The organism is Runella limosa DSM 17973, from assembly GCF_000482465.1.
In the GTDB taxonomy this organism is placed as follows: domain Bacteria; phylum Bacteroidota; class Bacteroidia; order Cytophagales; family Spirosomataceae; genus Runella; species Runella limosa.
In genome coordinates, this window is the sequence record NZ_AXVJ01000025.1 from 57,672 (window position 1) to 115,342 (window position 57,671).

The following is a 57,671-nucleotide window of genomic DNA, read 5'->3' on the forward strand; positions in this document are numbered from 1 at the left end:
GTGCTCAGGGAACAGAAGCTTAACGGGCTTCTTTTTGTCGTAACCTATTTTTTCTAATTCCTCGTTGATAAGGCGCTTCAAGAACATTTTTTCTTTGATCCACACAGGAATCGCCGTAATAAATGACTTCAATCCCTTAGGAGCAAAGGTATAATAGGTTTCGAGCAAGCGCTCAAATTTCAAAAGGGGCTTGTCATAGAAGACAATAGCGTCCAATTCATTGAGGGTAGTTCCACCGTATTCTAAACAGTATTTGACCGCATTGGTAGGGAAATTAGGGTCATGTTTTTTGCGAGTGAAACGCTCTTCTTGTGCTGCTGCTACAATTTCGCCGTTATCGATGAGGGCGGCTGCGGAGTCGTGATAAAATGCTGAAATTCCAAGGATTTTCATTCAACCAGAATTATATAAGGCAACAAAACTACGCAGGATTACCTAATATTTCAAAAAATTAGGAAATAGGTTATTTAATGGTAGCTCTTTCCCGTTTACTTTTGCAAAAACTTAAATTGAGACAAAATTGAAAATAGCAGCAATTGATATTGGCTCAAACGCGGCACGTTTGCAAATTTCATCGGTTCTGAAAGATGGCGGTTACACCAGTTTCAAAAAGGTAGAGTACGTCCGTTTTCCACTCCGCTTAGGGCATGATGTGTTTACTTACGGCAGTCTGACTCCCGAAAGCCAAGAACGCACCATCAAACTCATGAAGTGTTACAAGCTGTTACTGGAGCTTCATGAAGTGGAAGGATACATGGCTTGCGCCACCTCCGCCATGCGCGAATCAGCCAATGGGCACGAGGTAGTTGAACGCATTGCCCATGAAACAGGAATAAAAATTCACATCATCGACGGTAGCAAAGAGGCCGAACTTATCAATAATGTGGTGGTTCAGGCCCTGGTAGATGGACAATACCTCCACATCGACGTAGGCGGTGGTAGTACGGAGTTGAACCTGTATTTTAACCGTCAAAAAGTGGCTTCAAAGTCCTTTAAGATTGGTTCAGTACGGCTGCTCGAAGGCAAGGAAAGCAAAGGGGCTTGGCAAAAAATGGAACGCTGGATTGAAGAAAACGTGGACAGCTATGAACCTGTAAAGGCAGTAGGAACGGGCGGCAATATTTCTAAGCTTTTTAACTTGGTCTCAAAAACGTCCGATAACGCAACGTCTGTCGAAGAGCTTACCCGAATGCGCGACTACATTTCTTCCTTTAGCCAAGAAGACCGCGTCCATAAACTTCGCCTCAACGCCGACCGTGCCGACGTCATCGTACCTGCTTCCGACATCTACATTTCGGTGATGAAGTGGGCGGGAGCGTCCGAAATTATCGTTCCTGACTTGGGACTAAAAGATGGAATTATCCAGTTGGTGTACGAAAATTTGTGTAAAAACAGATAGGCGTTTGGCTAAAAATTTTACAATAAAATAACGTCAATCAGAAGACATCCCAAGTTTGTTTGGCATCAATCATCAAACTTGGGGTGTCTTTTTGTCAAAAAGTTTTTCGTAATCAGGGCTTTCGGTTTTACCCCATTTGTCCCAAAAGGTAAAATACAGTCCATAGTTGTACTTAAATTGCGAATGATGTAGGCTATGGTGCGTGGCTCCTATCCACCATTTTCCAAACCAATGCCGATGAAAATCGCGGGGATAAAGCTCCGTATTCAGGTGATTGATAACGCTCGTAGTAGTCATTATGAGCAAAATAACCACAATCGCGCTGTAATGAAGGGGAATCACAAACGTCAACGCAGGCAGAACTAACGCCTGTAAAATACTTTCTGTCGGGTGAAAAGAGAAAGAGGTCCACGCGGAGGTAGTGATGCTATCGTGGTGGGCTTTGTGTACCCACTTATATACCTTTGGGTGGTGCATCCAGCGATGAAGCCAGTAATAATAGGTTTCGTGCAAAAACAAAACTAGGCCAATACTAAACACAAACCACAGAACAGAATATTGGCTAAAATCGGTGTAAATTTTTGTGTATCCCTTTTGCCAAAGCACCACCATGGCCGTGCCTACAACGGCAAAAATGACTGATGTAACCAACGAAAATCCAATTTCTCGCCAATGTTGTTCGGGACGGCGAGGTCGTAAATTGACTTCTCTTGGCTGAAAATAAGCTTGGTATTTTACTTTAAATAAGTAGTAAAACAAGGCAGCAATGAGCACATAGCGCCCAAAAATGCCTAAAAACATATAGAAAGCCGTTTGGGCAAAAATATTGGGTTGGGCAAAATCAATGGTTTCCATGTTGGGATAACTACAAGGGCAAGCCAGGTGTTTAAGAAAAAACAAGTTCTATTCCCGAACCGCTGCTCGGCGGATGCGGTCATTGATGGCTCTCCCCAAATCTTTTTCGGGCAAAAGTTCAGTACAAATTACCTCGACCTCAAGCGCATCAAGTTGGCGCATATACGCAAACAGGTGCTTGGCTGCCTCCGCATAACTGCCCGACGGTGATAAAACGCGCTGATGCTCGGCAGAAACCAGCGGAGAAGTATCTTTAAAGGTCAAATAACCCACTTTTTGAGCGTCATACGCTTTCAATACGTCCGCCAATGAGTTAATAAAGAGCGATTTTCGGGGAGAATAATGGCTTTTTAACATACCTGGTGCTTTGGGATTGGAGCTTGAATATGCCACCAAACGAACGGGACCAACCACATTTTCAATGGCCTCAACCGATGCTCCACCCAAACGATATACTACCGTTTCTTCTTCTTCAAAACCCACAATCGTCGATTCGATTCCAACTTGACTGGCACCTCCATCCAAAATGTAAGGTATTTTTTTACCCAACTGTTTATCAACGTGTTGCGCCGACGTCGGGCTAATGTAGCCGAAAGGGTTAGCACTGGGCGCTGCCAATGGAAAATCAAGTTCGGAGAGTAACTCCAGCGTCAGAGGATGGTTCGGAATGCGTACCGCTACTGTTCCCAAGCCTGATGTGACTAAATCAGAAATGGCCTCTGACTTTGGCAAGAGCAATGTCAATGGCCCAGGCCAAAATGCTTCGGCCAGTTGTTGGGCTTTGGGTGGGAAATCAGCTACAAACGTTTTGACTTTCTCCAACGAATTGGTATGCACAATCAGTGGATCAAATTGTGGGCGATTTTTAACCCTAAAAATTTGAAGAACAGCGTCATCATTCAACGCATTTCCCGCCAAACCATAGACTGTTTCGGTCGGAATCCCCACCACTTCTCCCGCTTCAAGGAGTTTTTTTACTGCTAAAATATCTGTTCCTATCATTGCCATGCTGCAAAGTTAGCGGAGAGTTTACAGTTCACGGTTTACCTTTTGGGGATTTTTTGTTTATTTGAACAGGATTTTAGGGTTTTGATATGAATTTCAACTACGAACTCACACTCGTTGAGTATATTTTTATTGCTGCATTCCTCATTTTGTACAGTGTTTACATTGGACGAACCTTGTACGTTGCCAAGGCATTGGGTAGTACTGCGCGGGGCGTGGTTATCAAGTTTTTTTTAAGAACTACCTACGTTGCCCTGTTGATTGTGGCGATTTTAGGGCCTTTTTTTGGTGAACCCGAACGCGACATTATTGCCGAAGGCAAAGACATCATGGTGCTCGTTGATGTATCAAAATCAATGGATGCGACTGACGTTCAGCCTTCTCGCCTCGACAAAGTTAAATTTGAACTACAACGCCTCAGCACTTCCCTCAGCGGAAATCGGTTTGGCCTTATGATTTTTTCAAGTAGTCCATTTTTGCAAGTTCCGCTTACGTTCGACCTAAACGCTTTCAGTCTGTTTACCCAAACCCTCAACACCTCTCAAGTCAGCAACCACGGTACTGATATTTGCAGTGCGCTGGACTTGGGGGTGGAAAAGCTTGTCCAAAACCGTTCGACCAATACCTCAAAAATTATTTTACTTCTGACCGACGGGGAAAATTTTGGTGCTTGCGAACGTCAAACTTTTACCAATATCAAAAAATTTGACCTTAAACTGATGATTGTGGGCATAGGAACCACCAACGGTGGTCGAATCAAAGAAGGAACAGCATGGGTAAAGGACGACAACGACCAAATTGTAACCACGCACCTCAACAATGCTTATTTAAAAGAGTTAGCAAAATCTACCAACGGAAAATATTTCGAAATCAACAGCCAGCAAAATGCCATCGGAGATGTTGTTGACGCCATCAATTCGGTAGAAAATCGCCTGATTGATAGCCGTAAAGTGGCCGTTGTTAGTAATAAATATAGGTATTTCTTGATGGTCGCACTCGTTTTAATTGCCCTTGATATTTTGGTGACAGTCTCGACGTTTCAAGTGTAACCTAACCTCTCTGATTTTGCATTTTTTCACTAAACCCACTGACACCCCACCATGTCGGAATCAACAAACAACACCCATTTAGAAGCATCCCTTACGCCCACCTTACTTTGGGGGCTGGGCGTCGGTTACGTTATTTCAGGAATGTACTTTGGCTGGAATTTTGGCCTTGAAAAAGGCGGCTCGCTCGGCATGGCCCTTGCCACGGGGCTGGTCGTCATTATGTACGTCTGTTTTACGTTTGGCTACGCCGAACTTTCTTGTGCTATTCCCAAAGCAGGAGGCATTTTTGACTACGCCACGCGCGCATTGGGTCGCGACTGGGGGTTTGTAGCAGGCATTGCCCAAGTTGTTGAATTTGTTTTAGCGCCACCCGCTATCGCCGTTGGAATAGGCGCCCACGTCAATCTTTTTTTTCCCGAATTGCCACCTACGTATGCCGCCATCGGTGCATATATAGTATTTACATCGCTCAACATCATTGGGGTAAAATTGGCCGCTACTTTTGAGCTCTTGATTACCTTTGTTGCCATTGCGGGGCTTTTATTATTTGCCTCCATCACGTTCGGGGCGGTTTCGGTGCAGCATTTATCGCACAATGCCCTATCCAATGGCTGGTCGGGTGTATGGGCTGCCATTCCTTTTGCCATTTGGTTTTTTTTAGGCATCGAGGGACTTGCCAACGCCGCCGAAGAAAGCAAAAACCCCCAACGCGACCTGACACGTGGCTTTGGCTCGGCCATGTTTACTCTCGTCATACTTTGTAGTATTACCTTCATCGGTTCTGTGGGGATTGCGGGCTGGGAGGCTGTCATCTACAAAGCTGATGGCAGTTCTTCAGACTCTCCCTTGCCTTTGGCACTGGCACGCTTGGTCGGTGAGTCTTCGATTTGGTACAGTGCCGTTATTGTAACAGGTTTGTTTGGCTTGGTAGCCTCGTTTCACGGGTTGCTAATGGCCGCTGGACGCGCCACGTTTGAAATGGGTCGCGTTGGGCACTTCCCACGGATTTTGGGTCAAATTCACCCCAAACTCCAAACCCCCGCCAATGCGTTGCTGGTAAATATGGTCGTCGGAATCATCGTTTTGTTGTCCAATACCTCCGCCGACATCATCGTGTTATCAGTGCTCGGAGCGCTTACCCTTTATGGCTTTGGGAGCATTTGTGTGATACGCCTCCGCCAAAACGAACCCAACCTCCCTCGCCCCTTTCGTGCACCAGCTTATCCCTATATTCCTTGGTGCGCTTTTGGGCTTACTTTGGTGTCGCTGGTTGCCGTCGTCGTTTCCAATCCTCTCTTGGCCGCTTATTATGTCGGAACGCTTGTGGTTAGTTTTACCATTTATTGGGCAATTAGTATGTATCAAAAGGAATAAAAGTCGTTTCAGTAAAAATTTCGCACTTTTTAATTTCGTTTTAATAAAGAATGCATTAGCTTTGTTCTCGAATTCAATTCTTTCTCATTCGAGAAATTGGATTTATAGAAATGGTGTGGATAACGTCGGAAAGCTGTTCGAAATTTCGAGCAGCTTTTTGTTTTTTTTAGCCCTCCCAAATCCCCCAAAAAGCCTGTATTTTTGTGCCGACCTTATTTAGTGAGCTACTTTCTTATGTGGGATATTTACCTGAAACACTTTAAAGACTTTTTACTCCTCGAACGCGGTCTGGCCGACAACTCCGTAGAAGCTTACGTACGCGATGCCACCAAACTCGCCGAATACGTCGAATTGATGGGAGGAAAAGAAATCACGGCGGTGGTTGAGTTCGATATTTTAGGATTTTTGGGCTACCTGCACGATTTAGGCCTGGCCGCTCATTCGCAAGCACGTATTTTATCGGGGTTAAAAGCGTTTTTTAAATACCTACTGCTAGAAAACATTCTAACCATCGACCCAACCCAGCTCATTGAATCCCCGCATCTGTCGCGGCATTTGCCCGATGTGCTCACTTACCCCGAAATTTTAGCGTTGTTGGAAGCCAATGACCTTTCAACCCCCGAAGGAATGCGCAACCGTGCCATGCTGGAAGTGCTGTACAGTTCGGGGCTGCGGGTGTCGGAATTAGTCGATTTACAAATCACCAATTGTTATTTTGACGCAGGTTTTTTGCGGGTAATTGGAAAAGGAAGCAAGACCCGACTGGTGCCCATCGGTAGCGATGCCGTCAAACAAACTTTGCTTTACATCAACCATACCCGTAGCGCGCTCGAAGTACAGAAGGGGCACGAAGATTTTGTGTTTCTAAACCGTCGCGGAAAACAGCTTACCCGCGTCATGGTATTTTTGGTCATCAAAAACTTGGTTGAAGTGGCTGGAATACCCAAAAAAGTCAGTCCGCACACTTTTCGACATTCTTTTGCCACGCACCTGATTGAAGGGGGAGCCGATTTGCGGGCGGTGCAGGAAATGCTCGGCCACGAATCCATTACTACAACCGAAATTTATACCCACCTCGACCGCGAATACCTCCGCGAAGTGGTGACAAAATACCACCCAAGGGCCTAAAAAAAGTCGCGGGGGGCATGGCCCCCCGCGATCTCCGCTTTTACTTTACCCCTTATTCAAATCACATGAAAACGTGAATTGAGAAAGATTTTTATGCATTATCACTGCCAGATTTTTCCCCCACAAAATAGTGCTCCGTATGTTTAAAGAGCAGGTTGAAGGAAGTCATCGAACCGTAAATCTTGGTGATGTACTGCTGTATATTTACTTTTTTACGATTTCACATTTATCACTACCCCATCGCCAAACTCGCTATGACGTACCCGAGAACCTACTCCTAAAATCTGCTTCATTACAAACTGTTTTTGTGAGCTATGCTTTTCTTGTAAACAACTTGCGTGCCAAACTTCAATTTGCATTACAAAAAAAATAAAAAAATATTTAACTACCATAAAAATCAATCACTTATAAAAAGCTTTCAACTTTTAATCAACATACATAAATATACCAAAATTAAGTGCCACCAATTATAAACCTCTCTTTATAAGCAAGTTAATTTACACCACAGGGAAGACTCCCTACTCCTGATTCTTTTTCGGGAGGTTTTTTACGCAAAAGTTATTTTTGGTACCTCTCTTTATTTTTTATAGTGATTCAAAGAAAAAACATAAATTTACCCAAACAACAAACCTTTAACTAGCGATGATTCAGACGCGTATTATTCCCCGCACGCACTCGGCCTACGACCCACCGTTGACTATCAAGATGTTATTCAATCAAGTTACTAAATACAACCCAGAACGGGAGATTGTCTATCGGGACTTGTTTCGGATGAATTATACCACTTTCGACAAGCGGGTGCGTCAACTGGCGAATGTTCTTACTGAACTAGGGGTAAAAGGAGGTGATACCGTAGCGGTGATGGACTGGGACAGTCACCGTTACTTGGAGTGTTTCTTTGCGATTCCTTGCTTAGGGGCAGTGTTGCACACCATCAACGTTCGGCTTTCTCCCGCTCAAATTCTTTATACCATGAATCACGCCGACGATAAGGTGGTGATTGTGCATGAAGATTTTGTCCCTATCATCGAAGCCATCAAAGACCAACTTACCACCGTCGAGAAATTTATCATTATCAGTGATAAGGTGTATCAAGACGCCAATGCGCCGTTGGCTGCCACTAGTTTTCGTCTTGAAGGCGAGTACGAGAACTTGCTCAGTAGTGCCTCTGACGACTTTGATTTCCCTGATTTTGACGAAAATAGTTTAGCAACTACCTTTTATACCACAGGTACAACGGGCAACCCCAAAGGCGTTTACTTTTCGCATCGTCAATTGGTCATGCACACGTTTTGTTTATTGGCATATTTTCCAGGCTACCGCGCCCTGCCACTCGACCACCGCGATGTCTATATGCCCATCACACCGTTGTTCCACGTACACGGTTGGGGCTTTCCTTACTTGGCGACCATGCTCAATTTCAAACAGGTGTATCCTGGGCGGTACGAGCCCGAAATGCTCTTGAGGTTGTTGTTGAAAGAAAAGGTAACCTTTTCGCACTGTGTTCCGACCATCCTCAATATGCTGGTCAATAGCCCCGTAGCGAAACAAGTGGATTTGAGCAAATGGAGCGTCCTGATTGGAGGCTCGGCCCTTACGAAAGGACTTGCCAAAGCGGCTTTAGAACTGGGTATCAACGTAACGCAAGGTTACGGAATGTCAGAAACAGCGCCTATTATGTCGGTGGTTCACCTTACCGACGAACAGCTTCAATTGAGTATCGACGAACAGCTTCCTTTCCGAACCAAAGCGGGAAAAATTGCCCCGTTTGTGGAGTTGGATATCATCGACGACGATGGCAACTCGCTCCCACACGACGGCGACGCGGTGGGGGAATTGGTAGCACGTGGCCCGTGGATGACGCAGGGCTATTATAAAGACCCCGAAGCCTCTGAAAAACTCTGGGCGGGCGGCTGGCTGCACACGGGCGACGTAGCGGCGATTGGTACAGATTACTACGTTACGATTGCTGACCGCGTCAAAGACGTGATTAAAACGGGCGGAGAATGGGTGTCGTCCCTCGACATTGAGAATTTGCTTTCGCAGGTGGAAGGGGTGGCCGAATCGGCAGTTGTTGGTTTTCCTGACCCACGCTGGGGCGAGCGGCCGCACGCGATTTTGGTAATCAAGCCCGACTACCAAGATAAACTTACCCCCGAAGGCATCAAAGCAGGTTTACAAGCCCGCGTAGATAGTGGCGAAATCAACAAGTGGTACGTCCCAGACAATATCGTTTTTGTTCCCGAAATTCCTAAAACATCGGTGGGCAAAATTGACAAAAAACGAATTCGAGTGGAGATGAAGGAGTTGATTTTGGGAGCCTAGTTTCTTATAAAGTTGGCTATTGCAAGGCTTTTTTGTCACCCCATTTCATCGTCATTCCCTACTTTTTTGTCACCCCGACGAAGGAGGGGTCTAAATCAACGTTAGATTTCCTCCTTCGATGGAGCGTAACGCTCGCACCTTTTTTCGCAAGCTTCTACCGATAGCGCGAAGCTCCGCCTCGTGCTATCAGCGGGAAGTCAAGATTTTATTTACAAGCAGGTTGAACGCATTAAAATATAGATTCTCTATTAATTGCTCCAGAGGAGCTACATCTTAGTAGAAAAATGAATCAAATCCACCTCAAAACCCCATCAGGGCAACCGACGTTCGGTGAAAGATGTCACCCCGATGGGGCTTTGGGACAGCTTTCACCCCTCTTTTCCTACTAAGATTTAGCCTCCCTGAGGCTACTTTTTTTATGCGTTTAACCTGATTTACAAGAATTTTTTTCGGTTATTAGGACGTTCATTCTAATAACCAGCTAAAAATTACCTGTAATGCCTTTACCACCCAAAAGTAACTCCTCTTCCTCTACCAACACCCTCCTTGGTGCGGCATTCCTAATGGCGACTTCCGCCGTTGGGCCAGGTTTTTTGACTCAAACTACCGTTTTTACGCAACAGTTACTTGCTAATTTTGGTTTTGTTATTCTCCTGTCTATTCTGCTTGACCTAGGGGCTCAACTCAATATTTGGCGGATCATTGCCATTACCGAAAAACGCGCCCAAGATATTGCCAACGATTTATTTTTTGGGTTGGGCTACTTACTTTCTGCCTTGATTGTACTGGGCGGATTGGCTTTTAATATTGGTAATGTGGCGGGTGCAGGTTTGGGAATTGAAGCCATGAGCGGGTTAGACGTAAAAATCGGAGCGTTGGTAAGTGCGGCTATTGGAATCGCCCTATTTCTACTTCCCGAAGCAGGCAAAGCCATGGACAATTTTGCCAAATACCTAGGCATTTTGATGCTCTTGCTTATTGCTTACGTAGTCTTTTCGGCCAACCCTCCCGTTGGGGAAGCCATCTTGCGAACCGTTGCCCCTCAGCAATTTGACCCCATCGCCACCATCACGCTCGTCGGCGGCACGGTTGGGGGGTACATTACGTTTGCGGGCGGCCATCGTTTGTTGGAAGCAGGCATCAAAGGGGCACACTACCTTCCCCAAGTCAATCGCAGTGCGACCACGGGAATTTTGGTCACCTCCGTTATTCGTTATTTTTTGTTTTTGGCTACGTTGGGTGTGCTTGCCATGGGACTTACGTTAAGCAAAGATAACCCACCCGCGTCGGTGTTTCAGTTGGCCGCGGGTCAAACGGGCTATCGGCTATTTGGGGTACTCATGTGGAGTGCCGCCATCACTTCGGTCATTGGTTCGGCTTATACGTCGGTTTCGTTTTTGCGGACTTTCCACCCCAGCCTCGAACGTAACCATCGCTATATCACAGTCGGCTTTATCGCCCTTTCTACCCTTGTATTTATCGCCATTGGAAAACCCGTGCAAATTTTAGTGTTTGTAGGAACGGTCAATGGATTTATTTTACCCATTGCGCTTTCGGTGATGCTTATCGCTGCTCGCAACAAACGCCTCGTCGGGGAGTACCGACATCCACTTTGGCTGCAACTTGCAGGCTGGCTAGTCGTCCTCATCATGAGCGGCATGGCGCTCCAAACGTTGTTGAAATAAGTACTTCTAATTTAAAATTCGACATTCTGCCCTCTACATTCGACACTCAATTAGACATTTTCTATGAAACGTATTGGTCTTATTTCTGACACGCACCATTATTTAGACGACGCTGTTTTTACCCATTTTGACGAATGCGACGAAATCTGGCACGCGGGTGATGTTGGTAGTGTTGAGATTTTGGATAAACTAGCCCAATTTAAACCACTTCGGGCGGTATATGGCAATATCGACGCCAAAGAAATTCGCTGGCAAGCCCCCGAACACCTACGTTTTGAGTTGGAAGGTTTTCGAGTGTGGATGACGCACATTGGCGGAGCGCCCCCAAAATACAACCCGCACGTTCGGCCCGAATTAAAGAATACAACTCCCGATATTTTTGTTTGTGGCCATTCGCACATCCTCCGCGTTATGCGCGATCCGCAGCTCAACAACATGCTGTACCTCAATCCTGGCGCAGCGGGCCGCGAAGGTTTTCACAAAATCCGCACTCTTTTACGGTTTGTTTTGGACAGCGGTAAAATCAGCCAAATGGAAGTGATTGAGTTGGGGAAGCGCGGGGCAATTGCTTAGATTGGCTATACCAATATGTTATTTACTAGAAGCGCATACCAAATATTATTACTAAATTTTGGCATATATTTATTTTTTTTACTTTTTTTCTTTGAATACAAAATAATATATGGCTTATTTGCAGACTCTAGTTATTCGGCAGTAAGACCGACTTTTGCCCCTACTTTGATAGTTGAAAACTTTGTTAAGGTATCCACTAAGCCCATTTTGGGTTTATAATTGCTATATTATGCCTAAGCTAACTATCAAAAAAATCTTTTTTTACCTACAAGATAGCCCATTTTCAAAAGACGAAGAAGTTCTTTTGCTAACAACGCTCACCCAGCGAGAGTTAGAATTACTCATTCTACTCATCGATGCCCCATCCAATGAAGAATTAGCCCAAAAACTACACATAGAACTCAAAAGTGTAAAAATGGATTAGAAACTGAATGGCCAGGAACTCAATCAGATTTTAACGGAGGATGTGTAAAGTTTGGAATGCAAAAAACCTATTTTCTCGGATTTGTAGTATCAGAAGAAATGGTTTTTGAATCGTGTTAAATTTACAAATAGCTACGAGATGTTTAAACAGCATCTCGTAGCTTCTATTATATCAGACATTTATATGAAAAATTTAATTTTCTTTTTTTTATTTATAGTAAATGTTTACGGTCTATTTGGTCAAGAAAAATGCGGCATTATATTAGATAAAAATAGTAAAATTCCAGTTCCCTATGCAACCATTTACTATTTAAGAAGCCAAATAGGTTCTTTCTCTAATGAGTATGGAAATTATTGTATTTCAAAATCAAAAAATAGACAGCGTTTATATTTCTACCTTAGGTTATTTAAAGTATTCTATTGATTACAGCGCTTTTTTAAAAGCAGACACTATTTATCTTCAAAATATTCCGATTGAATTAAATGATATTATTGTAAAGGATAAAAGAAGCAAAATACATACTAAAGAAATTGGTTATCATAAAACATCACTAATCGAATTTAAAGAAAATGGGTACAATCCTAATTCTAACCAGCGAATTGCGACCTTTATTGCCCACAATAGTGAAAAATGGGCTATTAAAAGTATCCATTGTCGTGTTATCCCTAAAAAAACAAGCAAATTAAGTTCTTCAGAATACGATTGAGAATTTACACAAATGATACCTTTCAAATGTTACCTAAAGAAGATTTGTTAAATGAAAATATAACAATTGATATTGCCCCAAAAGAAAAAACATTGAATTTGATTTAGTAAAATATAATTTAAAAGCTCCCAATAACGGTTTTTGGATAAGTATGGAAAGCATTGGGTATATAGACAAAGATGGGGAATACATGGCAATTCGTGACCATGAATATGGGGAATATACGCTAAAAGACACAAAAAAAATTAAATTAAAATCTATTGAGCGAATAACACCTATGTATAGATATATTTTAACTTCTCCTAAAAGGAGTGCGACTTCAAGCTGGAATAACAAATGGAATCATGAAAACTACAAAGAAAAACTAAATTTTTGTTTTGGCGCAATAATTGAAAAATTATAATAATTTATAGTCGTTAAAAATTAACCTAGCAAATTAACTAAATATACTTACCAAAAAAATAGACGTATGAAACCACTAACCTTCATTTTCTTTTCTTTAATTGTTGTAGGATGTAATCGGCGAATAGACAAAGGAGTCACTTTCAAAAAGTCAATACACAATTCCTCGAATCACACAGCTAAAGTTGTATTTTATCCAACCTCATCTAACTCCTTGAAATATCAGGAATTCACTTTATTACCCAATCAGCAAAGAGACATGACCCTTATCCTAGACACTTCTATTATCCCTATTGGGGCTGATTTTCCTTTTACTTATGGCAACGATTCTATTCGTATAATTTTTGACAATAATCGTTTTGTTTCTTTTAAACAACCTAAAAATAAAGAAGAATGCGAAAATTTCGCTGCAAATATATTTTGCAGCATACATAATGAATGCGTTACCCTTTCAAATTCAACAGGGCAATGCACTTACTATATAACGAATGAATTATTTAAAATATCAAAGCCACTGTAAGACACAAAATACCTCAAAAAGGGGGATGTAGAAGCTAGTAATTTTGTCCAATTTCGCGGCAACACAAAACTTCATCACCCATGAGATACCTACCAGTATTTCTTACCACCGCCCTGGGGTCAAAGGGCGCGAGGGAAAAATTTGGGGAACGCCCATTGCCCCTTACGGCCTCAACGATTTGGGGTTTGGTACCAGTAAAGCGGCACCTTGGCGCGCAGGAGCCAACGAAAATACCGCCATTTCGTTTTCGTACCCCGTAAAAATCGAAGGTCAAGACCTTCCCGCAGGTACCTACGGCTTGCACATGATTTTGGGAGAGAACGAAACTACGCTCATTTTCTCGAAAAATTACACTTCATGGGGCAGCTTTTATTATGACCCAGCCGAAGATGCCTTGCGTGTAACGGTCAAAAACCAATCATTACCCCAAAGCGTAGAATGGTTGAAATACGAGTTTACCGACCAAATCGAAAACGGCTTAACCGTAGCAATGCAATGGGAAAAGCGCCAAATTGCGTTCAAGGTAGAAACCGACGTTCATGCAGCACAAGTGGCGTCTTTTGCCAACGAACTTCGCAACACGCCAGGGTTTGCGTGGCAGGCTTTTGTAGAAGCGGCCAATTACTGCGTCCAACACAACATCGCCCTCGACAAAGCTTTGGCTTGGGCCGACCAAGGTATTTCAGCTCCTTTTATCGGGCAAAAAAACTTCCAAACCCTGAGCGCCAAAGCGGGCGTATTGTTGAAAATGAACAAAACCGCCGATGCCGACGCACTCATGAAGGAAGCCCTGCCACTAGGCTCGATGAACGAACTCCACCAATATGCCCGAACCTTACTGGCAGCCAAACGCGCCCGAGAAGCCTTTGAGGTATTTAAAGTCAACTACGATAAAAATCCCAACAAATTCACCACCAACGTAGGGCTGTCGCGTGGTTATTCGGCCATTGGCGACAGTAAAAAAGCGTTAGAATACATGAAAGCCGCGCTTCCTCAAGCACCCGACGCCCTCAACAAAACCAGTGTCGAAGCCATGATAAAAAAGCTAGAACAAGGTCAAGCAATCAATTAAGCAACAAAAAAGGAGGGCAAGCCCTCCTTTTTTACTTCAAAAGTATTCATTCGACACTCTGCACTCTCCCACTCGACACTCTCACCTCATTCTCCTTCTCCTCTAAACTCATCGGTAATCATTTTCCGAATCATTTGATGCGGACGAAGTGAATTTCCTTTTTTACCTGAGCCTGTTGTCAAGTAATTGATACTTCGGTCGGCGGCGGTTGCTGCTTTTAAGGCCAAATTGTGCGTATTCATCACCGAGTTTCTAAACTGCGTAAACTCCTCTTCGTTCATCAATTCGCGCGCAATTTCACCTTTGGCATACCCGTCGTTAAACGAAGCGATGCGGCTATCGGTTTGCGCCAAACGGGTCGTTTCAATCAGTTGATCAAGTTCATCGCGGAGCTTGAGACGTTCGGCACGTAGATCGTCCAAATTAGGAAGTATTTCCAACTCGTGCGCCAAAATATCTTTTTGTGTTGTATCTTCTGCTACTTCTTTTTCGGCACCTTCAATTTCTTTTACCAATTTTTTACGACGACGACGCAAACGCCCCAACCGTGGGTCAATTTGCAACCAACGGTACCAGAAGTTTTGCAAAACGGGCAAGGCCATTCCAAGCGAAACTGCTCCCGCCAAGGCAAACAAAATACCACTCAGTACAAACGATGCCAACGCCCAAGGGCTATTGACTAATCCTAAATTGAGCTCATCGGAACGTAGCAATTGTTGTTCAATTTTTTGCAATAAAGCTTGCTGCTGCGCGGGCGTAATCGACGCCGTTGGGTCCAGCGGCGTTGCATTTAACTGCAAGTTTTTCACTGACTTATTAATCGCTTCTTTCAATTTATCGGTACGGTACGCCTCGTAACGAAACCAGCCCAAAATCCCCAATGTCACAATCGCAAACCCTGCCAAGCCCACTTTAAACCACGCATAACGCGAGCGCGCTTGTTGGGTATGTTGGTCGGTGTAGGGTTTTTCAATGAGGCGATCATAGGCGGGTTTGAGCAAAATTGAAATCATGGCCAAACCAATCGCAAAAGCCCACGCTTCGTAGTTGTTGCGGATGTTGAGGGCATAGGCCACAATTTCGTGCGAGATAATCAAATCACCGAACACGAAAGCCAGACCTGCCGCAAAGAAAAACAAACCCGCCAACAGTGAATATTCCGATTGTGTTTGTTTACGGCGGTTGCGAAGCGCCTCGGTTTCTTCGTCAATTTGGTCGCGTTGCATGACTAAATCGGCCAAACGTTTGCTCGATTTGGTAAAACGCTGTACAAATTCTTGCAAATGGTCGTACGCCACCTTGCGTTTTATGGTTGTCTCTTCTATCTGATTTTCAACGCGTTGCACCTCATTACGACGGTCATTAACTCGCTGCACCAGCCAATTGTAATGTATCTGGCTTGACAAATAGCTTTCGTACGGATTTCGGTTTTCCGACCCTTCAACACCGCTATTATAGCCGTGCAAAAAATCAGGTTTTTCGGTATGTTGTTGGTTCTCTTCCATGGTTGTTGGTCACTAAATAAAAAGCCCTTACTCAAATCCTTTTTCAAACTCGCGCCATTGCTTATCCGTCATACGTTCACGGAGCTGGCGTGCCAAGTAAAACTCGCTTTCAAACAGTTTAATAAGTGCATCGCGGCGGGCGTTCAAACGCGCTAGTTCGGCTTCGGCCTTGTTGAGGCTGGGCAAAATTTGCCATTTCTGCACCCGTAAAGCGTCAATTTCGGCCGTTAGTCGCGCTACCTCGCCGTCCCACGTTTCCGTTTTGGTTGATTTCTCTTTCTTTAAATTTGTTCCCGTCAACCAAATTTTCAAGTCATTTCGCAATACCGTGATGTTACTCAACAACAATTTTCCCGCAAACAAAAACAAGAAAAACACAAAGACAAACAACGCACCTGCTCGCCAAACGCCTTGGTTTTGAATAGCTTGAACAAACACAAACAAAGCAGCGGCAAACGGCATCCCGACTTCTTCGAGCATTCGTCGCCACGACACGTTGCTTTCCGTATCATGAAACAACGACACCCGTCCAAACAAGTTGAACATCCCCGCCAAAAATACCCCAACCGCAATCCACTGACTATTGGGGTACAACGGACGCAAGGTATCGTCAATTAGAAAATAATTCCCCACGCACATCGCTGCCGAAAAGGCCAAACCCACAATCGTACGCGGCAATTGGTGTTCGCCGTCGTGGTTGCGCCCTTCCAAATCCGAACATTTTTCCTTGAGCTCGTTGATACGATTTTCTTTTTGCTCGATAAACAGGTTCAGTTCTTGAATTTTCTCCCCGTGGCGCTCCACTTCTCGTTCCCAATCGGCCGTTTGGTGGACAAAGTAATTACGGATAATCGCTACTTTTTCCTCCGCTTTTGATTCCGACAAACCAAAAATTACCCCTTCATCGCGTAGTAAGGTTTCGTCTTCCAACCACGTTGGCCATTCAATTTTGGCATTAGGGGGAGAAATCACCCACGATTTTGTCTCCGACTGAGGCTCGTCCGCAAACAAAGGTTGTGACGGAGCCGCAACCACCGAAGGCGTGGTGGAACCCGTAGTGGGCAACGTAGGCATTGGGGCCGTTACGGGCACAGGCATTGGAGCAGCTACTTTGGGTGGCTCCAATTCATCAAAAGACACCAATTCGGGGTCTTTTTGAAAGTTATCGCGACTAAAATAGGCTTTGAAACGTTCAAAGAAGCTCATATTGGATGGTTTGGGCTGTTAAGTGCGTATTGTTAATCACAATTTGATACTTAAAAACTCGAAGTTGGTAAAATTTATTGTTTCACCTCCCAAAAATGGGACGAATGGTGCAATTTAAGACGTAGAATTGATTTTATCCCTTTTAGAAGAAAAAACTAGCACCTTCGACAAAATCTCCAAATAACTACAGCGTTAATTTACAAAGCTACTACTCAACTGAAAACACTTTCTCAAAGCCATGAAAATATACGTCAAATATACTATTGTAGCAGCATTACTTCTACTTTTCAGTTGCCATAAAGAACCCACGTTTAAGTTTGATTTTTCAGATTATGATGGAGAAATTGAGGGAATGCGCAACGGACAAAAATGGTCAAAACCCAAATTAAAAACCACTTACCTGAGTTACTGTAGCCCATTAAAAGGCACAATGTGGGTCGTTTAATTCTCCTATTGTTTCGCTGTACAAATAAGCAGATTCCTAAAACAAAAAACTCCTCGCTGAGTAGGTTCAGGGAGGAGTTTTTTATTGGTTTGACTGTTGTCTAGGTCAGACGGTAGTCAGACCGACGCTGCTGTAGGTAAAGTCTGACTATCGTCTGACTTATTTTGTAGCGATTTTTAATTCGTCTAGTTGTTTTTGGTCAATCGTCGATGGAGAATCAATCATCACGTCGCGGCCAGAGTTGTTTTTCGGGAACGCAATAAAGTCACGAATCGAATCTGCCCCTCCGAAGATTGAACACAAACGGTCGAATCCGAAGGCGATACCCGCGTGTGGCGGCGCTCCAAACTCAAACGCATCCATCAAGAATCCAAACTGCGCTTTGGCCTCTTCAGGTGTAAAGCCCAAGATTTCAAACATTTGCATCTGTAACGGACGTTGGAAAATCCGCACTGAGCCTCCGCCTACTTCTGTTCCGTTGATCACCATGTCGTAGGCATTGGCACGAACCGCACCTAAATCGGTTGACAACAACGAAATATCTTCTGGTTTGGGGCTCGTGAATGGGTGGTGCATCGCAAACCAACGTTGCTCTTCTTCGCCGTACTCCAACAATGGGAAATCAACTACCCAAAGCACCTTATATTCGTCAGGATTACGCAAGCCCAAACGGCTACCCATTTCCAAACGAAGTTCGTTAAGTTGCTTACGGGTTTTATTGGCTTCACCCGCCAAAATCAACATCAAGTCGCCTGGCTCTGCACCAAACGCCTCGGCCCATTTTTTGAGGTCTTCTTCGCTGTAAAATTTATCTACCGACGATTTAATGGTTCTGTCGGCATTGTAACGTGCATAGACAAGACCTTTTGCTCCAACTTGGGGGCGTTTCACCCACTCCGTCAGCTCGTCGATTTGCTTACGCGTATATTCAGCACATCCTTTGGCACAAATACCCACAACCAACTCAGCCGCGTCAAAAACAGGAAATCCTTTACCGCGCACCAAATCGGGTTCATTTCCTCCATCGGGGGTTAGGGGGCAAAACTCCATACCAAAGCGCACGTCAGGTTTATCCGAACCGTATTTCTTCATAGCCGTTGCATACGTCATACGAGGTACTTCAGGTAGGTCGATTCCTTTCACTGTTTTGAACAAATGACGAATCAATCCTTCAAACATTTGAAGCACATCTTCTTGCGTCACAAACGACATTTCACAGTCGATTTGCGTAAATTCAGGCTGACGGTCGGCACGAAGGTCTTCGTCGCGGAAACATTTTACAATTTGGAAGTAACGGTCAAAACCCGAAACCATCAACAATTGCTTAAACGTTTGCGGCGATTGTGGCAAGGCGTAAAACTCTCCCGGATTCATGCGACTTGGCACCACAAAATCACGCGCTCCTTCGGGCGTTGACTTAATCAACACGGGGGTTTCTACCTCAATGAAGTTTTGCGCATCCATAAAAATGCGCGTTTGTTGCGCTACCTTATGACGCAATTCAAGGTTTTTACGAACAGGACTGCGGCGTAAATCCAAGTAACGGTACTTCATGCGAAGTTCGTCGCCCCCGTCGGTTTCGTCTTCAATCAAAAATGGAGGAAGTTTAGCAGGGTTTAACACCTCTAACCCACTCAATTTCAATTCAATATCTCCCGTTGGGATTTTATCGTTTTTGGCAAAACGTTCTGACACCGTACCTGAAGCTTGGATAACAAACTCACGACCAAGTTCACGAACTTTCGCAATGATTTCTGAAGCTGTTTTTCCTTCTTCTACCATCAGCTGAGTGATGCCGTAGCGGTCGCGCAAATCAATCCATATCATTCCACCCTTATCACGGATACGTTGTACCCAACCGCTTAGGGTTACTTCTTTATTGACATCCGAAATGCGGAGTTCACCGCAAGTGTGCGTTCTAAGCATAGAATATTATTTCTTAAATTCCTTAAAAAGTCCGCAAAAGTACGGAATAAATAATAAAAACCTTATACGTTTTGTAATCGCTCAGGCTAAACGCATTAAAAAAAGTAGCCTCAGCGAGGCTAAATCTTAGTAGAAAAAAAGGGGTAAAGGCCATCCAAAAGCCCCATCGGGACGGGGCTTTTGGTGAGGATTTGATTTATTTTTCTACTAAGATTTAATTCCTCTGGAGCAATCAATAGCCACTCTATATTTTAATGCGTTCAACCTGATAATCGCTGTACTAAGTAAATCTATAAGGTTTAGGACAAAAACAAAGAAGGGCAAGCGGAAAACCCGTTTGCCCTTTGATTTGACACATTGTTATGACCAATTAGAATCGGAATTTCAATATATCAGTGGAGTGTTGCAATTAAGCAAGCTTAACGTTGGTGGCGTTGATGCCTTTTTTACCTTGCACTTTGTCAAACGTAACAGTATCTCCTTCGGTGATTTTGTCAACCAAGCCAGATACGTGTACGAAAATTTCTTGTCCACCGCTAACGATGAAGCCAAATCCTTTTGATTCGTTGAAGAACTTTACTGTTCCAGTTTCCATTACAAAAAAAATTAAAAAAATGAATGATTGGCGTACTGCCAATACAAAAGTAGAGAATTAAAATTATAAATTAATTTTTTTATGCGATTTTTAGTTTCTGACACTCAAGAACTTGTTTCTTTCTGTTTCCGTTATTTACTTTGAGCAATAACGCTTCTGATTTTTCTCCTTTAACCAAGTAAGTCTTTGAACCAAGTAATTGACAACCACGGGCGCCCCATCAACTACCTACGGCTGGCAGTAACCGACCGCTGTAACTTGCGTTGTTTTTACTGTATGCCCGAGGAAGGCATCAAATATGTGCCCAAACCGCATCTTCTGACGTGGGAAGAAATGGAGCGAGTTATCCGCATTTTGGTACGCATGGGGGTGGACAAAGTTCGGATTACGGGGGGCGAGCCTTTTGTACGGCGAGGAATTATGGAGTTTTTGGAAGAACTCAGTCAAATCGAAGGTTTACAGCAAATCAACATCACGACCAACGGGGTACTCACTGCACCGCTAGTACCTGATTTAAAAAGAATTGGGATTAAATCGGTCAACCTCAGTTTAGATAGTCTCGACCGTCAACGCTTTTTTGACATTACGCGTCGCGATGAATTTCCGAACGTGTGGCAGACGTTTGAAGCCCTCCAAGCTTACAATATTTCGACCAAAATAAACACGGTCGTCATGTCAGGAAAAAATACGGACGACATTATCCCAATGGCCGAGCTCACACGTCACTCTGCCGTCAGTGTACGTTTTATTGAAGAAATGCCTTTCAATGGCGACGGCGCGCACGAATACCAAGAATTTTGGAATTATCCTCGGATTTTGGACGAGCTAAAAAAAGCGTATCCTGGCATTTATAAACTCCCCGACCCTCCTGCCTCTACATCTTATAATTATCAAATTCCTGGGCACCAGGGTACGATTGGCATCATTGCGGCCTTCAGTCGCACGTTTTGTGGTACTTGTAATCGACTTCGCCTAACCCCGCAAGGTCAGTTCAGGACATGTCTATACGACGATGGAGTTTTTAACATTCGTGACTTGATTCGGCAAGGGCTCAACGACGAGACCCTCCAAACGTACATTTACGAAGCACTACAAAACAGGGCAAAAGATGGCTTTGAAGCCGAAGCTAGACGTAAAGTGGGTGTGGTTTCGGAATCTATGTCAACCATTGGAGGGTAATCATCCCTCTTTTTTATTCATCATCAATTTTCACGTTCTTCCAGTTTTCTCCCGAACGGATACGATTGAGCTGCGTATGCGTAATGCCAAATTGCTTTGCAATCATTTTTAAGCGGTTTTTATCACTTTTCAGCATCTTTTTAATCATCCTTACTTTAGGTTCGGTGAGCTTGTAATTACGGGTACGTATCGGAATCTGGCGATTGATTACCGCTGGATTGTTGCGGTTGTGCTCCACCATTTCATCTTTGGTCGCCCATTTTAGGTTTTCGGCACGGTTATTTTGTTTATCAAAATCTAGGTGAATGACGTACTTAGCATTTTCACTTTCTTTTTTTACAAACAAGTCGGCCACTAATTTATGCACGTATCGGTTGATGGTTTTGCCCCCTGTAATGCGAATATTTAGAGAGCGATACCCCTGAATCACAGACCCTTTGATTACTTTCCCTTGATTATCTTCTCCCTGAAAGCTCGCCAAGCGGCCATAGTTAGACACTCTATAATGGGGCGGATTTTCAACTCCTTCAAACTCAATTCGTACCCACTTCTCGTTCCAGTAGTTTGCTATTTTATTATCAGCCATGGTTCTTGTGTTGTTGATTTTTTCAATCCCAGCAATCATACTTTTTCAATACATTTGTGCATTGTCAGTACAACTAACTGGTGCTTTTTATTGTTTTAAAATTACTATCAATCAAGTCTTAAAATGAAAAAAACGCTCATCCTTGGGGCTTCTACCAACCCAGAACGCTACGCATTTCTTGCGGCACACCGTATTAGCAATCACGGCCATCCCATTGAGTTGGTAGGACTCAAAGAGGGCGTTGTTGCGGGTCAACAGATACATACTGATAAACCAGCCTTTGACGATATTGATACAGTTAGCTTATACGTTGGGCCACGCAATCAACCCGAATGGTACGATTACATTGTGTCATTACATCCAAAACGAGTTATTTTTAACCCTGGCACAGAAAACGATGAATTTGTCGCTTTGTTGACACAAAACGGAATCGAAGCCCAAGAAGCCTGTACACTTGTGCTTCTTTCGATTGGTGCGTATTAAGCCTATGTTTTAGTGTTTGATAGCGGGTAAGTCAGTGGTAATTGGTGTGGTTTTTGTTGGTAAGTAGGACTACCCTTATCAAACACTAAATTAATGAAATGGTTTTCAAATCAAACAAGATGTTCTTTCTTTTTTATTATTTTTTCTCCAATACTATCCCTAAAAGAACGCTTTTTGTCCTTACTTACTCTTGTGTTGCTCAATTAGTGGTGAAAAACTTCTGTTTCTACCTCCCGCACCTCTACTTGGCCCTCCGCGTTAATCTCGATCAGTTGCAGCCGTTTTACCTCATTGATGAGCAGCGGGTCGTATTTGGCCGTCACACGCACGTAGTTTTCGGTAAAGCCTTGCATATTACCATCAACCACTTCGTCCTCAAATAGCACCGTCCGCTCGGTGCCTAATTGGCCTTCATAAAACGCCCTGCGTTTTTTATCGGACAAAATATGGAGCATTTTTGACCGTTCTGCCCGCTGCGACTGCGGCACAACTGGCTTTATATCAACCGCCAACGTATTAGGTCGTTCAGAATAGGTAAATACGTGTAAGTAGGAAATCGGGAGCTCATTCAAGAAGTTATACGTTTCCAAGAACTCTTCTTTTGTCTCGCCAGGATGCCCTACGATCACATCCACGCCGATACAACAGTCAGGCATCAATTCTTTGATTTTCGTCACTCTATCTACGTACAACTCACGACGGTAACGACGGCGCATCAAACCCAATACTTTGTTTGAGCCCGATTGAAGTGGAATATGGAAATGCGGCACAAAACGCTTTGATTGAGCCACAAATGCTATAATTTCGTCCGTCAGCAAATTGGGTTCAATCGAAGAAATACGAAAACGCTCAATTCCTTCTACTTCGTCTAGCGCTTGGACAAGTTCAAAAAAAGTTTCAGTTCGTGTGCCATCGTGGAGGCCAAAATCACCAATATTTACCCCTGTAAGCACGATTTCTTTCACCCCCCGTGCTGCAATTTCGTGCGCAGCTTTTACCACATTTTCTACGGTATCGGAGCGGCTTTTGCCTCGTGCCAGCGGAATGGTACAATACGCACAAGGATAATCACAGCCGTCTTGTACCTTCAAAAAAGTGCGCGTACGGTCATTGAGAGAATACGAAACGTGGTAGTCAACGGCCTCTTCAATCGGCGATGCGATGACCCGTCCGGGCTGCGCAACGGGCGCTTTGACAAATCCATCCAATAAATCTATCAACCGAAACTTTTCGGCGGCACCAAGTACGGCGTCCACGCCTGGAATTTCGGAAATTTCTTGCGGTTTTAATTGCGCATAGCAGCCAATGATAGCTACATAACCGTTGGGATTTATCCCCTGCGCTTCCCTGACGATTTTACGGCATTTTTTGTCGGCATTGTCTGTGACCGAACAAGTATTGATGATGAAGATATCGGGCTGTTCGTTGAAGGCTACCTTTTGATACCCTTTTTGCTCAAACATCCTTGATATACTGGAAGTTTCGGAATAATTGAGCTTACACCCCAATGTATAAAATGCAACTTTTTTCATGGTGCAAAATTAGTGATAATACTCGTTTGGGCGACAAACAATCCATATATTCGTCAAATCCTTCAATGGAAACCCATAACTTTGTCAATCAAACAAAAAAAATATATGTTTGGTGCCTATTCCAAAAACAGTTGATTTTCATTTCTAATTACCCGATACTTCATTTATGGCAAATATGAGATTCAAGGCCCTTGAAACGGCCCATAACCGCGCAACAATCAGTGTAACACCCCCAAGCGATAAAGTAGCCGATTATTACGGTTCATATACTTTCAGCGACGACGTTATGAAATCGTTGCTAACCCCCGAAGCTTATTATAAAGTTTCCAATGCGATAAAATCTGGTTCACGCATTGACCGTGAAATTGCCGATGAAGTAGCCGCAGCCATGAAATCGTGGGCAACTTCCAAAGGCGCAACACATTACACCCACTGGTTTCAACCCTTAACGGGCGGAACTGCCGAAAAACACGACGCGTTTTTTGACGTGACAGCCCAAGGAAAAGCCATTGAAAAATTTAAAGGCAGTGCCCTCGTTCAGCAAGAGCCCGATGCCTCTTCGTTTCCAAGCGGGGGCTTACGTGCGACATTTGAAGCACGAGGCTATACGGGTTGGGATCCCAGTTCGCCCGCTTTTTTGATGGACAATGGCGCAGGTGGAAAAACACTCTGTATTCCGTCGGTCTTCATTTCTTATACAGGTGAGGCATTGGATTACAAAACGCCCATTTTACGCGCCCTTCATGTACTCGACAAAGCCGCCACGGCCGTGATGTATTATTTTGACCGTAATGTGGAAAAAGTAACCGCCACACTTGGCGCCGAACAAGAATATTTTTTGGTTGACAAAGCCCTTTATTATGCCCGTCCTGATTTGATGATGTCGGGGCGGACAGTTTTTGGCCACTCACCTGCTAAGGGTCAACAGCTTGAAGATCACTACTTTGGCTCTATTCCACCCCGCGTAAATGCGTTTATGGTTGATTTTGAGTACGAGGCATGGAAATTGGGGATTCCCGTGCGTACCCGTCACAATGAAGTAGCCCCAGGACAGTTTGAATGTGCGCCTACGTTTGAGGAACTCAACTTAGCCATTGACCACAACGCCCTGTTGATGGACTTGATGCACAAAGTAGCCGAAAAGCACAACTTTAAGGTTCTTTTCCACGAAAAACCATTCGCGGGTATCAACGGAAGTGGAAAACATAACAACTGGTCGATGATGACCGACACAGGTGTGAACCTGTTAGCACCTAGCAGCAAACCCAAAGAAACCCTTCGTTTCTTAACGTTTATGATGAATACCGTGAAGGCTGTTCACGACCACGCTGATTTGCTGCGGGCGTCGATTGCCTCCGCTGGCAACGAATACCGCTTGGGCGCCAACGAAGCTCCGCCTGCGATTGTCTCCATTTTCTTAGGCGATGAGTTAATTCGCTTGCTCGAAACGCTTGAAAACCGTGGGGAAATTCAGCTTGAAAAAGGAGACAACGTATTTTATAAACTGGGAATTACGCGCACCCCTCCCCTTATGCGCGACAACACCGACCGCAACCGTACGTCGCCATTTGCTTTTACAGGAAATAAGTTTGAGTACCGCGCCGTCGGAGGAAGTGCCAACAGCGCCTCCCCAATGATTATTCTCAATACGATTGTGGCCAACCAACTCCAAGAGTTCCGCAAAGAACTCGAAGTGCGCCTCGAAGCTGGGGAGAAAAAAGAATTGGCGATTGTCGATATTCTTAAAAACTACTACCGCCATTCTAAGCGTATTTTGTTTCAGGGAAATGGATATTCTGAAGATTGGATCCAAGAAGCTGCCGAGCGTGGTCTGACAAATATCGCCTCTACCCCCGTTGCGCTTGAGAAGTACATTGAACCGTCGGCGATTGCTGTGCTCGAAAAAATGGGCGTCTTGACCGAACGTGAAATACACGCACGTTATGAGATTGAGCTCGAAAATTACATTAAAAAAGTACAGATTGAGTCACGGGTGATTGGCGATTTGGCCCTCAACCACGTCGTATCAACCACTGTAAAATATCAGTTTCAGTTGGCTCAAACAGCCAAGGCACTGGTAGAGCTAGATTTAACAGAAGAAGCACAACCACTAAAGGAGTTGATTCGGGAAGTATCTCAACGAGTTTTGACCATCAAGCAATCAGTGGACGCGATGACCGAAGCCCGAAAAAAAGCGAATAATACGGAAGACCTCGTCGAGCGTGCCGTTTTATACGGCTCAGAAGTAAAAGACTATTTTGAAAAAATTCGCTACGAGGTTGATAAGCTGGAGTTACTCATCGACGATGAAGACTGGCCGCTTGTCAAATACCGCGAAATGCTTTTTGTAAAATAATTCATACCATCACCTTCTCGAAAATTTGAAACTTTCGAGAAGGTACAGACGTGCTATCGACACAACTATGATTTCAGAATTTGGGGTAATCCTTTTGTTTATTTTCGCGGCGATTGCGCTTATTGCCATCATGTTGACGCTTGCCAAAGTAATACGCCCTCACCGACCAAACGAGGAAAAACTCACGACCTACGAGTCAGGGGAAGACCCTGTTGGCAATGCCAATGTGCAGTTTAATGTGCGCTTTTACGTCATTGCCATCGTTTTTCTTCTTTTTGAAGTTGAGCTTATTTTTCTTTTTCCGTGGGCAGTCGTTTTTGGGCAAGAAAACCTCATTCGCCAAACCGATGGTCTTTGGGGCTGGTTTTCGCTGGTAGAAATGTCGGTATTTGTGGGGGTTCTTATTTTGGGTTTGGCCTATGCTTGGAGCAAAGGTTACTTAGACTGGGTACGACCACGTCCGCAACTTCCCGACGTTCAGACGAAAGTCCCCTCCCAACTTTACCAAAAAATCAACGAAAAATACGCCCAAAAGAAATAACCATTGTTGCAGAAAAAGCGAAGTCCCACCAAGATTAAAAACCTCGGTGGGACTTCGCTTTTTTGGTTTTCGTCCGCTTAGTTGACTCCTACCAATTCAATTTCAAACACCAAATCTTGCCCAGCAAGTGGGTGATTTGCGTCCACGATAATTTGAGTCTCGTTTACTTGCACCACCGTTACAGGAATCGGCTGTGGATTTCCGTCTTGGTGCATGTTCAATTGCATCCCAATCTCAAACGGAATATCATCTGGCAGTTCAGAACGTTCAAAGGGCAAAATAAGCTCTTCTTGCGCTGGCCCGTATGCCTCTTCTACTGGAATATGTACAGTTTTTTTATCACCAATGGTCATTCCTTGAATCCCGTTATCAAACCCTGGAATCACCATGCCCGAGCCTAATTGAAATTGCAGAGGTTCACGACCTTCTGACGAGTCGAACAACGTACCGTCGGTCAACGTCCCTTTATAGTGTACCTGTACGGTATCACCTGCTTTTGCTACACTCATGTTATTTATTTTTGAATTAAATGATTCTTAATAAGCCCTTGCAAACAATACCCGACGCGTTGAAGGTTTACCCGTCAGGATACACGTTCCTTCTTCTTCTGGGGCATTGTATGGAATACAACGAATGGTGGCTTTGGTTTCGTCTTTGATACGGTCTTCGGTTTCAGACGTACCATCCCAGTGAGCCAATACAAATCCTCCCTTTTCGTCAAGAACTTGTTTGAACTCCTCGTAAGTATCCACCTTGTGGGTATTTGTTTCGCGGAATGCCAGTGCTTTTTGGTAGATATTTTTCTGAATATCCTCCAACAACTGCTCAATGTATTCCACAATTCCTTCGAGCGAAACCGTCGTTTTCTCTTTCGTATCACGACGCGCAATTTCAACCGTACCATTTTCCAAATCGCGCGCCCCCATAGCTAACCGAACGGGCACACCACGGAGTTCATATTCAGCAAATTTCCAACCAGGTTTGTTTGCATCCGAATCATCAAATTTGACACTGATTCCGATGCGTTTTAAGCCCTTCATAATCTCTTTCACTTTGTCAGAAATTTGGCCTAATTGCTCTTCGTTGCGGTAAATAGGCACAATGACCACTTGAATTGGCGCCAATTTTGGAGGCAAAACCAAGCCTGAGTCGTCCGAATGTGCCATGACAAGCGCCCCCATCAAACGTGTACTCACCCCCCAAGAAGTACCCCACACGTATTCTAAGCCACCGCCTTTGCTTTGGAATTTTACATCAAATGCTTTGGCAAAATTTTGTCCTAAGAAATGCGACGTTCCTGCTTGCAGGGCTTTTCCATCTTGCATCATGGCTTCGATACACAATGTTTCTTCAGCACCAGCAAAACGCTCATTGGCAGTTTTGTAACCTTTTATCACGGGCATTGCCATCCATTCTTCAGCAAAACGGGCATATACCTCCAACATCTGACGGGTTTCGGCCATGGCTTCGTCGGCCGTAGCGTGCGCCGTGTGTCCTTCTTGCCAAAGAAATTCGGCTGTGCGTAAAAACAAGCGCGTACGCATTTCCCAACGCACGACGTTCGCCCATTGGTTAATCAGCAATGGCAAATCGCGGTACGACTGAATCCAGTTTTTATACGTACTCCAAATCACCGTTTCTGACGTTGGGCGCACGATTAGCTCTTCTTCTAGTTTTGCATCTGGATCCACAATTACCCCACTCCCATCTGGGGCATTTTTGAGGCGATAGTGCGTTACGACCGCACACTCTTTGGCAAAACCCTCCACGTGGCTTGCTTCTTTACTCAAATATGATTTGGGAATAAAAAGCGGAAAATACGCATTGGTATGCCCCGTTTCTTTGAACATATCATCAAGGGCTCGTTGCATTTTTTCCCAAATAGAAAAACCGTATGGCTTTATCACCATACACCCTCTTACCGCCGAATTTTCGGCCAAATCTGCTCTTTTAACTAATTCGTTGTACCACTCAGAATAATTATCGCCACGGCTCGGAATCGCGTTTGCCATCGTTAGTATTTGTTACAGGTTTACTCTTGAACTTTACAGTCACTTAGTTGACTTTTTCCTCTTTTTAATTGTCGAATGCGCCTTCTACCAATTTAAAATTTTTTAATTTTTATGCACTGATAGTCAAAGGCTTAAACGTATTTTACACACTTATACCGCTTTAAATGCTAATTATCAGTATTTTGTGGTATTGAGTGTGAAGTTGACATTTATAATTCTTTGATTTTCAATTATTTTACTAATAATAACCCATTAGTTTTTTTATAAAAAATCCTTGCAAAGATACTTTTTTATCCTAAATTTGTGTCGAAACTGAATCAGAATCCATCAAAATAACGTTTTATAGGTAGCAGGGCCTGATTTCTAACTGAACATAAAACATTTTGAACACCATGAAAACCCTTCGTTCACTCACCCTTTTATCGGCGCTTGGCCTGATGGGATTGTGGAGTTGCAGCTCCAAACAATACGCCACCCAAGATGATGCCGAATACGACGATTTGTACGGAAATTCGTCAAGCGCAGCCGTAGCAATGGCCAGTCGCTCAACCGAACAACCCGCTGATGTTCGTAACCTCAATCCTGACTATTATGCAGGTCAGGGTTCTACTAACAATAACAACAGCCAAGAGGATTATTATGATGAATCTTACTTGAGCTCGCGCGGCATTGCCCGTAACCTTGGCCCTAATGCGGGCTACAACGCAGGTTTTGCGGATGGTTATAGTTCTGCCTATAACAACCTCAACTGGGGCAATTACTGGAATACACCTTGGCGTAGCGGGTTCAATACTTGGAATAGTTGGAACTCTCCAATGATGCTTGGATTAGGTTATGGTTTCGGAAATTGGGGGTATAACAGTTTTTACAATCCTTACCGTTGGAATAGCTGGGGATCATCTGCATACGCTTGGAACGACCCATTTTATTCACCTTGGGGAAATTCTTTTGGTTACAATTCATTCTATTCGCCTTGGGGGTACTCACCATACTATGGATACGGTGGATACGGCAGTTCATTCTATGGCGGTGGTAACTACTGGAACAATAATGCTTGGTATAACGGCCCAACCAACAATATTCAAATTGTAGATGCTCGCCGTCGCCCTGGTACTGATTACTACAACCGTGTTGATCGTTCATCTAACGCATACAACAACAATAGTAATAACAGCGCACGCTATACCAATCAAGGCCGTCGCCAAGGATATGACCCTACCGACCGCACAGGAAGCTACAATAGTAACTCATCGTCATCAAGCGACTCTTACTATTCTCGCCCACGCGGTGGCTCGAATCGCTCTTATGATGGCTACTCATCCAACGCTGGCGGGCGAACTAGCGGTGGTTCATATTCATCGGGAAGCACTGGCACAAGTTCTTATTCGTCAGGTACTCGCGGTGGCGCCACCCGTAGTTACGGTGAATCAAGCAGCAGCGGTAGCAGCCAACGCTCGTCGTACAACAACAATTCCAGCAATTATTCAAACAATAATAGCTGGAACAACAACAACAGCAGTCGTCAGAGCAGTTGGAGCGACAACGGAGCGTCTCGTAGTAGCAGCTCTAGTAGCTGGAGTAGCGGTAGTTCATCTAGCGGCAGCTCATCCTCAAGCAGCAGTGGCTCAAGCGGCTCGTCAAGCTCAGGTTCACGCGGTCCACGCTAATCACTAAATACGCGTTTTTTTTTAACATAGAACCTTCAATTTTCAAGAATGTATTTACATTTGTTGAAATACTCAAACCTCGCTATTTACACCAGTAGCGAGGTTTTTTATGAATTATTATAAATGTACGTTTAACATTTTTTTCTACCTGCCATGAAAAACCGTCCAATCGTATGGGGAATCTTGCTAGGATTAGCAGCTTCTTCCCACACCTACGCCCAAAGTCGCTTGTACTCTAATACCGCTATGCAGTTATCTAACCTCACCCAAAACGGCACTGCTCGTTTTCAAGGAGTGGGAGGAAACCACGCATCGCTAGGTGGTGACGCCAGCAACATTTTTGGCAACCCTGCGGGGATTGCTTTTTTCAATCGTTCCGAAATTAGCCTTAGCCCTACTTTTTATAACATTAGCAACGAAGCTTCTTATATTGGAAATACTCGGAGTGACCAAAAGTTAAATCCAAATCTCTCGCAGTTCTCGCTTATTTTAGCAGGAAGCCCACAAAGTTATAACCGCGAATGGCGTCGTACCTCGTTTGGAATTAGCTATTCTCGCCAGGTAAATGCCAATAACATGATTACGTATGGAGGAACCAATAATCGCAGCTCCATGATTGACAATATCGCCGAGCTGGCTACTGGACTGTCCGTAAAAACCCTTGAGGACGAATACAACAACAGCCGCCCTTTCTCAATTGAATCTGCCTTTTATAATTTATACCAAATAGATGCTTTATCGGACAATGGCCCTTACCGTCGGCCTATTCCACTATCGAGAGCGTCGTTTGAACAAAGTGGTAACATCGAAGTTTCGGGTGGTTCTTCTCAGTGGACTTTTGCGTATGCAGGCAACTATGCCGACAAACTTTATTTGGGCGTTTCGGGCGGTTTTTCTCGTCATACCTTCATCCGTAGAAACAATTACACCGAACGCTTTGTCAACGGAGGCGCATTCAGGGGATTAGACTACCGCGAGGATGTAAACATCTCAGGAAGTGGCCTTTTTGCCTCAGTAGGGGTTATTTATAAGCCCAACGCGATGCTACAACTTGGGGCATCTATCCACAGCCCAACATTTAGCAATCTCCAAATGACCTATCAGGAAGAAGTTGGGATTGACATCCTTAACAACCGCGTCCCCGTCTTTGACGCCAACGGCAACCCCGTAACAAATGCGCAAGGACAGCAAGCCTTTGATCAAATTGTAACGAATCGGGTCAATCTGGAGCCTTACGATTTTGAGTATAAAATGCGCACTCCCTTGCGAGCAAATGGAGGGATTACCATTTTTATTGGCAAAAAAGGATTTATCACAGGTAGCGCCGAGTACGTGGATTATAAAGGGATGGGCATTAGCACTTCCGACGATAATCAGTTTAAGGCCAACAACAAACGTATCATTCAATCGTCGTACAACAACGTCGTAAATCTCCGTGTAGGGGGCGAAGCACGTCTGGATAAATTTAGAGTGCGGGCGGGAGTAGGCTTCTTCCCCAATGCCTACAGTCAAAATTACAACGTAGAAGGCAGCCTTGACCGCTCAAAAATTCAATTCTCAGGCGGACTCGGTTATCGTACCGAGCGTTTTTATGTTGATTTGGCAGGTACTTATTTACAGACAAAGGATGCGTATTCGCCTTATCAACTTAGCGACCCATCCAATTATTTCTCTGCCAAACTTAACGTTACATCGCTTAATTTTACGGGAACGGTTGGGTTGTTTTTCTAACAGGAAAGCAGCGTTAAATTCTTGGTTTATCAAAAGAATCGGTATCGAGTGGCCTCGATACCGATTCTTTTTTCTGTGCTACCCAGGCTCAACTATGATTTTTACCAAATACTATCCTTAGGATTAGCATTTATTTTCATTCTTCAAAAGCAAAAAAGAAGCCTAAATTGAAATTGTTGCAATTTAGGCTTCTTTAGTTGGTACCGAGGACGGGAATCGAACCCGTACGAGCGTTTCGGCTCACAGGATTTTAAGTCCTGCGTGTCTACCAGTTCCACCACCTCGGCAGGGGTATCCCTTTTTGACAAAAAAGCACCGTTTTCGGCGGTGCTTTGAGCGAAAGACGGGGTTCGAACCCGCGACCTCGACCTTGGCAAGGTCGCGCTCTACCAGCTGAGCTACTTTCGCGTTTTGGTTAAACTTGTTTCGGCGTGCCGTTCAAGTGTTATTTGGTGGTGCAAAAGTAGCGCGTTTCACTATATGACGCAAGTGTTTGATGAAAAAAAATTACAACTTTTTTGAAAGTTTTTTACAAATCACTAAAAATCAACAACATACAAAATCACTTTTTTTCAAGAAATACTAATAAGGATTTGTTGTACACCGTAACGGATTTCGATTTCTAAAACCAACCACACGTTTGGGTAAGCGATACGCTACCGTTATGCCCCAAAACTGATACCTATCCGTTTTTTTAGGGTTTGCGGCATGACTTATGCCATCTAAGTAATCAGAAAACGTCAAACGAAAACCTGCTTCCAGCGTCAACGTCCAGCGAATGTGCGGGCGGTACTTTATCCCCATTCCGAAAGGAACAACTACATGATAGGGGCTATATACCGCGTTTTGGTCAATTTCAGCGCCTTTTATAAATTCGGGCTTGGGCACAATCATGTTTTCCAAATCAGGCGCTGGCCGCGTATGCGCCCCTCCTAAACCGACAAATATAAAAGGCGAGACTGTCGATTGAAAAAAGCGGGATAAACGGGGTTGCACCAAAGGCAAAATGTGTAGTTCGGCTTGAAATGCAATTTCGGAAATGGGTGATTGGGTTGAGAAATTTCGAAATGCGCGGTCTTCGTAATGGCTATCTCGCCCCGACAAATACCCAAAAAGCAAAGAAACACGCACCGCTAAGAAATCCGACGCATTGTAACGAACCAAGCCACCTAGGCCAACTTTTGGTTCTTTAGAAAACCAATCAGATTTATTTAAGTCGCCCAAATAACCTGAACCGCCCACAAATCCCCCAAATTCTATGCGCTCTTGGCCCATTGATTTTGTAACTAGCAGCAAGCTCAGGCAACAAGTTAAAGCAAGAGAACGCATTCTTTTGAGTTTTTTACAAGAAAACGCAAAAAGTCGAACAGCTTGTTGGCTGTCCGACTTTTTAACGATGCAGTTATTATAAGCTATTACTGACGAAACGCTTTTACTTCCACGCGGCGGTTTTGTTGACGACCATCTTCTGAGGCATTGCTCGCTGCTGGTAAACTTTCACCAAAGCCACGGAAAATAATCCGAGTTGCATCCACACCTTTCGTACGTAAGTATTCAAAACACGCTTGGGCTCGTTTTTCAGACAATTGCTGGTTGTGTGCTTGTGCCCCTTTGCTATCAGCATGACCCGACAACTGCAATTTATACGTTGGATTTTTCGCCATTGTGTTAGCTACTTCATCAAGAACCATTTGGTATTGAGACTGAATAACCGCACTGTTTGACTCAAACAATACAGGCTCAACTTTGAAATCAACCACCACTTTGGTAGGGTCAACCGTTCCTTTTTGTTTTTTGGCCAATTCGGCTTCAAGTTTCGCTTTCTTCTCTTCCGCTTTGATGATTGCTTTCAACGTTTTGGCGTCTGGACAACCTTCAAACTCAGCTTTACCTGCAACGTCAGGGCAACGATCTTTGGCATCTTCTACACCATCTCCGTCAGTATCAGGACAACCTCCAAAGGCTGCCACACCCGCTACTGTTGGACAAGCGTCATCTTTGTCGGCAATGCCGTCACCATCAGTATCAGGGCAACCTTTCAATTCGGCTTTTCCTGCTACGTCAGGGCAAGCGTCATCTTTGTCGGCAATACCATCGCCGTCGGCGTCAGGACAACCTTTCAATTCGGCTTTTCCTGCAACCGTCGGGCATTCGTCTTCTTTATCTTCGATACCATCTTTGTCAGTGTCAGGGCATCCTTTAAATTTGGCCAAACCTGCTACGTCAGGACAGGCATCATCTTTGTCAGCAATACCATCTTTATCACGGTCGGGGCAACCTTGTAACGCTACCAAACCTGCCACATCAGGACAAGCATCGTCTTTGTCACGAATGCCATCGCCGTCGGTATCAGGACAACCCTTATAAGCTGCCAAGCCAAAAGTATCTGGGCAATCGTCGTCTTTATCAGCAATGCCGTCATTATCACGGTCAGGGCATCCATTCATTTTGACTGAACCTGGCTGGGTAGGGCAGGCATCTTTTTCATCAGGAATACCATCGCGGTCGGTGTCTTTTTTGTCAAAACGATACGCAATAGACACCGTTGAAAGTTTGTAACGATCATCACGACTAGGATTTGCGCCTTTGCTGATACCGTCTAAATAATCAGAAAATGCCAAACGGAAACCTGCCTCAGCACCCAATACCCAATGTTCGGCAAGGTCATAACGTACACCTACTCCAAAAGGAATGACAAAGTTTGATTTGGAATAACTAGCCGCTTGATCCGCTATCGCGCCTTGTCGGTAGATGTCGGGCGTTGTGGCAGTGCCCGTAAAATTAGGTTTGGGGTTGGTAAAGCCTAAACCTGCTCCTGTGAACAAGTAAGGTGACAATCGGCGTTTGAAACGCACTTGGAAAGCGGTGGAATCGTATTTGAAACGTTGGCGCCCCAAGAAGTCATATTCTACAATGGCCGAAAGGTCGGTAAGGGGCGAACGCGTTGAAAAACCGCGCACTTTGCGGTCTTCGAAATTAGCATCATTGCCCGACAATGTACCAAACGTTAAGGCACCGCGAAGCGCCCAACTCCGATTAAAGTGATAACGACCAAAAACCCCTCCGCTTCCTTTAGGTTCTTGCGAAAAAAAATCTGATTTGTTCAAATCACCTAGGTAGCCCGACAGACCAAGCCCTGCTCCTACTTCCCAACGCTGATGAACTTGTTGGGAATGAGCTTGGTGAATACCGACTAGCAACAAAACAGCGTATAGATTGCGTAACGTTAGCTTCATACTCATTGTAATTTTTACGTCTAAACCATTTTACGCTTAAAGCTAACAGAACAAGCCTGAATTACCAAAACTTATCCGTTTACTTGATTACGCAGCCAATCAATCAGCAATCGAACACCATAGGCCGTCCCCGACTTCATGCTTCCAAATTCTGAGTCAGCAAAGGCCGTACCTGCAATATCCAAATGCGCCCACGCAGGGTGATTGTTCGTAAAAACTTCTAAAAATTTTGCCGCTACGATGGCTCCCGCTATGGGCTTTCCATGGTAGTTTTTCACATCGGCAACATCCGACTTTAGCTCGTCTTTGTAATCATCCCAAATAGGCAAACGCCACACTTTTTCGCCCGTTGTCATGCCACTTTCATACAGACTCTGCGCCAGGGCATCATTACTGGTAAATAAGCCTGCTGCGGCATAGCCAAGCGTAGCTACGCAGCTACCCGTGAGCGTTGCCAAGTCGATAATGGTATCTAGCTCAAAATGACGATGCGCGTACGTCAGGCCATCGGCCAAAATCAATCGACCTTCGGCGTCGGTATCAATCACTTCAATGGTTTTGCCCGAATAGCTTCCAATCACATCTCCAGGCTTGATGGCAAGCCCATCCATTGAGTTTTCGGTCGAAGGAATAACCCCAATTACATTGACTGGCAATTGTAATTTTGCCACTAACTCCATCGTACCTAGTACCGCAGCCGCCCCGCCCATGTCCGACTTCATGTAGTGCATATTGGTGGAAGGCTTCAGCGAAACACCACCCGTATCAAAAGTCACTCCTTTTCCTACAAGTCCAATGGTTTTGGAAGCGGCTGGATGTTTGTATTCCATTACAATAAAACGGGGCGGGTTTTTACTACCAGCACTCACCGACAACAAGGCGTGCAAGCCCATTTCCGCACATTGTTTTTCATTAAAAACTTGCACCGAATATCCGTGGGTTTTCCCAGACGAAACGGCCCAGTCGGCCAACACTTGAGGGTACTTATGGCTTGAAGGGGCATTCATCAAATCCATCACCCGAATTTGGGTTTGCGCCGTCGCTACACCACTTTGGGCTGCTTGAGTAGTCAAATCCACGTCTTTTTCTTCTACCAATAACCACAGTTGTGAGTTACGTTCAAAAAACGTAGGCTCTGCCGCCTTATCTGTTTTGTATAAACCTAAATCGTAATCGCCCAACCAAAGTCCGTTGACTACAGCCTCGATTTCACTCGCAGTCAATCCTTGGACGTGCAATGCAACTGCATCTGGTAATTTCTTTTTTTGGTTAAAAAAGAAAGACCTCAGCGCTTTGATATAATCGGCTGGTTTTGGCGATTTACCCAACCCAAGTAGGTACGTTTTTGAGTTGTCGCCATACACCAACTGGGTTTGTTTAAAATCAGCTTTAAAATCCTGAATTAGAAAATCAGCATGGGGAAACTGCGCCAAATAGTCGGCTAAAGAATCATTTTGGCAAAAAAGATAAACCTCCGCCAGAACTGGACTCGGCAATTGGTGAACTACTTCTATGTTCATTGAAAAAATACCTTTTAAAAATTTAACAAAAAGCAATTAACAGCATTCGACACTCTGCCTTCTAAATTCGACATTTTAACTATAACGGTCATTTCGCCACGGATAAGCGGTGTTGGAATAACCTCGTCCTTCCCAAAAACCGAGTTTATTTTTTGGTAAAAACTCCAATCGTTTTATCCATTTCGACCCTTTCCAAGCATACAATTGGGGCGTTATCATTCGGGCTGGCCCGCCGTGTTCTTTGGGTAGTGGCTCGCCATAGACCGAATGCGCCAACAGTACATCTGGTTTGAGGGCTTCTTCCAGCGATACGTTGGTGGTATAAGTATCGTATCCGTAACACATCAAGTGCGTAGCGGTTTCTTTGGGTTGAACCAGCGCAGCGATGTCCAACAAACGCACGCCCGTCCAAGACATATCTAGCTTTGACCAAGTGGTTACGCAGTGAAAATCAGAGGTATCTTCCGTTTGGGGCAACGACATGAAATCATCCCACGTCAAAATCATCGGATGCTCAACTTCTCCGTCGATGTACAAACGCCAGCGGTCGAGGGTTACGTTGGGCTGATACCCCAAGTCTAACACTGGCCATTTTGCCGTCACCGTCTGCCCAACAGGCACTTGTGGCATCCCGTGACGGTTTATCTCGCCATGCCCCTGGGGGCGTTCATCTGCCATTGAGGGCGTATTCTGCATTTTCTCTTCAAAACGCGCTTTGAGTTTCATGCGCGCTTCGATGATTCTATCCAGTTTATTATTTTCTTCCATGATTCATTTTTTTTAGAAATAACCAACCACTGATGCCCTGGTTATCATCAGTTTATTTGTAAAAACACGCCAGCAAAAGAAAAGTTCTGAGACGACTACGTAGCCGAAGAAAGGTAAGAAGAATTTAATCCCCCAAAATCCCAGTGGAGAGCGGTATTATAAAGCAGCTGCCCTTTTTCAATTTGAAGCGGGCTGTCAATGTTGTTGTGATAAAGTTGGCCAGTACCCAGTCCTTGGGGCAATGTATTGTCAAATTCGGCCGTAAATTGAGCAATCGCATTCAGACCCACATTCGACTCCAGCGCCGAAGTAATCCACCAACCGATTTCCAAACGCTGCGCAGTTTCAATCCACTCACGCGTGGCTTCAAAACCACCCAATAAAGTAGGTTTGAGAATGATATACTGCGGCTTGATGCTCTTGAGCAATCGACGCTTGGCTGCATAGTCAAAACTTCCGATTAGTTCTTCGTCCAAGGCAATAGGAACGGGGGTTGTTTCACACAGTTCCGCCATCAACTCTTGCTGGCGAGGGCGAATAGGCTGTTCGATAGAATGAAGGTCAAACTCTGCCAATTTGTTAAGCCTATCTCGTACGTTGGACGCATCAAACGCGCCATTGGCATCGACCCGTAAGGTAATTTCGTTGGCAGAGAAATGAGTTCTGATATGGGTTAGAATAGCGCACTCTTGGTCGAAATCAATGGCTCCAATTTTAAGCTTGATGGTATCAAAACCTGCTACAATTTTTTCTTCAACTTGCTTGAGCATCGCCTCCTGTGAGCCCATCCAAACTAGCCCATTGATGGGGATAGACCGCTGCCCTTCCACAAAAGGATTAGGGAACAATATGCGTTTGCCACCGTTGAGGTAATCAAGCATAGCTGATTCAAACCCAAAACGGATAGATGGCCACTGACTACCTACGAGCTGCTCAAGAATAATGGGGATATTCCAAGAATATATTTCAAGGTCGAGCTTGTTGAAGTTTTGGCATATTTCCTGTAATTTATCCTCAAAGTCAGGACGGTCGTCGCTGCTTAGTCCAGGCAACGGGCCACACTCTCCTACCCCTACAATTGACGGTGCTGCATCATCGTATATCTTCACAAACCACGAAGTTTTTTCGGTCAAAACGCCTCGCGAAGTTCCCGCTTCAAACTTAAACTGTAGCTTATGTGGCTGATAGTGAACTTGTAATGGCATTTTAAAACAACTGTTTGGGGTAAGCAAGCGCACAATTTAGATAAAAATACCTTACTTTGCCAAAGTCAGTTTAAGAAAATGTTAAGAATCTTACCAAGCGGTTTGCGGTGGCTAACGTGGCCTTTTAGTTTGTTGTATCAATTTATCACCTCGGTTCGTAATGCGATATTCGACGCAGGATTTCGTTCTATATACCAATCCACAATCTATACCATCAGTATCGGAAACCTTACCATAGGCGGAACTGGCAAAACGCCACACATCGAATACCTACTCCGATTGCTCGCTAACAGATATACGCTCGCTACGCTGAGTCGGGGTTATGGTCGTAAAAGTAAAGGCTTTTTACAGGCTAAAACCACCTCCTCTGCCTCCGATATTGGCGATGAACCACTTCAACTCTTTAAAAAATTTGGTACCAACGTGCCCGTATTTGTCGCCGAAAAAAGAGCAGAAGGATTACATAAAATAGCGCAATTATCGCCCTGTCCTCAACTTGTTTTGCTCGACGACGCCTACCAGCACCGCGCCGTCAAGCCCCATCTTTCGCTTTTGTTGACCGACTATGGCCGCCTCTTTTACCAAGACTATGTGCTTCCACTTGGACTGTTACGCGAAAGTAAGCAAGGAGCCAAACGCGCCCAAGGCGTGATTGTTACCAAATGCCCCCCTACACTTACACCGCACGACCGTGAACAAATTGAGAAAAAAATCCAACAATATACCCTAGCTCACACGCCCATATTTTTCTCGTATTTCGAGTATGGAACCCCCGTGCCTTATTTTGACGCCCAAAAACCTCTCTCCACAGACGCCACGTTATGGCTCGTTTCGGGGATAGCCCAGCCCAAACTGTTTGAGGAAGCGGCTCGAAATAAATTTAAAGTTGCAGGACATAGTGCCGTGGGCGACCACCATGATTTTACGAAAGAAGAAGTAAAAAAATGGGTCAAACTTAGTGATAATCACCCTATTTTAACCACTGAAAAAGATTGGGTAAAACTGAAACCACTTTTAGAAGAATTGGACTTGGCACACAGTCACTTTTATTATTGGCCCATTCAAGTGGCGTTTTTTGATGGTAAGTTTGACCAATTTATTGTTAACGAAATAGCGACACAGGCCCACGCTTAACAAACGTTCGTCCTACTTTGTCGGTTACCTTCACCGCATAAGTATATAACCCCACGGGAAGCGGCTGCCCGTTAATGCTACCGTTCCAAAAATGTTGGTTGGCCGTACTCTGAAAAACGGGCGCTCCCCAACGGTCATACACAGTCACTTGAACATCCGTTGTAGGGTCGGCTTTGATTTCAAAAAGATCATTAACGCCATCCCCATTGGGTGAAAAAGCGTCTGGAATGAATACATTGGCCAAAGAAACACACAATACAGGCGGCGCATCCACGCACACTTTGTTGGACAGTATGGTGCCACTACGCGTGTCGATTTGCAAGCGATAACAGCTCTGTTTGTTACAATCTCCTGAATTATCTTCTCGGTACAACTCCGTAATGGATGGATTCCACCAGGGTGTTTCATTACGAACCAGCGTCATTTTTGACACTTCAGTAGGTCGTCGGTAAGGGGACACACTCACAATGTTGGCTTCTAGCGTAGGTGCTACTTTCAGGAAGTTGACACACAACACGTTTGATTCCAAGGACGCAATGCAACTCGCACGAGGTTTCACTCTATAACAAAAAATTTTGGTCGTATCCACCAGTACTTTGACCTTTTCGCCATCGGCTCGAAAAACCGTACCTGTTGTTACAAACGTACCAGCACCTTCTTGTCGAAACAGTTCCAACTCAATCGCATTGGGATTTGAAACCCTTATTTCTGCCGTGGTAGCATCCAAAATTTCGAGGGTATCTAATTTTGCCAATTTCGCCCCAATTTCTAGCACAACCACTTTACTGCTTTTTCCACCACACAAGCTTCGGAGGCTACGTCCTTGCACGGTTATTTGTTTAGAGATGGCATTGGGGTATTGGTAGTCAATCGTGAGATTCAGCCGATTGATAATGGCGATATTTCCATCGCCCCACTCAATCACGTATTCATCATAAGGCGCGGCAGTTTGGTTGGTAATGGTCAAGGTGACTTTGCCATTTTCGCAAGGAACCACCTTAAAATCGGGCGGAGTTACGTCTTGAATCGTAATCTGCCGACATGCTCGAAGCGATTGTCCTTGTGCGCTTTCGGAAAGTTGCATGATGGTATAGACACCCGCTTTGGTATAGGTAAAGTTTTTTGTGGTATCTTGTTTGTAAGAAGTTGCGTTCGGATTTCCCCCTTTGTAGTCGTAGATATAACGGCTTTTGATGGAACCAGCTTGGGTATTTTGCACCTTCACGGTGAAGGGAGCACAGCCTATTTCGCTAGAAATAGAAAAGTCACCGCTTCCTACTCCGAGCACATTATCGCATTGATTATCGGGTAATTGTTGGGCAAAAATAGCCGTACTGCCAAGCCCGACATACCACCCAACCAAACACAAAATGCTCCATTTGGAAGGTATAAGCAAGCGAAGAAGAGAATGAATTTTACGGTAGTTATTTCCCAAAATTTGCATTTTTTTGAGTCTATTCCGTAAAAATAACACAATAGCGGGACAAAAATTGTGCCCGCTATTGAAAAATACAAAAGTATGTAAGAATAATCTAAGAGTCGTAACTCAAGCCATATTGCTTCAATACATCCGCAGGAACTCCCTCCCAAGCATTCGGGCGGTTACCTACATAGCCTAAGTAATTGAATCCAATTTGCGTCGTAAAATAACCCGTAGCCGTTAGGTTACGCATCAGATTAAAAAACGCTACCCCTTGCGTCATCTCAGGCTTGGCCTGTTCAGGATAAGCGATTTGGTCTAACATTTTGGTTTGTTCACTTTTGGTACATGTCACAAACTTCTTCCCAAACTGCTTCAAACATTGGGTATCTAACCAGCTCAATCCACCTCTCATTGGCGTTTGGTGTTGAGGCATATCTTTGACAATGAATTCGATAAAATCGGGCACTTTGGCTTCTAATGCACCACCGTGCTGCCCGTCGGCAGGGATAATGTAGTTAGCCAATACGCCAATGGTCTGTTTTTCGTGCGCAGTAAAAAACGTGTCAGCCGCGATTTTTGCATCACGTGCACGTTCTGCCGCACTTTTACCATTTTTAAAATCAGACAATGACAGGGGCGCTACGGGCTTTTTGGGAACATCAGCCTTTGCTTCTGTACCTACAACTGTCGCCGTAATTGTCCCAAGGGAAATCGCTTTTAACGTGTCTCTGCGTTTCATAGGTTTGCTTTTTTACGTTGGTCAATGATGTATTCAGAAGCCCGCATCGACAAGGCGAGAATTGTCCAAGTTGGGTTTTTATCCGCTTGCGATACAAACGTACCTGCATCCACAACGAATACGTTGCGCGAGTCGTGCAACTGACTATAACGGTTCGTCACTGACTTCGATGGATCATCGCCCATACGGGTTGTTCCTACTTCGTGAATGATACGACCAGGTGCGGCCAAACCATAGTTCGATTCTGCCCCAGGTTTCGGCCCTGTTGGAATACCTCCCATCGCAGTGATGATTTCTTCGAAGGTATCTTGCATGTGCTTGGCTTGCTTGATTTCGTGCTCCGACCACTTGTAGTTGAATCGAAGTACTGGAATACCATACTTGTCCACCATGTTCGGGTCGATTTCGCAGTAGTTATCCTCACGTGCAATCGCCTCTCCGCGTCCTGCCATACCGAAGTTGGCACCGTAGAAGTGACGGTAGTCTTCTTTCAATGACAAACCATAGCCCCCCGCAGGTTTTTTATTTCCGTCTTTGCCTGGGTATTTTCCGTTGGTATTTTCCATACCAAAGCCAAAACCATAACCTGGCATTCCCATACCTCCACCGTACTCGATGTGGTATCCACGCGGGAAGTCTAATTTCTTATCGTTCAGCCACCAAGGCGTATAAACGTGCATACCTCCTACGCCGTCTTCGTTATAACGCTTTCTGTCCACCAAATGAGGCAAGAACGCACTTCGGCCTGCTCCTGTTGAATCGTGTAGGTATTTTCCAAGAATGCCACTTGAGTTACCCAAGCCTTTTGTGTGACGCGACGATTTTGAGTTCATCAACAAACGCGCTGATTCACAAGCACTAGCTGCTAATACAACGATTTTGGCGCGTACTGTATATTCTTGCAAATTCTGCTTGTCAACGTAAGATACCCCCGTTGCAATACCATCTTGGTTGGTGATTACTTCGCGCGCCATGGCGTTGGTAAATACCGTTACATTTCCTGTTTTCACGGCAGGTTTTACCAAAACCGACGACGACGAAAAGTCGGCATACGCTTGGCAACCACGGCTACACTGTGAACAGTAGAAACATTGACCACGCTCGTTGTTGATGGGTTTTGTCAAAATCGACAAGCGCGACGGAATCACGGGGATGTTGATTTTTTTACTTGCTTGTTTCAAAAACAACTCGTGCAAACGAGGTTTTGGCGGTGGCAAGAAAATACCATCTGGCTCATTTGGGAAATTTTCTACACTCCCAAAAACTCCCACAAGACGGTCCACTTTATCATAATAAGGCTTCACATCATCGTAACCGATTGGCCAGTTATCGCCTAAGCCATCCACATCTTTGCGTTTAAAGTCTAGTGGCCCAAAACGAAGCGAGATACGTCCCCAGTGGTTGGTACGTCCTCCAAGCATCCGCGAACGGAACCAGTCGAATTGGGTGCCGCTTTTACGGGTATATGGCTCACCTTCAAGCTCCCAACCTCCCCAAGCAGCATCAAAATCACCAAATGGGCGATGATTACTGGCACCACGGCGTGGCGACTCCCACGGGTTTTTAAGCTGGGTAATGTATTTAGGATCCGCTGGATCGTACCAAGGTCCCGCCTCAAGCAAAGCCACTTTCGCTCCCGATTCCGCCAATACCTTGGCTGCCATACCACCACCCGCGCCTGAACCCACGATACAGACGTCATAAACAGTGGGTTGTTCTTTGATTTGAAAACTCATACTGATAGAAACGATTGGGTTTTTAAAATTTTTGTCAAATATGAAAAAGCATCAGCACTTATCCAAATACTGTAAATAATCAAAGGAAGACTAACATTATTTCAATGTTTTTCGCAGCCAATCCCCGTCTAACGTCCTCGATCGCCAGTCTAATACCTTCGAATTCCATCGTTTTTGCGTTTTAATCTCTTTTTCGATTGCCAGTTTATACATTACCAAACGCGGATCATTTTGTTCAATTTTTGCTTGTAAAAACGGCAAGCGAGTAACGTCTAGTTGCTGAATATAGCTCATATCAAGGCGCTCGGCATACGTAAAATTGTACCAAGTAATCAATCTACTCCAATCTACGAGTAGGTAGCATGAAACTGTTGCATAAACCAACCACATGGTTTGGCGCACCAAAAACGCCGTCGATTTTACCTTCTTTATTTTATAGTACGTCAATACTAAGCCACCCAATGTCAATAAAAGGGCAATATATACCCAAATCCGTTTGAACGTTAGTCCGAAGGCCATTACGTACAGCGTATTTTTATAAAACGTAAAGACCCCCAAAGCCGCGTTCAGTGCAATCCATACAAAAGCCAACTGCAACAAACGACGGTTGTTTGCGTAAAAGTTTTGATTACCGCGAAAGAAATACACAATCAACGCTATGGCCGAAGCTATGCTTATCAACAACGCATTAAACCCTTCATGTACTTGTTCGGAAAAACCTTTGGTCGTCTGTAACGATGGTAGCAACAATTGCGCCATACTAAACAGAAGAAAAATGGTAATAAGCGTATTGAGCATAAAAAAGAGAATCACAGCCTGCCGATATTCGTACTTGAGTGCAATCGTCCCCACCTTTGTTTTGGCCGTACGTTTTTTGGTTCTTGTTAAATTTTCGTGGTAAGGGGTTTCTGTAAAGGGTAATTTCCCGCTTCCTGCAAAAAATAATGGACATAACACAACGCCTCCGAGCAAAACAAACCCAACGAGCCAAACATCAATCTTAACGTCCATCCACGCTAAGTCTAACCAAAAATCAGGGTTAGCCCAGCAGTAAAGTCCATAAAAAACGACTGTAACAGAAAACGGCATTAAGTAGAGCGAAGGCTTTCGTTGACGTTGGTATCGCCATAGAGGTTGAAAAAGTGAAGCAATTCCCGACTTAATCTTTGAAAAGTTATCCAAAAAACTAACCACCATCGCACTCAAAAACCCATTGAGCCATGCCCCAATTACCGTACTTTGCGGAGCCATCGTAAACCCAATAAAAACCAATAATGAGCATATATACATGAAGCTTGCCCATCCTAGACCATGCCAGGCCACCGCAAAAGCCAATATCAGTTGCACCAAGGCACTTTTTTGCCACTGTTTTTGAGCAAGCAATGCAGGGTGTGTATGAGCCACTAATCCAATCAAAGTTGCCGAGAATACAATGGTATTATACCCCTGAATTTGCTCATAAAATAGGTAGGTAAAAAGCGAAACGGCTATTCCCCAGTTTACAATCGTTTTTTTCATAGCTTTATTTTTTAAATTAAAAGTACTTTGAAATACAAAGTAAATAACTCAAAAGCATTCGTTCCAAATCTTTTTCAGTAAATTTGTGCGCCTATTTATCAAATATGACATTCTATCAACGACATTCTACCTCTTCTAGTAGTTATAGCCCTTTTTTGCTTCTTGTCATTCTTGCAGTGGCGCTTGGCTTACGGCTTTATCACCTCGATGCCCACGGTATTTTTTACGATGAAAAATCGACGATGGTGGTGAGTCAAGGGATTGTGCTCGACGGAGCCAATCAAAAAGATGTTTTTGACAAAGGGAAATTGGTCTTCACCAACGAAGAGTTTTGGCGAGAAAAAAAGATTCCCGACTACTACGAAGCCATGACGCGCAGCGATATTGGCAATAGTCCGTTTTATTATTTCCTGCTTCATCATTGGATGAAGGTTTTCGGCATTTCGGATTTCTCAGCCCGAATGATGTCAGTGCTGTTTAGCGTCCTGACAGTCTGGTTATTATTTATTTTTACCCGTCGCTTTTTTCAATCAGAGCGTTTGGCCTTCACTGCCGCTGCATTGGCGGCCATTGAGCCTTTTTTTGTGGCTTATAGCCAGCAAGCGCGCAATTATTCCCTCACGTTTTTTCTTACTTTATTGGCTTCCTACTTATTTCTCCGTGCCTTGGAAGCCGACAACACCAACAAGCCCTCGTTGAAATGGTATGCTGGTTACGCAATCACGGCCTTTCTGGGACTATATTCTCATTTTCTAGTTGCGTCGGTGTTGCTTGCGCACGGTTTGTACGTGCTTTGCTGCGTTCGCAAACTCAAGAGCTGGATTGCATTTAGTTTTTCAGGGGCGTTTGCCGTTGCCACTTTAGCGTGGTGGCTCGTTTATGGCGGTGGTCAAAACACGCTTTTTAGCCTCAATCACCAGACCAAAGTTTATTTAGAATGTGCGCTCAACCGACCGTATAATAACCCATACGGCATTATTTTGCCCGCTACTTTTGGTAACGTAGTCCAAAAAAGTATCCCCATGTTTACCGATTTATGGGTGTTTACCAATGGATTGATGGAACATTTAGCAGGCAAAAAAAACATGATATTGGCAACGCTTATTGGTGTATTGCTAATGGTTACTTATCATTTTTCGCAGAAAAAATACCCGCTTGCCCAATGGTTGGTCATTGCCTCAGTGGTCATTCTTGGCGCAAGTGCGGCTTTGTACAAAGATTATACTTTGGGCTTCTGGGCGCTATCAATGGCTTTGTTTATGACCTATTTGGCTGTTCAAACGTTGATTTCGCGAACAAAAAATTTCCCCAAAAGCTACCTTTGGTTTTTGGTCATTATTGGCATTATTCCGACCGCATTTTTGATTTTTAATGCCGTTAGAAGCGGTCATACCTATGGCTTAATGCAGCGCTATTCGGGTTTTTCTTTCCCTTACGTGACTATTTTAGCGAGTATCGTTTTGTGGCAATTGTGGGAATCAAAAACGACGATTAAATGGGTTGTCTCTGCTATTTTGGGGATTCAATTGTATTTTGTGGTACAGACACTTCAAACGATTTACGCCGACCGTTCAATAAAATATAACTACCGCAATACTCCTCGCGAACCTAACCCTCATTATGCGGCGGCACAACAAGCAAAAGTGCTCTATCAGAAGGGAGATACGGTATTTTTACCCGCTCCCATGGCGCATTTTGATAACCCAATGGACCGCACTTATTTGCCTTATTCGGTGGTCGATGCTCAATATTTTAACCTGTATCTACCAAAAGACCGTATCTTTGTGCAAAAGTTGGATACCGTCAACGTGAACAAGATACGTTTGAAGAAAGCTGACGGGCAGCTAATTGAACTCATTGACTTGAAAGGAAAACGATACTAATGGTCGAAACACAAGCTCTCGCAACAGATTATTTAAAACTCAGCGGCGAACTTCGTTTGAAGGTGTTGGGTCTATACAAAAAAGCCAATGCGGGCCATATCGGATGCTCGTTGAGTTGTATTGACTTGCTCATTGGGTCGTTGGTTCATCATAAGCGTCCGCAGGATTCTTTTATTTTGTCGAAAGGCCACGCGGCTGCGGCTTTGTACGTGACACTAAATCATTTGGGTGAAATTTCGGACGAAATCTTAGAGACGTTTTATCAAGACGGAACTACCCTTCCCGCCCACCCTGCCCCTAATAAACACGCAGGCATTCCGTTTGCAACGGGCTCACTCGGCCACGGACTTCCGATTGCGACGGGCATTGCCCAAGCTAATAAATTATCCGACAACGACGGCATTTCCTTCGTTTTGATGTCGGACGGAGAGACCAATGAGGGTACGACTTGGGAAGCCGCTCATTATGCCATTCAGAAAGGATTAGACAATTTAATTCTTTTAATTGACCGAAACGGTCTTCAAGGATTTGGTTATACCAACGAAATTTTGGGAGATTCGGCCGATGCGGTTAAATGGCGCGCGATTGGTTTTGACGTGGTCGAAGTCAACGGACATAATCCTGCTGAGTTAATCGAACAAATTGCGGCGCTTAAAACCCGCAAAAATGGGATACCAAAAGTAATTATTGCGCATACCATTAAAGGTAAAGGAGTTTCGTACATGGAAAACCGCATGGAATGGCACTATTTGCCCATGAGTGACGATTTGTACGCTACTGCCGTCTCAGACGTACAACAAACCTATTTATTGTCATGACTGAACGCGAGCGCCTTGACCAATTAGAACTTTTGATTGCCGAATTTGCCATCAAGCAAGACGAACATACGGCGATTTTAGAAGAGCATTCAGCTAAACTTGAGCGATTATCTTTGCAGATAAAACGCCTCGAAGAAGCCGTTAAACTATGCCTGAGAGGAATCCAGCAAAATAGCGATGATATTCAGTTCCTACTCCGCAAACAGAGCGAGTTTGAAGTCCAGTTAGCAGAACTTACAGCCCGTTTTGAAACCCTTGAAAAGCGCTTTGACAATATGGAGAATAGGCTCGAAAACGTGGAGAACAGGCTGGGGAAAGTAGAACAAAGGCTCGAAAACGTAGAAACCAAGCTAGACACGATTATTACGATTCTTCAAAATCGTAATTAGTGCTTTTAATAAAAACTAATACCGTTTTGGTGTACAAAGACAAAATACAACAGCTCAAAGGCCCCATTTTTGTATTTGGGGCGAGTGGTTTCATCGGAGCCAACTTGTTCAAAGACATTTACAGCGTGCGTCAGGATGTGTATGCACTCACCCACGATGCCACCAAAGCTTGGCGCTTAAAGCTTTTGAATGTACCGTTTGAAAACATCGTTCACTGCGATATTTTATCTGACCATTCGGTAGAAGAGATTTTTGACAAATACAAGCCGCGTACCATTTTCAACCTTGCCGCGTACGGAGCTTACAGTAAACAAAAAAACGTCAATCTCATTTACGAGACCAACGTCATCGGAACGGTAAATATTCTCGAAAAATGTACCGATGAAACCGTCTATATTCACGCAGGGAGTAGTTCTGAGTATGGTTTCAATTGCTCGGCTCCCAAAGAAACTGACCCCGTAAAACCCAATAGCCACTATGCCGTTTCGAAAGTATCGGCGGCGTATCTGATTGAGTTTTACGCAAAAGTACATCAACGTAAAGCCCTTAACTTACGTCTTTATTCCATTTACGGCGCTTGGGAAGAGCCCGACCGCTTGATTCCTCGACTGATTGAAGAAGCTCGTAAAGATAAATATCCTCCGCTTGTTTCACCCGATATTAGCCGCGATTTTGTCTATGTGGACGATTGCGTTGAGGCTTTTATTAACGCTGCGTTGAAAGTCAACTCGTCGATTTCAGGAAATTCATACAATATCGGAACGGGTCAAAAAACAACCATGCGCGAATTGGTGGATACCACACGCACGGCTTTTCAACTGACCGATGCACCCGTTTGGGGAAGTATGCCCAACCGTGGATGGGATTTGGCCGAATGGTACGGCGACCCTACCGCCGCCGAACGCGACCTGGGCTGGAAAGCACACACCCCACTCAGCGAAGGCTTGACCAAATACCGCGACTGGCAAGTAGCTAGTAAGTACGAAGAAAATGTACTTACTGCTTTCCAAAACCCCAAGCTAAACCCCGTCATTACGGCCATTATTGCGTGCTATAAAGATGCCCAAGCGATTCCGTTTATGTATGACCGCTTGGTGAAGACGTTCAATCAAATGAAGGTTCGTTACGAAATTATCTTTGTCAACGATGCCTCACCCGATAACCAAGAAGAGGTAATCAACGCCATTTGCCAGCACGATCCTAACGTGATTGGGATAACCCACTCGCGGAATTTTGGTTCGCAGTCTGCCTTTCTGAGTGGTATGGAAATCTCTACGGGCGATGCGGTGGTGCTGATGGACGGTGATTTGCAAGACCCGCCTGAGATTATCCCTCAATTTTATGATAAATGGAGCACGGGTTTTGACGTTGTTTATGGCGTGCGCGTACAGCGCGAAATGAAGCCTCACATTCATTTTTTCTACAAGACATTTTATAAAATATTCCAAAACCTAAGCTACGTTCCCATTCCACGCGATGCGGGCGACTTTTCAATGATAGACCGTAAGGTTGTCAAAGAAATCGTAGCACTGCCCGAAACCGAACAGTTTTTACGCGGCTTACGGGCATGGGTTGGATTCAAACAAACGGGCGTTGATTATGTTCGTCCTGAGCGGATGTTTGGGGTAAGTACCAACAACTGGCGTAAAAACATCTGGTGGGCGAAGAAAGCGATATTCTCGTTTAGTTTTGCTCCGCTCGAATTGATGAGTTACGCTGGATTTATGCTCACTGGTTTATCCATCTTAGGAATTTTCTATCAGATTTTAGCCAAATATTTCTTTGCTCCCGACACTCCACAAGGGTTCACGACAGTCATTATTTTGATTGTACTTTTCGGAGGATTAACCTTGCTAGGCATCTCGTTTTTAGGAGAATACATCAGCAAGATTTTTGAGGAAACGAAAAAGCGGCCTAAATTTATTCGTACTAAAATCCAAAAAGGGTCTAAGACGTTCCGTACTTCTGAGGAGATAATGACGTTAGTGAAGCAACGCAAGAAGTAACCATAATTCGTTACGTAACCCATTATTGGTCAAAATAATACCGTGTTATGAAACCTCTTTACGTATGGCTATCACTGGTCGCCACTGTAGTTTTGTTTTGTCTGTTTATAGGGTATTTTGCAGTGGATCTTCCTCAAGGAGATGACTTTGATTTGATTCTCCACTTCTTGACGAATTACCTTACCAATGCCCATACGCTCTACGAAAAATGGAGTCTGTTAACGGCTCAGTTTGTTGAACACAGGTTGTTTTATACGCGCTTTGTCGTATTGGGGCAGTATTTACTCACAGGTAGCGTTTCTTTTTATCTCATTATCCTCATTGGAAATCTTTCTTTGGTAGGGATACTTTATATTGTTTACCGACAATTACGTAGTGCCAATCTACCCGTCCATTTCCTGCTTCCTGCTGCCCTTATTGTATTTCAACCTTCTTATTCGTTCGATGGTGTCCTATGGCCTGCGGCTACGTTGGCCTACAATTCAGTAGCGTTTTTTGTCATTCTCACCATTCACTGGCTTTCTACCTCTAAGCCTGTTAATTTTTGGTTGGCCATCCTCAGCGCCCTTCTTTGTACTTATACCTTTGGCAACGGAATGCTTATTTGGGGAGTAGGGCTTATGCTTCTTTGTCTGCAAAAAAGATGGAAAGATACCGCTTTTTGGGTAGGCGCGATTGCACTCATAATGGGCTTATATTTTTCTAATTACGTCCATTACCAAAGCCGCAACAACCCACTTTCCCATCTTCTCGAACACCCTTTTTACGTAATTATTAACTTTTTTGTATTTACAGGTTCGGCGCTTAACTGGAGCGAACAATGGCCCAAAAACCTCGCTTCCGATGATTATTGGTCTATTGTTACGGGGATTTTGATTACTTGCCTCTATCTATTTTTGCTATACAAAGTACTTGTAACTTTCCTCCAAAAATCACCCGATACGGATAAAACACTTGGTCGTTATCGGATTTTCATCGTTGGAGTTTTAACTTTTATTATCCTCACTGGTTTATTATTAACCACCGCTCGTGTGCATCGTGACGACATTCTTATGCACATCAATCGCTATCGGATTCATTCGGTTGTGGTGCTGGTTGTTTCGTACATGTATCTTATTCCGTGGCTGCAATCTAAGCGACGAAGCTTCCTTGTAGTTACTTCCATGACTCTTTTCTTTGCGGTTCTTTCGTATTTTAGTTTTTACAACATCTTTGATTTTTACAGACGCAACTTCTCTGCTGGTCAGTTCAACTGGCAACAAAACAGTGAATGGTTTATCTATCGCGATACAGCCTATTGGGAAGGTGCGTCGAAGTTAGTACTAAATGAAGCAAAAAAAGTCAAGACGTATGAAGTACCTCCGTCAGCTTTCAAAGTCTTACCAGTCTCTGATACAACCCAAAGTTTAGAAATCAAATTAGACCCCAAAGCGAAAGAGCTTCATCTCAAAGGCTTTGCCGATGATTTGTCATCCATCGGCCATCAAAACGATTATTATTTTGTATTTAAAAACTTATCTACCAACAAAATATATTTGGAAGCGTCGCATTATGACCATCGAAGTTTTCGATTGGTACTGATGGGTAATTCGTACTATTACGGGAATTTTAACACCTTTATTACCTACGCGCATTTTCCCAAAGGTAAATACCAAATAGGCTACGCCCGTTTAAACGCTCAAAATGAGCTTGCCTATCACTGGCAAGCTTCGTATTTTGACCAATAAAGTAATACTATCCCTACTAATTCACTTCTGCGTATTTGGGTAACCTTCCGAATTTCGCTTATTTTGTGGTAAGTTTTCTGAGATTCCTGTGTTTTTTCGCAGGAAAAATAGCTATACATCATGCGTAAAGAATTTTCAGCCGCTATTGAAAAATTGGCCCTCGCCGATGAATCGGTCGTGTTTATTACAGGTGACTTGGGATACAATGCCCTCGAAAACCTCCAAGAAAAACTAGGTAAACGCTTCATCAATGCGGGGGTAGCCGAGCAAAACATGGTCGGGGTAGCGGCAGGAATGGCCTATCGCGGCTACAAAGTTTTTTGTTACAGCATCGCTCCTTTTGTGGTTTATCGTTGTCTGGAACAATTCCGCAACGATGCTTGCCTGCACAACCTTCCCGTTTTTTTGGTAGGAAATGGCGGTGGCTACGGCTACGGCATCATGGGAAGTACCCACCATGCCATTGAGGATTTGGCTTGTTTAAGTAGCCTTCAAAATGTAAAAACGTGGATTCCTGCTTTTAGCGATGAAGTTGAATTTTCATTAACGGCAATATTAGAAGAAAAACGCCCCGCCTATTTACGTCTTGGCGTAGGTGGTCTTACGCCTGAAGGTTCTGTGTTGTCAGGTTCCCTCAAAAAAATCCACCAAAGTGCCCAATCTACTACGGCTATCATTGCATTAGGCCCGATTGTTTCCAATGTCCTGAAGGCACTTCCGCAAACTGAGTTAGCCGATGAGTGTAACATCTATACAGCGCTTACACTTCCGCTTGAACTTTCTTCTTCTACCATCGAAGAACTACGCCAAGTCGATACCATTTTAGTGGTTGAAGAACACGTAAGTATTGGTGGACTTGCGCAGCAACTTTCTGTGAAATTACTGGAAGCTGGGGTGCATCCTAAAAATTTCAAATCGCTCTCAGCCCAAGGATACCCTGACGGCCTCTATGGTAGTCAAAGCTATCATCAGGCACAGTCGGGATTGGATTCTGCCAACATTGTTCGCATACTTCACTCCTTTAGTCACTCATTAAGTCGCTAAACGGGTTTTATGAACAAACGAGCGATTGCTTCTTTAGTGGTTACAATGGCGCTGATATTTGCTTACTATCAGCTCTGGAATCGTTATGCCATCAATATTCCCAAATGGGACGACCATGCACTCAAAGCGACAGTACTTAATTTCGAAAAAGCCGAAAGTGTTGGGGGCAAACTTTACGAACTCTATCGCCAACACAACGAGCATCGAATTGCCCTGACGCGGCTTGTTACGGTTATTGATTATAAAATCTTTGGGCACATCAATTACGAGCATTTGATGTTTTTTGGCAACCTTGCCTTGCTTTTAATTTGGTGGTTGCTTACTCGTTTTTTCAAACCCCTGCAAGGCGCAGTTTGGTATGCTCTTCCCATTGCTACGTTTTGGTTTTCGTTGGCTTTTTGGGAAAATGCGTTTTGGGGAATGGCAGCGGTGCAAAATATATGGGTCGTTGCGTGGGCCATGCTCACCTTTTGGAAGCTCAGTCGTGCCGATGCCTACTGGTGGTGGGCACTCCCTACGGCTTTTATGGGTCTCTTTACCAGCGGAAATGGCCTGTTCGTAATGCCACTGGCCTTGGGTATTCTTTTACTCCAAAAACGCTGGAAAATATCACTCATTTGGCTGATTTTTAGCGCATTTTGTATTTTACTTTATTTTTGGGACTACCAACGTCCCCCTACCGACCTGAGCGCAACGGGGAGTATCAAAGAGTTTATTCGAGGCTATCTGCTCTTTTGTGGTTCACTAACTGAAGGCCTACCCTTTGGTAATTTCCCAACTCAAATGCCCGTTTGGTTTGGTGCACTCACTATTTTTGTGAGTTTCAGTATGTTGCTATATATTTTGCGGAGCTACTGGAAACGAAATTTTGAGCTCGACTCTTTCGACTACTTTTACGTGGGCGGTGTCCTTTTTGCTTTAGGAACAGCACTCATTGTCGTGTATTCTCGGGCTGGACTTGGGGCCGAAATCATGCTTACCAGTCGGTACAAATTGTATTCTGCCTTGCTATTGAGCTTTAATGTCGCTTATCTGACGCGATTGGCGCACCCTCGTTTCCGAGAGGTGATGACGATGACGTTTGTTGTTGGGGCAGCTTACCTTTTTGCCTGCAATCAGCATTACCACCTGTACGACACGATTCAATTACGAAAGTACAACGTCACCAGCTGCTTCAACTGGCGTAATGACGGCATCACCTCGAGTTCTATTTATCGGGCTCCCTCATTGTTTTTAGAGAATATTCCCATTCCCAAAGATTCTGTATTTACGGGACAAGCGTGCTTGGTTAAAAACAATTCTCTTGAATTGATTCAATCCGAATATCGCCTTTACGACCTCCGCGATGGCGGGCTCTACATTGTGCTTTCCAATGCCCAACACCAGTATGTATTTCCTACTTGGCAAGCCCGCAAACATTCGTTTAGGAATATATTCAATTACAAACACTACTTTATCAAAGGCTCAAAAGCCATTGTGCCTCCCCCATCGTCAGACATAAAACCTGGTACTTACAAGGTACGTTGGTTGCATTTTGACCGACAAGGAAAACTTTATTTTGAAGATGCAAAATGCAGTGTAGCGACGTTCCAACCAGCTCAACAACAAAACATTAAGACAAATTGGTAAAACATCAAGATAACTATCTCGTCCAACTCGACGGATTGCGCTTTATGGCAGTTGCCCTCGTTTTGTGGGACCACTGGATGCCCGAACCACACTCGCTCCCATTTGGGAAGTTAGGCGTAAACCTCTTTTTTGTTTTGAGTGGGTTTCTAATCGCTCGGATTTTGCTCAGTAGCAAAGACAAAACGTATGGCAAAGAGGGTGGTTTGGGGGCCTATTTAAAGAAATTTTACATCCGTCGAACCATTCGGATTTTTCCAATCTATTACCTGTCACTGATTGTTCTTTGGTTACTCCACGACCCTTCCGTACGCGGGAAAGAAGGCTGGCAATTTTTGTACGCTTCTAATATTTACATTGTACTCAAAAAAACGTGGCTCGGCGTGACCGACCATTTTTGGTCATTGGCAGTAGAAGAGCAGTTTTACATCTTTTTTCCGCTGCTTATTTTCTTCATTCCTCGCCGCTATGTGGTTTCGTTTTTTAGTATTCTTATTGTCTTTAGTGTTCTTTTACGAGCTTACTTTTGGCAAACCAATGAGCCGTGGTACGTTTCTTACGTGACTATGCCAACCGCTTTGGATGCTTTTGGGGTGGGGGCACTAATGGCCTACGCCCAGCTCTACCACCGCCCATTTTTTCAAAAAATATTCAGTAATCGCTGGTATTTAGGGATTAGCTTTTTGGCACTTGCGGGTATTTTTATGTTATCACGCCAACAAACCCTGGCAGGTGTAACCCAAGACCAAAACCTGTATATTTCCATTTGGGAACGTTTTTTTGCCTCCATTTTCTTTACATTTCTAATTGGAGGTGGCATTATTGGGTACAAAGGGTGGTTTAAATGGTTTTTAGAGCACCCCGTCAGCAACTACCTTGGGAAGATTAGCTACGGACTTTATGTGTATCATAATTTTGTGTATAATCATTACCACTCACCCGCCCTCCACCCTACGGTTCGGTTATTTAACAAACTAAGCCGTACCTTCCCCGACTTTGGAAACATGCACTTTGTCCAGTTTGTCATACTCTTTGTACTCACCACCGTCGTTGCCTCCGTTTCGTGGTTTCTCATTGAAAAACCCATCAACAACCTAAAAGATAAATACGCGCCCTAACAGAACCTACCATAAAATAAATCCTTCGCGAGGAAAGATAGGCCAATCGCCTTTTTTTGAGTAGTTTTGAGAAATTTTTTGTCTTAAAGTCGTTCCGTTTGCACAATAGCGCGTCTTAACACACAAATCCCCAATTCAATAATGAGCCTTTATTTTTCGATTGTGATGCCTGCTTATAATGAAGAAGAGTGTATTGAGCAGGTAGTAACCATGTGGACTTCCTTTCTCAAAAATACCTTCCCAGGCAAAGAGACCAAACTCATCGTTATCAATGATGGTTCAAAAGATGGTACCAAGCAAATCCTTGACCGTATCGCACCTTCCATTGACAACCTTTACGTTGTACACCAGCCCAACGGCGGGCATGGAAATGCGGCAGTAAACGGCTATCGTAAGGCGGTTGAACTTAACTCTGAATGGGTATTCCAAACCGATAGCGACGACCAATTTGTCACCGAAGATGTGATAAAACTTTGGGCAAAACGCAACGAATCTAATTTTATCATGGGCTACCGTCAGGTTCGTTATGACGCATTTGCACGTTTGATTATTACTCGTATCTTGAAATATACGATTTTCTTTGCGTACGGAACTTTCATCAACGACGCCAACATCCCATTCCGTCTCATCAAAGGAAGTTATCTAAAAAAACTTCTAGCCCAACTCCCTAATCCAGAGCCATTTGCACCTAATATTTTCTTGGCAGTAATGGCTAAAAAGGCAGGAGAAAAAACATTTGATATACCAATTACTCACAAAGAGCGTTTGACTGGGACAGTTTCTATTTTACGTTGGAAACTAATCAAGGTTTGTATTCAAAGCTTTAAGGAGTTGTTAAACTTCCGTTTGGCGCTCAACAGCAAAGTACGCGCTATCAAAGCTGCTTAATCTGTTTTCTATTGGGGGACTCCTGTTTAGGTTAAACGTGCAGGTTGAAGCCATTAAAATATAGCTTTACTATTTGTTGCTCCAGAGGAGCTACATCTTAGTAGAAAAAATGCCCCAGGTCTTCCCCAAAGCCCCATCGGGAGGTGTTTATTCGCCTTTTTCTACTAAGATTTAGCCTCGCTGAGGCTACTTTTTTTTAATGCGTTTAACAACAGTGCTTCAAAGTGGGGAAATGCGAATAGAAAGAGTAAGTACTTAGGAAACACGAACCTACAAACCCAGAATACGAAACCGTAAACCCAAAACTGTAAACCCAAAACCGTAACCTTCCATGAATAGAAGAGGCATCATAGTTGCCATTTCATTGGTGATTTTATTAGCAGGCTGGTGGGGTTTTCAGCGTTGGCAAATGTACTCGGCAACTGTCTGGAAACTTTTACCCGAAAACGCATTTTTAGTCCTCCAAAGCCAACGACTTCAAGACACTACCTTTAAAGTTCAGAAAGGTGGGATTGAAATGCGTGAAGTACCTCTTCTTAACCTTGCGGCTCATCAAATCGACCACTTTCGCCTTTTGAGCGATGATAGCACCAAAGCTGATAAATTGCTCAA

The 57,671-nt window shown here is 44.1% G+C and carries 50 protein-coding genes, 2 tRNA genes and 1 pseudogene (2 of these 53 cut by a window edge); 30 read left to right on the plus strand and 23 right to left on the minus strand.

Translation table 11 applies throughout. From position 1 onward, the window contains the following. A protein-coding gene (locus K339_RS0100260) for a carbamoyltransferase family protein (RefSeq protein ID WP_028521807.1) crosses the window boundary here: on the minus strand, positions 1-393 show its 5' end (the start). The gene continues 1,470 nt to the left of window position 1, outside the view; 393 of the gene's 1,863 nt are visible here — the first part of the coding sequence; it begins with the start codon at positions 391-393; the stop codon falls past the left edge of the window. A gap of 127 nt (positions 394-520) precedes the next feature. Here K339_RS0100260 and K339_RS0100265 point away from each other — a divergent pair, with 127 nt between their 5' ends. Continuing rightward, positions 521-1,399 carry a Ppx/GppA phosphatase family protein gene (locus K339_RS0100265; RefSeq protein WP_028521808.1) on the plus strand — a complete coding sequence of 293 codons (879 nt, stop codon included), beginning with the start codon at positions 521-523 and terminating at the stop codon, positions 1,397-1,399. Between the two features lie 72 nt (positions 1,400-1,471). Here K339_RS0100265 and K339_RS0100270 read toward each other — a convergent pair whose 3' ends face one another. Together K339_RS0100270 and K339_RS0100275 are read right to left on the minus strand one after the other, a co-directional pair. Beyond that, on the minus strand, positions 1,472-2,254 hold the full coding sequence (locus tag K339_RS0100270) for a sterol desaturase family protein (protein WP_028521809.1): 783 nt from the start codon (positions 2,252-2,254) through the stop codon (positions 1,472-1,474). Positions 2,255-2,302: 48 nt separating this feature from the next. Beyond that, positions 2,303-3,262: an L-threonylcarbamoyladenylate synthase gene (locus K339_RS0100275; RefSeq protein ID WP_028521810.1), complete on the minus strand. Its 960-nt coding sequence runs from the start codon at positions 3,260-3,262 to the stop codon at positions 2,303-2,305. Between the two features lie 86 nt (positions 3,263-3,348). Here K339_RS0100275 and K339_RS0100280 point away from each other — a divergent pair, with 86 nt between their 5' ends. The 3 genes from K339_RS0100280 to xerD all read left to right on the plus strand — a co-directional run bounded on the left by K339_RS0100280 (position 3,349) and on the right by xerD (position 6,810). Further along, complete coding sequence (locus K339_RS0100280; protein WP_028521811.1) at positions 3,349-4,308, plus strand: vWA domain-containing protein; 960 nt, start codon at positions 3,349-3,351, stop codon at positions 4,306-4,308. 51 nt (positions 4,309-4,359) lie between these two features. Continuing rightward, entirely contained in the window at positions 4,360-5,682 is a 1,323-nt protein-coding gene (gene eat, locus K339_RS0100285; RefSeq protein WP_028521812.1) for an ethanolamine permease, read from the plus strand. A 234-nt stretch (positions 5,683-5,916) separates the two neighbouring features. Further along, entirely contained in the window at positions 5,917-6,810 is an 894-nt protein-coding gene (xerD, locus tag K339_RS0100290) for a site-specific tyrosine recombinase XerD (RefSeq protein WP_028521813.1), read from the plus strand. Positions 6,811-6,901: 91 nt separating this feature from the next. Here xerD and K339_RS38175 read toward each other — a convergent pair. After that, positions 6,902-7,015: pseudogene (locus tag K339_RS38175) on the minus strand (DUF8685 domain-containing protein); the annotation flags it as partial. Between the two features lie 437 nt (positions 7,016-7,452). Between K339_RS38175 and K339_RS0100300 the strand changes: the two are divergent. The 8 genes from K339_RS0100300 (at position 7,453) to K339_RS32185 (ending at position 14,517) form a co-directional block, all read left to right on the plus strand. Then, positions 7,453-9,135 (plus strand): fatty acid--CoA ligase, encoded by a 1,683-nt coding sequence (locus tag K339_RS0100300; protein WP_028521815.1) that lies wholly within the window; start codon positions 7,453-7,455, stop codon positions 9,133-9,135. Between the two features lie 497 nt (positions 9,136-9,632). After that, positions 9,633-10,820 carry an NRAMP family divalent metal transporter gene (locus K339_RS0100305; RefSeq protein WP_028521816.1) on the plus strand — a complete coding sequence of 396 codons (1,188 nt, stop codon included), beginning with the start codon at positions 9,633-9,635 and terminating at the stop codon, positions 10,818-10,820. A 63-nt stretch (positions 10,821-10,883) separates the two neighbouring features. Then, positions 10,884-11,393: a metallophosphoesterase family protein gene (locus K339_RS0100310; RefSeq protein WP_028521817.1), complete on the plus strand. Its 510-nt coding sequence runs from the start codon at positions 10,884-10,886 to the stop codon at positions 11,391-11,393. Positions 11,394-11,622: 229 nt separating this feature from the next. After that, positions 11,623-11,817 (plus strand): hypothetical protein, encoded by a 195-nt coding sequence (locus K339_RS0100315; RefSeq protein WP_028521818.1) that lies wholly within the window; start codon positions 11,623-11,625, stop codon positions 11,815-11,817. Between the two features lie 343 nt (positions 11,818-12,160). Further along, positions 12,161-12,523 (plus strand): hypothetical protein, encoded by a 363-nt coding sequence (locus K339_RS0100320; RefSeq protein WP_028521819.1) that lies wholly within the window; start codon positions 12,161-12,163, stop codon positions 12,521-12,523. A gap of 151 nt (positions 12,524-12,674) precedes the next feature. Further along, positions 12,675-12,926: a hypothetical protein gene (locus K339_RS0100330; RefSeq protein ID WP_028521820.1), complete on the plus strand. Its 252-nt coding sequence runs from the start codon at positions 12,675-12,677 to the stop codon at positions 12,924-12,926. Between the two features lie 66 nt (positions 12,927-12,992). Next, entirely contained in the window at positions 12,993-13,445 is a 453-nt protein-coding gene (locus K339_RS36910; protein ID WP_157607425.1) for a hypothetical protein, read from the plus strand. Between the two features lie 43 nt (positions 13,446-13,488). Next, positions 13,489-14,517 (plus strand): DUF2911 domain-containing protein, encoded by a 1,029-nt coding sequence (locus K339_RS32185; protein WP_051397705.1) that lies wholly within the window; start codon positions 13,489-13,491, stop codon positions 14,515-14,517. Positions 14,518-14,603: 86 nt separating this feature from the next. Here the strand turns inward: K339_RS32185 and K339_RS0100345 are convergent, their stop codons facing one another. Together K339_RS0100345 and K339_RS32190 are read right to left on the minus strand one after the other, a co-directional pair. Further along, positions 14,604-16,022 carry a hypothetical protein gene (locus tag K339_RS0100345; protein WP_028521821.1) on the minus strand — a complete coding sequence of 473 codons (1,419 nt, stop codon included), beginning with the start codon at positions 16,020-16,022 and terminating at the stop codon, positions 14,604-14,606. Between the two features lie 27 nt (positions 16,023-16,049). Then, positions 16,050-17,228, minus strand: a complete 1,179-nt coding sequence (locus tag K339_RS32190) for a hypothetical protein (RefSeq protein ID WP_037298761.1) — start codon at positions 17,226-17,228, stop codon at positions 16,050-16,052. 238 nt (positions 17,229-17,466) lie between these two features. On the opposite strand from K339_RS32190, the gene K339_RS0100355 reads away from it, so the two are divergent. Continuing rightward, complete coding sequence (locus K339_RS0100355; protein ID WP_028521822.1) at positions 17,467-17,673, plus strand: hypothetical protein; 207 nt, start codon at positions 17,467-17,469, stop codon at positions 17,671-17,673. 159 nt (positions 17,674-17,832) lie between these two features. Here the strand turns inward: K339_RS0100355 and aspS are convergent, their stop codons facing one another. Together aspS and K339_RS0100370 are read right to left on the minus strand one after the other, a co-directional pair. Continuing rightward, positions 17,833-19,599, minus strand: a complete 1,767-nt coding sequence (gene aspS / locus K339_RS0100360) for an aspartate--tRNA ligase (RefSeq protein ID WP_028521823.1) — start codon at positions 19,597-19,599, stop codon at positions 17,833-17,835. Between the two features lie 409 nt (positions 19,600-20,008). Further along, the gene (locus K339_RS0100370) at positions 20,009-20,194 is read right to left on the minus strand and encodes a cold-shock protein (RefSeq protein WP_028521824.1); all 186 of its coding nucleotides are present in this window, start codon (positions 20,192-20,194) and stop codon (positions 20,009-20,011) included. Between the two features lie 186 nt (positions 20,195-20,380). Here K339_RS0100370 and moaA point away from each other — a divergent pair, with 186 nt between their 5' ends. Next, the gene (moaA, locus tag K339_RS0100375) at positions 20,381-21,373 is read left to right on the plus strand and encodes a GTP 3',8-cyclase MoaA (protein WP_028521825.1); all 993 of its coding nucleotides are present in this window, start codon (positions 20,381-20,383) and stop codon (positions 21,371-21,373) included. Between the two features lie 13 nt (positions 21,374-21,386). On the opposite strand, the gene K339_RS0100380 is transcribed toward moaA, so the two are convergent. After that, positions 21,387-21,959: an NUMOD4 domain-containing protein gene (locus tag K339_RS0100380; protein WP_028521826.1), complete on the minus strand. Its 573-nt coding sequence runs from the start codon at positions 21,957-21,959 to the stop codon at positions 21,387-21,389. 123 nt (positions 21,960-22,082) lie between these two features. Here K339_RS0100380 and K339_RS0100385 point away from each other — a divergent pair, with 123 nt between their 5' ends. Further along, entirely contained in the window at positions 22,083-22,442 is a 360-nt protein-coding gene (locus K339_RS0100385) for a CoA-binding protein (protein WP_028521827.1), read from the plus strand. 203 nt (positions 22,443-22,645) lie between these two features. Here K339_RS0100385 and mtaB read toward each other — a convergent pair whose 3' ends face one another. Continuing rightward, on the minus strand, positions 22,646-23,974 hold the full coding sequence (mtaB, locus tag K339_RS0100390) for a tRNA (N(6)-L-threonylcarbamoyladenosine(37)-C(2))-methylthiotransferase MtaB (RefSeq protein WP_028521828.1): 1,329 nt from the start codon (positions 23,972-23,974) through the stop codon (positions 22,646-22,648). 166 nt (positions 23,975-24,140) lie between these two features. Between mtaB and K339_RS0100395 the strand changes: the two genes are divergently transcribed. Then, positions 24,141-26,330 carry a glutamine synthetase III family protein gene (locus K339_RS0100395; RefSeq protein WP_028521829.1) on the plus strand — a complete coding sequence of 730 codons (2,190 nt, stop codon included), beginning with the start codon at positions 24,141-24,143 and terminating at the stop codon, positions 26,328-26,330. 67 nt (positions 26,331-26,397) lie between these two features. Then, positions 26,398-26,871 carry an NADH-quinone oxidoreductase subunit A gene (locus K339_RS0100400; protein WP_028521830.1) on the plus strand — a complete coding sequence of 158 codons (474 nt, stop codon included), beginning with the start codon at positions 26,398-26,400 and terminating at the stop codon, positions 26,869-26,871. A gap of 77 nt (positions 26,872-26,948) precedes the next feature. On the opposite strand, the gene K339_RS0100405 is transcribed toward K339_RS0100400, so the two are convergent. Both K339_RS0100405 and proS read right to left on the minus strand, forming a co-directional pair. Continuing rightward, positions 26,949-27,380 (minus strand): FKBP-type peptidyl-prolyl cis-trans isomerase, encoded by a 432-nt coding sequence (locus K339_RS0100405; RefSeq protein WP_028521831.1) that lies wholly within the window; start codon positions 27,378-27,380, stop codon positions 26,949-26,951. Between the two features lie 27 nt (positions 27,381-27,407). Beyond that, entirely contained in the window at positions 27,408-28,883 is a 1,476-nt protein-coding gene (gene proS, locus K339_RS0100410) for a proline--tRNA ligase (RefSeq protein WP_028521832.1), read from the minus strand. A 392-nt stretch (positions 28,884-29,275) separates the two neighbouring features. Here proS and K339_RS0100415 point away from each other — a divergent pair, with 392 nt between their 5' ends. Both K339_RS0100415 and K339_RS0100420 read left to right on the plus strand, forming a co-directional pair. Beyond that, positions 29,276-30,550 carry a hypothetical protein gene (locus tag K339_RS0100415; RefSeq protein WP_028521833.1) on the plus strand — a complete coding sequence of 425 codons (1,275 nt, stop codon included), beginning with the start codon at positions 29,276-29,278 and terminating at the stop codon, positions 30,548-30,550. 153 nt (positions 30,551-30,703) lie between these two features. Further along, a complete protein-coding gene (locus K339_RS0100420; protein WP_028521834.1) occupies positions 30,704-32,281 on the plus strand; it encodes an OmpP1/FadL family transporter in 1,578 nt (525 codons plus the stop codon). A 198-nt stretch (positions 32,282-32,479) separates the two neighbouring features. Here K339_RS0100420 and K339_RS0100425 read toward each other — a convergent pair. The 7 genes from K339_RS0100425 to K339_RS0100460 all read right to left on the minus strand — a co-directional run bounded on the left by K339_RS0100425 (position 32,480) and on the right by K339_RS0100460 (position 39,010). After that, positions 32,480-32,568, minus strand: a tRNA-Leu gene (locus K339_RS0100425). A gap of 48 nt (positions 32,569-32,616) precedes the next feature. Next, positions 32,617-32,689: transfer RNA gene (locus K339_RS0100430), tRNA-Gly, on the minus strand. Positions 32,690-32,863: 174 nt separating this feature from the next. After that, a complete protein-coding gene (locus K339_RS0100440) occupies positions 32,864-33,610 on the minus strand; it encodes a DUF6089 family protein (protein ID WP_157607426.1) in 747 nt (248 codons plus the stop codon). Between the two features lie 86 nt (positions 33,611-33,696). Further along, positions 33,697-35,517, minus strand: a complete 1,821-nt coding sequence (gene porG, locus K339_RS0100445) for a type IX secretion system protein PorG (protein WP_028521836.1) — start codon at positions 35,515-35,517, stop codon at positions 33,697-33,699. Between the two features lie 71 nt (positions 35,518-35,588). Beyond that, complete coding sequence (locus K339_RS0100450; RefSeq protein ID WP_028521837.1) at positions 35,589-37,037, minus strand: leucyl aminopeptidase family protein; 1,449 nt, start codon at positions 37,035-37,037, stop codon at positions 35,589-35,591. 75 nt (positions 37,038-37,112) lie between these two features. Beyond that, complete coding sequence (locus K339_RS0100455; protein WP_028521838.1) at positions 37,113-37,805, minus strand: sulfite oxidase-like oxidoreductase; 693 nt, start codon at positions 37,803-37,805, stop codon at positions 37,113-37,115. A gap of 95 nt (positions 37,806-37,900) precedes the next feature. After that, the gene (locus K339_RS0100460) at positions 37,901-39,010 is read right to left on the minus strand and encodes an o-succinylbenzoate synthase (protein ID WP_028521839.1); all 1,110 of its coding nucleotides are present in this window, start codon (positions 39,008-39,010) and stop codon (positions 37,901-37,903) included. Between the two features lie 78 nt (positions 39,011-39,088). Here K339_RS0100460 and lpxK point away from each other — a divergent pair, with 78 nt between their 5' ends. Continuing rightward, positions 39,089-40,144: a tetraacyldisaccharide 4'-kinase gene (gene lpxK / locus K339_RS0100465; RefSeq protein ID WP_037298764.1), complete on the plus strand. Its 1,056-nt coding sequence runs from the start codon at positions 39,089-39,091 to the stop codon at positions 40,142-40,144. Here lpxK and K339_RS0100470 read toward each other — a convergent pair. From K339_RS0100470 to K339_RS35625, 4 genes are all read right to left on the minus strand, one after another. Beyond that, positions 40,113-41,588: a T9SS type B sorting domain-containing protein gene (locus tag K339_RS0100470; protein ID WP_028521841.1), complete on the minus strand. Its 1,476-nt coding sequence runs from the start codon at positions 41,586-41,588 to the stop codon at positions 40,113-40,115. The two genes, lpxK and K339_RS0100470, sit on opposite strands and share 32 nt — an antisense overlap. Positions 41,589-41,676: 88 nt before the next feature. After that, positions 41,677-42,306 (minus strand): gluconate 2-dehydrogenase subunit 3 family protein, encoded by a 630-nt coding sequence (locus K339_RS0100475; RefSeq protein ID WP_028521842.1) that lies wholly within the window; start codon positions 42,304-42,306, stop codon positions 41,677-41,679. Then, positions 42,303-44,042: a GMC family oxidoreductase gene (locus tag K339_RS0100480; protein WP_028521843.1), complete on the minus strand. Its 1,740-nt coding sequence runs from the start codon at positions 44,040-44,042 to the stop codon at positions 42,303-42,305. Before K339_RS0100480 ends, K339_RS0100475 begins: the two co-directional genes overlap by 4 nt. Before the next feature lie 96 nt (positions 44,043-44,138). Further along, positions 44,139-45,560, minus strand: a complete 1,422-nt coding sequence (locus tag K339_RS35625) for a DUF4153 domain-containing protein (protein ID WP_028521844.1) — start codon at positions 45,558-45,560, stop codon at positions 44,139-44,141. A gap of 104 nt (positions 45,561-45,664) precedes the next feature. Here K339_RS35625 and K339_RS0100490 point away from each other — a divergent pair, with 104 nt between their 5' ends. From K339_RS0100490 to K339_RS0100535, 10 genes are all read left to right on the plus strand, one after another. Further along, positions 45,665-47,443 carry a glycosyltransferase family 39 protein gene (locus K339_RS0100490; RefSeq protein WP_051397707.1) on the plus strand — a complete coding sequence of 593 codons (1,779 nt, stop codon included), beginning with the start codon at positions 45,665-45,667 and terminating at the stop codon, positions 47,441-47,443. Further along, positions 47,443-48,261 carry a transketolase gene (locus K339_RS0100495; RefSeq protein WP_028521846.1) on the plus strand — a complete coding sequence of 273 codons (819 nt, stop codon included), beginning with the start codon at positions 47,443-47,445 and terminating at the stop codon, positions 48,259-48,261. The genes K339_RS0100490 and K339_RS0100495 overlap by 1 nt, the downstream gene beginning before the upstream one ends. Then, positions 48,258-48,650, plus strand: a complete 393-nt coding sequence (locus K339_RS35630; protein ID WP_051397708.1) for a hypothetical protein — start codon at positions 48,258-48,260, stop codon at positions 48,648-48,650. Before K339_RS0100495 ends, K339_RS35630 begins: the two co-directional genes overlap by 4 nt. Then, positions 48,650-50,656, plus strand: a complete 2,007-nt coding sequence (locus tag K339_RS0100505) for an NAD-dependent epimerase/dehydratase family protein (RefSeq protein ID WP_229598671.1) — start codon at positions 48,650-48,652, stop codon at positions 50,654-50,656. The genes K339_RS35630 and K339_RS0100505 overlap by 1 nt, the downstream gene beginning before the upstream one ends. Positions 50,657-50,703: 47 nt before the next feature. Beyond that, a complete protein-coding gene (locus tag K339_RS0100510; RefSeq protein ID WP_157607427.1) occupies positions 50,704-52,383 on the plus strand; it encodes a hypothetical protein in 1,680 nt (559 codons plus the stop codon). A 120-nt stretch (positions 52,384-52,503) separates the two neighbouring features. Next, positions 52,504-53,427: a transketolase family protein gene (locus K339_RS0100515; RefSeq protein WP_028521849.1), complete on the plus strand. Its 924-nt coding sequence runs from the start codon at positions 52,504-52,506 to the stop codon at positions 53,425-53,427. 9 nt (positions 53,428-53,436) lie between these two features. Then, a complete protein-coding gene (locus K339_RS32205) occupies positions 53,437-55,056 on the plus strand; it encodes a hypothetical protein (RefSeq protein WP_051397709.1) in 1,620 nt (539 codons plus the stop codon). Further along, on the plus strand, positions 55,050-56,171 hold the full coding sequence (locus K339_RS0100525; protein WP_028521850.1) for an acyltransferase family protein: 1,122 nt from the start codon (positions 55,050-55,052) through the stop codon (positions 56,169-56,171). The genes K339_RS32205 and K339_RS0100525 overlap by 7 nt, the downstream gene beginning before the upstream one ends. A gap of 141 nt (positions 56,172-56,312) precedes the next feature. Next, a complete protein-coding gene (locus tag K339_RS0100530; RefSeq protein WP_028521851.1) occupies positions 56,313-57,059 on the plus strand; it encodes a glycosyltransferase family 2 protein in 747 nt (248 codons plus the stop codon). Between the two features lie 331 nt (positions 57,060-57,390). After that, positions 57,391-57,671, plus strand: the 5' portion of a protein-coding gene (locus tag K339_RS0100535; RefSeq protein ID WP_157607428.1) for a hypothetical protein. Its footprint extends 2,446 nt past the window's final position; 281 of the gene's 2,727 nt are visible here — the first part of the coding sequence; it begins with the start codon at positions 57,391-57,393; its stop codon lies beyond the right edge, outside the window.

What these genes read in the sequence shown, in the direction of transcription:
- K339_RS0100270 (WP_028521809.1), bottom strand. Translation starts at nt 2,254, where the DNA reads ATGGAAACCATTGATTTTGCCCAACCCAATATTTTTGCCCAAACGGCT.
- aspS (WP_028521823.1), bottom strand. Translation starts at nt 19,599, where the DNA reads ATGCTTAGAACGCACACTTGCGGTGAACTCCGCATTTCGGATGTCAAT.
- K339_RS0100300 (WP_028521815.1), top strand. Translation starts at nt 7,453, where the DNA reads ATGATTCAGACGCGTATTATTCCCCGCACGCACTCGGCCTACGACCCA.
- K339_RS0100355 (WP_028521822.1), top strand. Translation starts at nt 17,467, where the DNA reads ATGAAAATATACGTCAAATATACTATTGTAGCAGCATTACTTCTACTT.
- K339_RS0100280 (WP_028521811.1), top strand. Translation starts at nt 3,349, where the DNA reads ATGAATTTCAACTACGAACTCACACTCGTTGAGTATATTTTTATTGCT.
- K339_RS0100460 (WP_028521839.1), bottom strand. Translation starts at nt 39,010, where the DNA reads ATGCCATTACAAGTTCACTATCAGCCACATAAGCTACAGTTTAAGTTT.
- K339_RS0100310 (WP_028521817.1), top strand. Translation starts at nt 10,884, where the DNA reads ATGAAACGTATTGGTCTTATTTCTGACACGCACCATTATTTAGACGAC.
- K339_RS35630 (WP_051397708.1), top strand. Translation starts at nt 48,258, where the DNA reads ATGACTGAACGCGAGCGCCTTGACCAATTAGAACTTTTGATTGCCGAA.
- K339_RS0100275 (WP_028521810.1), bottom strand. Translation starts at nt 3,262, where the DNA reads ATGGCAATGATAGGAACAGATATTTTAGCAGTAAAAAAACTCCTTGAA.
- K339_RS0100450 (WP_028521837.1), bottom strand. Translation starts at nt 37,037, where the DNA reads ATGAACATAGAAGTAGTTCACCAATTGCCGAGTCCAGTTCTGGCGGAG.
- K339_RS0100315 (WP_028521818.1), top strand. Translation starts at nt 11,623, where the DNA reads ATGCCTAAGCTAACTATCAAAAAAATCTTTTTTTACCTACAAGATAGC.
- K339_RS0100495 (WP_028521846.1), top strand. Translation starts at nt 47,443, where the DNA reads ATGGTCGAAACACAAGCTCTCGCAACAGATTATTTAAAACTCAGCGGC.
- K339_RS0100490 (WP_051397707.1), top strand. Translation starts at nt 45,665, where the DNA reads ATGACATTCTATCAACGACATTCTACCTCTTCTAGTAGTTATAGCCCT.
- K339_RS0100415 (WP_028521833.1), top strand. Translation starts at nt 29,276, where the DNA reads ATGAAAACCCTTCGTTCACTCACCCTTTTATCGGCGCTTGGCCTGATG.
- K339_RS0100480 (WP_028521843.1), bottom strand. Translation starts at nt 44,042, where the DNA reads ATGAGTTTTCAAATCAAAGAACAACCCACTGTTTATGACGTCTGTATC.
- K339_RS0100400 (WP_028521830.1), top strand. Translation starts at nt 26,398, where the DNA reads ATGATTTCAGAATTTGGGGTAATCCTTTTGTTTATTTTCGCGGCGATT.
- K339_RS0100515 (WP_028521849.1), top strand. Translation starts at nt 52,504, where the DNA reads ATGCGTAAAGAATTTTCAGCCGCTATTGAAAAATTGGCCCTCGCCGAT.
- lpxK (WP_037298764.1), top strand. Translation starts at nt 39,089, where the DNA reads ATGTTAAGAATCTTACCAAGCGGTTTGCGGTGGCTAACGTGGCCTTTT.
- K339_RS0100305 (WP_028521816.1), top strand. Translation starts at nt 9,633, where the DNA reads ATGCCTTTACCACCCAAAAGTAACTCCTCTTCCTCTACCAACACCCTC.
- porG (WP_028521836.1), bottom strand. Translation starts at nt 35,517, where the DNA reads ATGAAGCTAACGTTACGCAATCTATACGCTGTTTTGTTGCTAGTCGGT.
- eat (WP_028521812.1), top strand. Translation starts at nt 4,360, where the DNA reads ATGTCGGAATCAACAAACAACACCCATTTAGAAGCATCCCTTACGCCC.
- K339_RS0100345 (WP_028521821.1), bottom strand. Translation starts at nt 16,022, where the DNA reads ATGGAAGAGAACCAACAACATACCGAAAAACCTGATTTTTTGCACGGC.
- K339_RS36910 (WP_157607425.1), top strand. Translation starts at nt 12,993, where the DNA reads ATGAAACCACTAACCTTCATTTTCTTTTCTTTAATTGTTGTAGGATGT.
- K339_RS0100530 (WP_028521851.1), top strand. Translation starts at nt 56,313, where the DNA reads ATGAGCCTTTATTTTTCGATTGTGATGCCTGCTTATAATGAAGAAGAG.
- K339_RS0100405 (WP_028521831.1), bottom strand. Translation starts at nt 27,380, where the DNA reads ATGAGTGTAGCAAAAGCAGGTGATACCGTACAGGTACACTATAAAGGG.
- K339_RS0100470 (WP_028521841.1), bottom strand. Translation starts at nt 41,588, where the DNA reads ATGCAAATTTTGGGAAATAACTACCGTAAAATTCATTCTCTTCTTCGC.
- K339_RS0100475 (WP_028521842.1), bottom strand. Translation starts at nt 42,306, where the DNA reads ATGAAACGCAGAGACACGTTAAAAGCGATTTCCCTTGGGACAATTACG.
- K339_RS0100385 (WP_028521827.1), top strand. Translation starts at nt 22,083, where the DNA reads ATGAAAAAAACGCTCATCCTTGGGGCTTCTACCAACCCAGAACGCTAC.
- K339_RS0100440 (WP_157607426.1), bottom strand. Translation starts at nt 33,610, where the DNA reads ATGCGTTCTCTTGCTTTAACTTGTTGCCTGAGCTTGCTGCTAGTTACA.
- K339_RS0100455 (WP_028521838.1), bottom strand. Translation starts at nt 37,805, where the DNA reads ATGGAAGAAAATAATAAACTGGATAGAATCATCGAAGCGCGCATGAAA.
- K339_RS0100380 (WP_028521826.1), bottom strand. Translation starts at nt 21,959, where the DNA reads ATGGCTGATAATAAAATAGCAAACTACTGGAACGAGAAGTGGGTACGA.
- K339_RS0100320 (WP_028521819.1), top strand. Translation starts at nt 12,161, where the DNA reads ATGGAAATTATTGTATTTCAAAATCAAAAAATAGACAGCGTTTATATT.
- K339_RS0100420 (WP_028521834.1), top strand. Translation starts at nt 30,704, where the DNA reads ATGAAAAACCGTCCAATCGTATGGGGAATCTTGCTAGGATTAGCAGCT.
- K339_RS0100395 (WP_028521829.1), top strand. Translation starts at nt 24,141, where the DNA reads ATGGCAAATATGAGATTCAAGGCCCTTGAAACGGCCCATAACCGCGCA.
- K339_RS32205 (WP_051397709.1), top strand. Translation starts at nt 53,437, where the DNA reads ATGAACAAACGAGCGATTGCTTCTTTAGTGGTTACAATGGCGCTGATA.
- K339_RS0100330 (WP_028521820.1), top strand. Translation starts at nt 12,675, where the DNA reads ATGGAAAGCATTGGGTATATAGACAAAGATGGGGAATACATGGCAATT.
- mtaB (WP_028521828.1), bottom strand. Translation starts at nt 23,974, where the DNA reads ATGAAAAAAGTTGCATTTTATACATTGGGGTGTAAGCTCAATTATTCC.
- proS (WP_028521832.1), bottom strand. Translation starts at nt 28,883, where the DNA reads ATGGCAAACGCGATTCCGAGCCGTGGCGATAATTATTCTGAGTGGTAC.
- K339_RS0100370 (WP_028521824.1), bottom strand. Translation starts at nt 20,194, where the DNA reads ATGGAAACTGGAACAGTAAAGTTCTTCAACGAATCAAAAGGATTTGGC.
- xerD (WP_028521813.1), top strand. Translation starts at nt 5,917, where the DNA reads ATGTGGGATATTTACCTGAAACACTTTAAAGACTTTTTACTCCTCGAA.
- K339_RS35625 (WP_028521844.1), bottom strand. Translation starts at nt 45,560, where the DNA reads ATGAAAAAAACGATTGTAAACTGGGGAATAGCCGTTTCGCTTTTTACC.
- K339_RS0100510 (WP_157607427.1), top strand. Translation starts at nt 50,704, where the DNA reads ATGAAACCTCTTTACGTATGGCTATCACTGGTCGCCACTGTAGTTTTG.
- K339_RS32190 (WP_037298761.1), bottom strand. Translation starts at nt 17,228, where the DNA reads ATGAGCTTCTTTGAACGTTTCAAAGCCTATTTTAGTCGCGATAACTTT.